This is a genomic window from Corynebacterium sp. HMSC076G08, assembly GCF_001811515.1.
GTDB lineage: Bacteria > Actinomycetota > Actinomycetes > Mycobacteriales > Mycobacteriaceae > Corynebacterium > Corynebacterium hiratae.
Map to the genome: position 1 here is coordinate 1 of NZ_KV805059.1, position 55,738 is coordinate 55,738.

Annotated in this window: 55 protein-coding genes (1 of these 55 cut by a window edge); 29 read left to right on the forward strand and 26 right to left on the reverse strand. The window is 62.1% G+C overall.

What is annotated here, in order from left to right; all coding sequences use genetic code 11:
• Positions 1-288 precede the first annotated feature (288 nt).
• From HMPREF2806_RS08125 to HMPREF2806_RS08135, 3 genes are read right to left on the reverse strand one after another with little or no spacing between them, the layout of a single operon-like run.
• Positions 289-1,275, reverse strand: coding sequence for a hypothetical protein (locus HMPREF2806_RS08125; protein ID WP_046648802.1), 987 nt, complete (start codon positions 1,273-1,275; stop codon positions 289-291).
• Positions 1,272-2,075: an ATP-binding cassette domain-containing protein gene (locus HMPREF2806_RS08130; protein WP_070517257.1), complete on the reverse strand. Its 804-nt coding sequence runs from the start codon at positions 2,073-2,075 to the stop codon at positions 1,272-1,274. Before HMPREF2806_RS08130 ends, HMPREF2806_RS08125 begins: the two co-directional genes overlap by 4 nt.
• Entirely contained in the window at positions 2,072-2,446 is a 375-nt protein-coding gene (locus HMPREF2806_RS08135) for a GntR family transcriptional regulator (protein WP_010187877.1), read from the reverse strand. The genes HMPREF2806_RS08130 and HMPREF2806_RS08135 overlap by 4 nt, the downstream gene beginning before the upstream one ends.
• Positions 2,447-2,671: 225 nt before the next feature.
• On the opposite strand from HMPREF2806_RS08135, the gene HMPREF2806_RS08140 reads away from it, so the two are divergent.
• Positions 2,672-3,910: an NYN domain-containing protein gene (locus HMPREF2806_RS08140; protein ID WP_046648799.1), complete on the forward strand. Its 1,239-nt coding sequence runs from the start codon at positions 2,672-2,674 to the stop codon at positions 3,908-3,910.
• A gap of 115 nt (positions 3,911-4,025) precedes the next feature.
• Here the strand turns inward: HMPREF2806_RS08140 and HMPREF2806_RS08145 are convergent, their stop codons facing one another.
• Both HMPREF2806_RS08145 and trxA read right to left on the reverse strand, forming a co-directional pair.
• A complete protein-coding gene (locus HMPREF2806_RS08145; RefSeq protein WP_070517259.1) occupies positions 4,026-4,850 on the reverse strand; it encodes a PspA/IM30 family protein in 825 nt (274 codons plus the stop codon).
• Positions 4,851-5,007: 157 nt separating this feature from the next.
• Positions 5,008-5,373, reverse strand: coding sequence for a thioredoxin (trxA, locus tag HMPREF2806_RS08150; protein WP_046648797.1), 366 nt, complete (start codon positions 5,371-5,373; stop codon positions 5,008-5,010).
• A 146-nt stretch (positions 5,374-5,519) separates the two neighbouring features.
• Between trxA and HMPREF2806_RS08155 the strand changes: the two genes are divergently transcribed.
• The 4 genes from HMPREF2806_RS08155 to HMPREF2806_RS08170 are packed head-to-tail and all read left to right on the forward strand — an operon-like array spanning position 5,520 to position 9,736.
• Positions 5,520-5,720 (forward strand): heavy-metal-associated domain-containing protein, encoded by a 201-nt coding sequence (locus HMPREF2806_RS08155; RefSeq protein ID WP_070517262.1) that lies wholly within the window; start codon positions 5,520-5,522, stop codon positions 5,718-5,720.
• Between the two features lie 5 nt (positions 5,721-5,725).
• A complete protein-coding gene (locus tag HMPREF2806_RS08160) occupies positions 5,726-7,897 on the forward strand; it encodes a heavy metal translocating P-type ATPase (RefSeq protein WP_070517264.1) in 2,172 nt (723 codons plus the stop codon).
• Positions 7,898-7,908: 11 nt separating this feature from the next.
• On the forward strand, positions 7,909-9,243 hold the full coding sequence (locus HMPREF2806_RS08165; protein ID WP_070517267.1) for an MFS transporter: 1,335 nt from the start codon (positions 7,909-7,911) through the stop codon (positions 9,241-9,243).
• Positions 9,233-9,736, forward strand: a complete 504-nt coding sequence (locus HMPREF2806_RS08170) for a VanZ family protein (RefSeq protein WP_369799717.1) — start codon at positions 9,233-9,235, stop codon at positions 9,734-9,736. The genes HMPREF2806_RS08165 and HMPREF2806_RS08170 overlap by 11 nt, the downstream gene beginning before the upstream one ends.
• A 1-nt stretch (position 9,737) precedes the next feature.
• Here the strand turns inward: HMPREF2806_RS08170 and dnaB are convergent, their stop codons facing one another.
• The 8 genes from dnaB to HMPREF2806_RS08210 all read right to left on the reverse strand — a co-directional run bounded on the left by dnaB (position 9,738) and on the right by HMPREF2806_RS08210 (position 17,674).
• Entirely contained in the window at positions 9,738-11,162 is a 1,425-nt protein-coding gene (dnaB, locus tag HMPREF2806_RS08175) for a replicative DNA helicase (RefSeq protein ID WP_046648794.1), read from the reverse strand.
• A 667-nt stretch (positions 11,163-11,829) separates the two neighbouring features.
• Positions 11,830-12,282 (reverse strand): 50S ribosomal protein L9, encoded by a 453-nt coding sequence (gene rplI / locus HMPREF2806_RS08180; protein ID WP_010187895.1) that lies wholly within the window; start codon positions 12,280-12,282, stop codon positions 11,830-11,832.
• Between the two features lie 46 nt (positions 12,283-12,328).
• Positions 12,329-12,922: a single-stranded DNA-binding protein gene (locus HMPREF2806_RS08185; RefSeq protein ID WP_070517269.1), complete on the reverse strand. Its 594-nt coding sequence runs from the start codon at positions 12,920-12,922 to the stop codon at positions 12,329-12,331.
• Between the two features lie 51 nt (positions 12,923-12,973).
• Positions 12,974-13,264 (reverse strand): 30S ribosomal protein S6, encoded by a 291-nt coding sequence (gene rpsF, locus HMPREF2806_RS08190; RefSeq protein WP_175973876.1) that lies wholly within the window; start codon positions 13,262-13,264, stop codon positions 12,974-12,976.
• A gap of 147 nt (positions 13,265-13,411) precedes the next feature.
• Positions 13,412-13,594, reverse strand: coding sequence for a hypothetical protein (locus tag HMPREF2806_RS08195; RefSeq protein ID WP_046648791.1), 183 nt, complete (start codon positions 13,592-13,594; stop codon positions 13,412-13,414).
• Positions 13,591-14,946 (reverse strand): glycosyltransferase family 87 protein, encoded by a 1,356-nt coding sequence (locus tag HMPREF2806_RS08200; RefSeq protein ID WP_070517329.1) that lies wholly within the window; start codon positions 14,944-14,946, stop codon positions 13,591-13,593. Before HMPREF2806_RS08200 ends, HMPREF2806_RS08195 begins: the two co-directional genes overlap by 4 nt.
• Positions 14,947-15,009: 63 nt before the next feature.
• Positions 15,010-17,238, reverse strand: coding sequence for a transglycosylase domain-containing protein (locus HMPREF2806_RS08205; protein ID WP_070517272.1), 2,229 nt, complete (start codon positions 17,236-17,238; stop codon positions 15,010-15,012).
• Between the two features lie 76 nt (positions 17,239-17,314).
• Entirely contained in the window at positions 17,315-17,674 is a 360-nt protein-coding gene (locus tag HMPREF2806_RS08210) for a DUF5318 family protein (RefSeq protein WP_070517275.1), read from the reverse strand.
• A gap of 170 nt (positions 17,675-17,844) precedes the next feature.
• Here HMPREF2806_RS08210 and HMPREF2806_RS08215 point away from each other — a divergent pair, with 170 nt between their 5' ends.
• From HMPREF2806_RS08215 to HMPREF2806_RS08225, 3 genes are all read left to right on the forward strand, one after another.
• Positions 17,845-18,324: a MarR family winged helix-turn-helix transcriptional regulator gene (locus HMPREF2806_RS08215; protein ID WP_046648788.1), complete on the forward strand. Its 480-nt coding sequence runs from the start codon at positions 17,845-17,847 to the stop codon at positions 18,322-18,324.
• A gap of 83 nt (positions 18,325-18,407) precedes the next feature.
• Positions 18,408-19,391, forward strand: coding sequence for a universal stress protein (locus tag HMPREF2806_RS08220; protein ID WP_070517277.1), 984 nt, complete (start codon positions 18,408-18,410; stop codon positions 19,389-19,391).
• An 11-nt stretch (positions 19,392-19,402) separates the two neighbouring features.
• Positions 19,403-19,885, forward strand: a complete 483-nt coding sequence (locus HMPREF2806_RS08225; protein ID WP_049154484.1) for a hypothetical protein — start codon at positions 19,403-19,405, stop codon at positions 19,883-19,885.
• Between the two features lie 6 nt (positions 19,886-19,891).
• Here HMPREF2806_RS08225 and HMPREF2806_RS08230 read toward each other — a convergent pair whose 3' ends face one another.
• Entirely contained in the window at positions 19,892-20,821 is a 930-nt protein-coding gene (locus tag HMPREF2806_RS08230) for an oxygen-dependent tRNA uridine(34) hydroxylase TrhO (RefSeq protein WP_049154485.1), read from the reverse strand.
• Between the two features lie 53 nt (positions 20,822-20,874).
• Positions 20,875-22,371, reverse strand: coding sequence for a DUF1846 domain-containing protein (locus HMPREF2806_RS08235; protein ID WP_070517279.1), 1,497 nt, complete (start codon positions 22,369-22,371; stop codon positions 20,875-20,877).
• A gap of 77 nt (positions 22,372-22,448) precedes the next feature.
• Here HMPREF2806_RS08235 and HMPREF2806_RS08240 point away from each other — a divergent pair, with 77 nt between their 5' ends.
• Both HMPREF2806_RS08240 and HMPREF2806_RS08245 read left to right on the forward strand, forming a co-directional pair.
• Positions 22,449-23,264 (forward strand): Fpg/Nei family DNA glycosylase, encoded by an 816-nt coding sequence (locus tag HMPREF2806_RS08240; protein WP_070517282.1) that lies wholly within the window; start codon positions 22,449-22,451, stop codon positions 23,262-23,264.
• Positions 23,265-23,274: 10 nt separating this feature from the next.
• Complete coding sequence (locus HMPREF2806_RS08245; RefSeq protein ID WP_070517285.1) at positions 23,275-24,861, forward strand: NAD(P)H-hydrate epimerase; 1,587 nt, start codon at positions 23,275-23,277, stop codon at positions 24,859-24,861.
• A 160-nt stretch (positions 24,862-25,021) separates the two neighbouring features.
• Here the strand turns inward: HMPREF2806_RS08245 and HMPREF2806_RS08250 are convergent, their stop codons facing one another.
• The 3 genes from HMPREF2806_RS08250 to HMPREF2806_RS08260 form a co-directional block, all read right to left on the reverse strand.
• Positions 25,022-25,798 (reverse strand): YwaF family protein, encoded by a 777-nt coding sequence (locus HMPREF2806_RS08250; RefSeq protein ID WP_232745370.1) that lies wholly within the window; start codon positions 25,796-25,798, stop codon positions 25,022-25,024.
• Between the two features lie 101 nt (positions 25,799-25,899).
• The gene (locus HMPREF2806_RS08255; RefSeq protein WP_070510149.1) at positions 25,900-26,550 is read right to left on the reverse strand and encodes an ABC transporter ATP-binding protein; all 651 of its coding nucleotides are present in this window, start codon (positions 26,548-26,550) and stop codon (positions 25,900-25,902) included.
• Positions 26,550-27,545, reverse strand: coding sequence for an ABC transporter permease (locus HMPREF2806_RS08260; RefSeq protein WP_046648780.1), 996 nt, complete (start codon positions 27,543-27,545; stop codon positions 26,550-26,552). Before HMPREF2806_RS08260 ends, HMPREF2806_RS08255 begins: the two co-directional genes overlap by 1 nt.
• A 115-nt stretch (positions 27,546-27,660) precedes the next feature.
• Between HMPREF2806_RS08260 and HMPREF2806_RS08265 the strand changes: the two genes are divergently transcribed.
• Genes HMPREF2806_RS08265 through HMPREF2806_RS08275 form a run of 3 tightly spaced genes read left to right on the forward strand, consistent with a single transcriptional unit; the run spans position 27,661 to position 30,442 of the window.
• Positions 27,661-28,866, forward strand: a complete 1,206-nt coding sequence (locus tag HMPREF2806_RS08265; protein WP_046648779.1) for a histidine kinase — start codon at positions 27,661-27,663, stop codon at positions 28,864-28,866.
• Positions 28,802-29,422, forward strand: a complete 621-nt coding sequence (locus HMPREF2806_RS08270; RefSeq protein WP_046648778.1) for a response regulator — start codon at positions 28,802-28,804, stop codon at positions 29,420-29,422. Before HMPREF2806_RS08265 ends, HMPREF2806_RS08270 begins: the two co-directional genes overlap by 65 nt.
• Complete coding sequence (locus tag HMPREF2806_RS08275; protein WP_070510146.1) at positions 29,423-30,442, forward strand: NAD(P)-binding domain-containing protein; 1,020 nt, start codon at positions 29,423-29,425, stop codon at positions 30,440-30,442.
• A gap of 3 nt (positions 30,443-30,445) precedes the next feature.
• Here the strand turns inward: HMPREF2806_RS08275 and HMPREF2806_RS08280 are convergent, their stop codons facing one another.
• The gene (locus HMPREF2806_RS08280) at positions 30,446-31,018 is read right to left on the reverse strand and encodes a VanZ family protein (protein WP_070510144.1); all 573 of its coding nucleotides are present in this window, start codon (positions 31,016-31,018) and stop codon (positions 30,446-30,448) included.
• 86 nt (positions 31,019-31,104) lie between these two features.
• Here HMPREF2806_RS08280 and HMPREF2806_RS08285 point away from each other — a divergent pair, with 86 nt between their 5' ends.
• Entirely contained in the window at positions 31,105-32,070 is a 966-nt protein-coding gene (locus HMPREF2806_RS08285) for an MDR family oxidoreductase (protein ID WP_070510141.1), read from the forward strand.
• 43 nt (positions 32,071-32,113) lie between these two features.
• On the opposite strand, the gene metS is transcribed toward HMPREF2806_RS08285, so the two are convergent.
• From metS to HMPREF2806_RS08310, 5 genes are all read right to left on the reverse strand, one after another.
• Positions 32,114-32,281 carry a methionine/alanine import NSS transporter subunit MetS gene (gene metS, locus HMPREF2806_RS08290; RefSeq protein WP_046648774.1) on the reverse strand — a complete coding sequence of 56 codons (168 nt, stop codon included), beginning with the start codon at positions 32,279-32,281 and terminating at the stop codon, positions 32,114-32,116.
• Between the two features lie 25 nt (positions 32,282-32,306).
• A complete protein-coding gene (locus HMPREF2806_RS08295) occupies positions 32,307-33,926 on the reverse strand; it encodes a sodium-dependent transporter (protein ID WP_070517287.1) in 1,620 nt (539 codons plus the stop codon).
• 282 nt (positions 33,927-34,208) lie between these two features.
• Positions 34,209-35,534: an MFS transporter gene (locus HMPREF2806_RS08300; protein ID WP_070517291.1), complete on the reverse strand. Its 1,326-nt coding sequence runs from the start codon at positions 35,532-35,534 to the stop codon at positions 34,209-34,211.
• 116 nt (positions 35,535-35,650) lie between these two features.
• Positions 35,651-36,916, reverse strand: coding sequence for an AMP-binding protein (locus HMPREF2806_RS08305; RefSeq protein WP_369799718.1), 1,266 nt, complete (start codon positions 36,914-36,916; stop codon positions 35,651-35,653).
• A gap of 367 nt (positions 36,917-37,283) precedes the next feature.
• Positions 37,284-37,904 carry a TetR/AcrR family transcriptional regulator gene (locus HMPREF2806_RS08310; protein WP_232745371.1) on the reverse strand — a complete coding sequence of 207 codons (621 nt, stop codon included), beginning with the start codon at positions 37,902-37,904 and terminating at the stop codon, positions 37,284-37,286.
• Positions 37,905-38,016: 112 nt separating this feature from the next.
• Here HMPREF2806_RS08310 and HMPREF2806_RS08315 point away from each other — a divergent pair, with 112 nt between their 5' ends.
• The 10 genes from HMPREF2806_RS08315 (at position 38,017) to HMPREF2806_RS08360 (ending at position 46,176) form a co-directional block, all read left to right on the forward strand.
• The gene (locus HMPREF2806_RS08315; protein ID WP_070517297.1) at positions 38,017-38,475 is read left to right on the forward strand and encodes a hotdog fold thioesterase; all 459 of its coding nucleotides are present in this window, start codon (positions 38,017-38,019) and stop codon (positions 38,473-38,475) included.
• Between the two features lie 111 nt (positions 38,476-38,586).
• Positions 38,587-39,573 (forward strand): 1,2-phenylacetyl-CoA epoxidase subunit PaaA, encoded by a 987-nt coding sequence (paaA, locus tag HMPREF2806_RS08320; RefSeq protein ID WP_070510126.1) that lies wholly within the window; start codon positions 38,587-38,589, stop codon positions 39,571-39,573.
• A 48-nt stretch (positions 39,574-39,621) separates the two neighbouring features.
• A complete protein-coding gene (paaB, locus tag HMPREF2806_RS08325) occupies positions 39,622-39,909 on the forward strand; it encodes a 1,2-phenylacetyl-CoA epoxidase subunit PaaB (RefSeq protein WP_046648767.1) in 288 nt (95 codons plus the stop codon).
• Positions 39,906-40,742, forward strand: coding sequence for a 1,2-phenylacetyl-CoA epoxidase subunit PaaC (paaC, locus tag HMPREF2806_RS08330; protein WP_070517300.1), 837 nt, complete (start codon positions 39,906-39,908; stop codon positions 40,740-40,742). The genes paaB and paaC overlap by 4 nt, the downstream gene beginning before the upstream one ends.
• A gap of 27 nt (positions 40,743-40,769) precedes the next feature.
• Positions 40,770-41,309 carry a 1,2-phenylacetyl-CoA epoxidase subunit PaaD gene (gene paaD / locus HMPREF2806_RS08335; protein WP_070510120.1) on the forward strand — a complete coding sequence of 180 codons (540 nt, stop codon included), beginning with the start codon at positions 40,770-40,772 and terminating at the stop codon, positions 41,307-41,309.
• Positions 41,309-42,469 carry a 1,2-phenylacetyl-CoA epoxidase subunit PaaE gene (gene paaE / locus HMPREF2806_RS08340; RefSeq protein ID WP_070517302.1) on the forward strand — a complete coding sequence of 387 codons (1,161 nt, stop codon included), beginning with the start codon at positions 41,309-41,311 and terminating at the stop codon, positions 42,467-42,469. Before paaD ends, paaE begins: the two co-directional genes overlap by 1 nt.
• An 11-nt stretch (positions 42,470-42,480) precedes the next feature.
• A complete protein-coding gene (locus HMPREF2806_RS08345; protein ID WP_070517305.1) occupies positions 42,481-43,257 on the forward strand; it encodes an enoyl-CoA hydratase/isomerase family protein in 777 nt (258 codons plus the stop codon).
• A gap of 74 nt (positions 43,258-43,331) precedes the next feature.
• Positions 43,332-44,528, forward strand: a complete 1,197-nt coding sequence (locus HMPREF2806_RS08350; protein ID WP_070517307.1) for a thiolase family protein — start codon at positions 43,332-43,334, stop codon at positions 44,526-44,528.
• Positions 44,529-45,296 carry an enoyl-CoA hydratase/isomerase family protein gene (locus HMPREF2806_RS08355; RefSeq protein WP_070517310.1) on the forward strand — a complete coding sequence of 256 codons (768 nt, stop codon included), beginning with the start codon at positions 44,529-44,531 and terminating at the stop codon, positions 45,294-45,296.
• A 28-nt stretch (positions 45,297-45,324) separates the two neighbouring features.
• Positions 45,325-46,176 (forward strand): 3-hydroxyacyl-CoA dehydrogenase family protein, encoded by an 852-nt coding sequence (locus HMPREF2806_RS08360; protein ID WP_046648761.1) that lies wholly within the window; start codon positions 45,325-45,327, stop codon positions 46,174-46,176.
• A gap of 11 nt (positions 46,177-46,187) precedes the next feature.
• Here the strand turns inward: HMPREF2806_RS08360 and HMPREF2806_RS08365 are convergent, their stop codons facing one another.
• Complete coding sequence (locus tag HMPREF2806_RS08365) at positions 46,188-46,595, reverse strand: PaaI family thioesterase (protein ID WP_070517313.1); 408 nt, start codon at positions 46,593-46,595, stop codon at positions 46,188-46,190.
• 102 nt (positions 46,596-46,697) lie between these two features.
• On the opposite strand from HMPREF2806_RS08365, the gene paaZ reads away from it, so the two are divergent.
• From paaZ to HMPREF2806_RS08380, 3 genes are all read left to right on the forward strand, one after another.
• A complete protein-coding gene (gene paaZ / locus HMPREF2806_RS08370) occupies positions 46,698-48,758 on the forward strand; it encodes a phenylacetic acid degradation bifunctional protein PaaZ (protein ID WP_070517314.1) in 2,061 nt (686 codons plus the stop codon).
• Between the two features lie 77 nt (positions 48,759-48,835).
• A complete protein-coding gene (locus tag HMPREF2806_RS08375; RefSeq protein ID WP_070517320.1) occupies positions 48,836-50,536 on the forward strand; it encodes an FAD-binding dehydrogenase in 1,701 nt (566 codons plus the stop codon).
• A 27-nt stretch (positions 50,537-50,563) separates the two neighbouring features.
• Complete coding sequence (locus HMPREF2806_RS08380) at positions 50,564-51,847, forward strand: hypothetical protein (protein ID WP_070517321.1); 1,284 nt, start codon at positions 50,564-50,566, stop codon at positions 51,845-51,847.
• Positions 51,848-52,246: 399 nt separating this feature from the next.
• On the opposite strand, the gene leuS is transcribed toward HMPREF2806_RS08380, so the two are convergent.
• Positions 52,247-55,096 (reverse strand): leucine--tRNA ligase, encoded by a 2,850-nt coding sequence (gene leuS / locus HMPREF2806_RS08385; protein ID WP_070517324.1) that lies wholly within the window; start codon positions 55,094-55,096, stop codon positions 52,247-52,249.
• A 199-nt stretch (positions 55,097-55,295) separates the two neighbouring features.
• On the opposite strand from leuS, the gene HMPREF2806_RS08390 reads away from it, so the two are divergent.
• Entirely contained in the window at positions 55,296-55,568 is a 273-nt protein-coding gene (locus HMPREF2806_RS08390; RefSeq protein WP_049154824.1) for a type II toxin-antitoxin system Phd/YefM family antitoxin, read from the forward strand.
• Positions 55,568-55,738: the 5' portion of a type II toxin-antitoxin system VapC family toxin gene (locus tag HMPREF2806_RS08395; RefSeq protein WP_070510079.1), read on the forward strand. The gene runs 213 nt beyond the window's last position; only the first 171 of its 384 coding nucleotides appear in the window; the start codon lies at positions 55,568-55,570; its stop codon lies off the right edge, out of view. The genes HMPREF2806_RS08390 and HMPREF2806_RS08395 overlap by 1 nt, the downstream gene beginning before the upstream one ends.

Below are 55,738 nucleotides of genomic sequence, written 5' to 3' on the forward strand. Positions count from 1 at the left end.
AGTACATTGGCACACTATTGAGTTCTCAAACATCGTCACCACACAGCCATACGGACCGCTTTAAGCGAAACGCAGTACTGCGAGTAAAGAAAATATTTGTTGCCAGGGCCTGTTTTCCTACCGCCTCGCTTCAAGAACCTGAGTTCCTGTGGGGCGCTGTCGGTCGCGCTGACTCATATAAAGTTACACACGGCCTTGATAAAACACAAATATGCACTTCAATGAAGGTTTTTACCCCTTCTTGAAGTGCACTAAAACAACCTTTTTAACGCAGACATTGGATGGCGCTCAGTGTGCCCCAAACCAGCCCATGAGGCCCGGGCTAAACACGTTGGTCTTTTTAGCCATCCGGGGATATGCGGCAACCCACACGACGTAGATGATTGCCATCCCTGTGAGCGTCCACCACACAGAGATCTCAGAGTTAAGTAGCCACGCAAGCAACACGGCAGCAATGGCTCCGACCGTGACAGCCGTATAGGGCCATGTCTCTTTGTCGGTGATCGCAAAGCTCACGAGAACGGCAGCCATTGCAAGGGGAACGATGGTGAATCCGGCGAGGCTTCCGGTCCACATCAACGTCACCACATCAGTGACAGCTCCCAAGCCCACTGGAATCGCGGTACACAATAACGTCGCTGTGGACCAGGCCGCGCGTGGAACGCCAAAGGTCACCGCATCCTTCATCGAGCTGCGAACCGCGTCAGCCACTAGCGGCAGGACAATCAACGTGACTATGGCGCCTACGATGCCCACACCCTTATCCCACAGCTTGCTCACCACGATGTTTATCGCAGTTGCGATGGCTATACCGAATGCAGCCCACATCCACGCGCGAGCTTGAGGGCGCAACACAATCTGGGAGACCGGGGACGCTGAGAACCAGCCCGTCGAAGAATCACCATCGCTACCTACGATGAGGGAGCCAGTGGTCAGTCGTGATGGCTCAAAGCGTTTCGTCATGCACACCACCCACATGAGCGCCGGCGCAATGAGGACCCACCACGGGAAAGCCCAGGGTGCGCTGACGAGAAGGAGCAAAAGCGCCAGGGAGGCATTGATTCGCCGGTGCCCGTTCCAGACGCGCGTACTGAGACCAAAGGTGAGGTAGCGCGAGAAGTCAGGCTGGACCAGGTAGAGCTGGAGCGCCATAAGGAGTGAATACCCGATGGCCCAGCCTTGCCCACGGTCCATTCCCAGCACCGGAAGGATGACAATCCACAAGGCGTAGAAGAAGCTGATCCAGCTCAGCGCCATATGCCTATAAAGCTTCATCGCGCCTCCCCCAGCGCCAGAACGGCCTGTTCGAGGGATACCTCGGTGGCCCGAAGCCCCATTTCCTGGGCCATGGCAAAGACGTTGGCGGTGTGGTTGGGGCGGGCGTCGACAAGCACACGGTCAGCGACGGCTGAGGTTTCGCGCTCGAGTACCGGGAGCTGCAGGCGCCCCAGCGCACGATCGAGAGTTTCGGCAGAGCCAGTGAGCTGGACGACGCCCTCAATGAACTCATCGATGGGACCAGACAGAGGGTTCTCCCCCATCAGCGCCACGGTATCGAGCAAACCAGACAGTTCGTTGAGGTGATGGGTGGAGACAATAATGGTGCGGCCGTGCTCTTCACGCAGGACGTCATAGAATACCTCCCGCTTAGCGGCGTCGAGGCCGAGATAGGGTTCGTCGAGAAGCATGTATGGCACCCCCGAGGCCACCGCAACGATGAAGCTTGCCGCCGACTTCTGCCCGCGGGAGAGGCCCGAGTAGTTTTTCGTCGGAAGCTCGAAGCGCTCGACCAGTTCCTCAGCGCGCGCTGTGCTCCACGTGGGCCAGCGCAGGCTTGCCACGGTGAAGATCTTCTTCACGTTCCAGCCTGCCGGCAGAGGGTTGTCGATTCCCATGAGGACAACCTTGTTGAGGACTTTTTCATTGTCGTAGGGCTTGTCGCCGTCGACTTTGATGCCAGAGCCACCCAATTGCCCGGCAATCTTGCGCAGCAGGGTGGTCTTGCCAATGCCGTTGGGGCCGACGAGGCCGTGAGTGAGGCCGTCGTCGAAGGTGAAGTGCGGGGTAGAAATCATGAGTAGAGTCCTCGACTTTCTGCGACAAGGTCGATGAGGTCATGGAGTTGCTGGCGGGTATAGCCCAGGTGCACGGCTTCGTCGATAAGCGGGGCTGCGTATTCAGCCGCAAAGTCTTGGCGACGCCGCGCCCGGATAAGGTCTGCGGCACCAGAGGTGACGAACATGCCGATACCTCGGCGTTTTTCGAGGATTCCGAGATCCACGAGGAGGGTCAGGCCCTTGCGGGCGGTGGCGGGGTTGATGCTGTGGAAGGCGGCGAGCTCATTCGTGGACGGTGCCTGGGCACCCTCGGCGAGAGTGCCCTCGATGATGGCGTCCTCGATGAGCACCGCTATCTGACGAAAGAGCGGCTGCGCGGAGTTGTCCATGCAGACCCCTTAGTTGGTTGGTTACTCATGTAACTAACCATATAACCAACCTTCGGCCAGGGCAAGGCCTCCCCATTCCATATCTTTGACCTGGGAATTTCCTCAAGGTTATCGACGTTTTGTGACTAATGGGGCACACTGGACTACACCGGCCGTAGGCTGGAAGACCTCACAGAAGTGACCTAAGAAAATTAGTTAGAAGAAATAGAACGGAATTTAGGAGCCATGCTTGAACGAACACTTGTCTTCGTTGACACGTCATATCTACTCGCCAGTTTCTATAACTCCTGGGAGACGGGCGCCCGTGCCCAGCTAGAGATTGATTTACCCGAAGTGGTCAGCTCCCTCGGTTCGATGATTGAAACCCAGGTGGGCAACCGCGTTCACCGCCAATATTGGTATGACGGAATCCCGGATACCGGCCCCCACCGCTACCAACGCGCACTGCGCGTCTGCGACGGCGTCCAGCTTCGCACCGGCCAGCTCATCGAGTGGGGCGAGCGCCGCACACAGAAAGCCGTGGACACCCGCCTTGTCGCCGACATGATCGTCTCCGCCATGAAGGGCCAAGTCACGGACTTTGTTTTGGTCTCCGGCGATGCCGACATGATTCCCGGCGTCCAAGAAGCCGTGAACAACGGCGTGCGCGTGCACCTCTATGGCTTTGGCTGGGATTCGATGTCCTCGGCGTTGCGCCATGCGTGCGACTCCACCACCATCCTGGATCCGCGGGAAGACTTCGCCGACGCAATGGAGCTCGAGGTCCTCGAAGGGCCCCTGCCGCCGACCATCCGCGAGCCCCAGCACTCCGAGGACGGCAGCGAGGGCGAAGCCGTTGCCACCGATGAGCACGCAGAGGAGTGCGACGAGCCCACCGAGGCGCAAGCCGCCTTCCCCTCCGCCCCCAAGCCTGGCCCCGCCACACCTTCTGCCGCCGCGACGGACGTTGCCGCGACTGCCTCTCATCCCGAATCGGCTGCGCCCGATACCTCCCGCAAGGAAGAGGAGCCTCTCCCCTCCGGCGAGCAGCCTTCCGCGCCCGGCATCGACTCGCAGGAGCCTGCGGGCGAGGAAGCGGACGCAGCCCCCGAAAGCTCGAAGCCAACGCCCAAGCCAGCTGCGCCCAAACCTTCGATGATGGCGCCGCGCCGCAAGCTGCGGTCGAAGTATGTTCCGCTCCCCGAAGAAGTGTGGAGCTCCGCCGGGTTCCAGTCCCCCTTTGACGTGGGGCAGCAATATGCCTCGTGGTGGTTCGACAACGCCGCGAGCGCCGATCAGCGCGACCAGGCCCACCTGCTCTCGGGCGGCGGCCTGCCCCCGGAGATCGATCGCCCGCTGCTGCAGTTCGCCTGCGAAACGCTGCACGAGTACACGCTGACAGAAACCCAGCGCGTCAACCTGCGCGATGGCTTTCACTCGGGCATCCGCGGCGTGCTCATCAATATCCGCCGCCAAGATAGCTAAACCGAAAATCGTCAAAAGGGACCTTGGAGAGCGTGGGGTTCTGAAACACCCCGGCCGCGCTGCGCGGCCCGCTCTAGAAGGTCCCTTTTCTGTGTAGTGGCTTGCTTCGCAGTGGCTACTGCTTGCCCTCGGCGGAGTCCGATTCGGCGTTGGCATCACTAGCATCAGCTTCGGCGCCGGCCTCAAGCGCTTGGTCGCTGGCGAAGGGCGAGTTTTCCAGCTCCTTGCCCTTGGCCATCTCGGCGCGAATCTCGTCCAAGCGGGACGTAGCGGCCATGTCGTGGCCTGCAGCCGTGATCTCCTGAATGCGGCTACCCCCCGCCGCCTGATGGAGCTCCTGGGCGCCGAGCGCATCCGCGTAGCGCTTCTCAATCTTGGCGCGCACCGAGTCCAAGGTCGGCGTGGAATCATCCGGCTTGAGCTCGTTCATTGAGTTCAAAGCCTCGGCGTTCTTTTCCTGCATCGCTGCCTGATCTGCCTGGGACAGCAACTGGTCCACCTGCGCCAGTTGCTCCTTCAGGCGGGCCTCCGACTGCTGCTGCTGGGCCTTCGCCTGCTCGGCAGCCTGGCTAGCCGCCTCGTGCTGCGTTTTCAGGTTAGCCAGCTCGTTTTCCACGGCGACCAGCTGGCTCGCTACGACCTCTGCCGCCTGGTTGTACTCGGCGGCCTTCTGCGGATCCTCAGAGGCATCCGCCAACTCCAGCGCCCGGCGGGTCTGATCCTGGTAATCCTGCTGGGTCTTCACCAGGCGGTTGAGCTGCATTTCCAACTGGGTCTTGCGTCCAATAATCTCCGCCGCGTGTTCGGAAATCTCGCGATGCTGCTTCTTCGCACCTTCCACGGCCTGCTGGATCTGGACCTTGGGGTCAGCATTCTCATCGATCTTCTGATCGAAAGAAGCCATCACATACTTCCAGCCTTTGCTAAATGGATTTGCCATCGCACTCACTCCTTTGTGGTTCCTGCAGCAGTAGTTAATGCAGCTCTTATTGGTGCCCTATATAAAAAGACGCTTTCCTGCGAGTGTAGCGATACTCACAGGAAAGCGCGCGCGGCGGGGCCACCGGGGCTCCACCGCAGACAAGGACTAACCAGTTCTATTCCGCCTGCTGGCTCTCCACCTGGGCGCGGACCTCGTCCATGTCGAGGGCCTTAACCTGGCCAATGAGATCCTCCAGTGCCGCCGGCGGCAGAGCGCCAGCCTCGCGGAAGACCAGGATACCGTCGCGGAACACCATCAAGGTGGGGATGGACTGAATCTGCAGCTTCGCGGATAGCTCCTGGTTGGCCTCGGTATCCAGCTTGGCGAACGTGGCATCGGGGTGCTCTTCAGATGCCTTCTCAAAGACTGGGCCGAAGCGCTTGCACGGGCCACACCATTCCGCCCAAGCATCGACGAGCGTAATGCCGTCGCCAGAAACAGTCTCCTGGAACGTGTCTTCAGTGATGTCAATCGTTGCCATGTCTTTTCCTATCAGTCTCGGGGATATTTCTCGGTTCTATCAACCCCCAACGGTACACAAACCTCGATTATTCCTTGCCCACATACCCCAGGGGGGTATATCCTCGACAGTGACATTAACCCCCAAGGTAAGGAGAAGGATTCACCATGAGCACCACAACCTACACCGTTAACGGCATGACCTGTGGCCACTGCGAGCTTTCCGTCAAGGAAGAGATCTCAGAGATCAGTGGCGTCACCGACGTTACGGCCGACCACACCACCGGCGCCGTCACCGTGTCCGGGGAGGGCTTTAGCGACGACCAAGTCGCCGCCGCCGTCGCCGAAGCTGGCTACGAGTTGGCCTAAGTACCATGACTACCAGTCTCACCCTCGGCATCACCGGGATGACCTGCACGTCGTGTTCCTCCCGCGTCGAGCGCAAGCTCAACAAGCTCGACAACGTTGAAGCCACGGTCAACTTCGCCACGGAGTCCGCCTCCGTGAGTTATGACCCTGCAACGACGACGCCCGCCGATCTCATCAACGTCGTCGAAGGCGCAGGCTACGGAGCGTTCACCCTGGATGGTGAGGGGGAGACGTCGACTAGCACGGCGGAGGACGCCCGCGAGAGCGAAGCCTCCGATATCCTGCAGCGCACTCTGATCTCCGCGGCGCTCTCTCTGCCCGTGATGCTGCTCTCCATGGTCCCAGCGCTGCAATTCCAGCACTGGCAGTGGGCCTGCTTGATGCTCACGACGCTCGTCTATGTCATCGGCGGAGCGCCCTTCCACCGGGCCACCTGGGCCAATCTCAAGCACGGCGCCGCCACGATGGACACGCTCATCACGCTGGGCACCACCGCCGCCTTTGGCTGGTCGCTCTACGCGCTTTTCTTTGGCGATGCCGGGATGCCCGGCATGACCATGCACATGACGCTGCGCTCCAATGACGCGCAGATGGACCATATTTATCTCGAGTCCGTCGGCATGGTTATCACGTTCCTGCTGCTTGGACGATGGTTTGAGCTCAAAGCTAAGGGGCGCTCCTCCGAAGCGCTCACCACGCTGCTGACCATGGGAGCTAAGGAAGCCACCGTGCTTCGCGACGGTACCGAAACCCGCATTCCCGCCAGCGAGCTCCGAGTAGGCGATGTTTTTGTTGTCCGCCCCGGCGAGAAGATCGCCACCGATGGCGTGGTCCTCAACGGCCATTCCGCCGTGGACGAATCCCTTCTCACCGGCGAGTCGATGCCGGTTGAGGTTTCTCCCGGCAGCACGGTGACGGGCGCGACCATCAACGCCTCGGGTCGGCTCGAGGTACGCGCCACCCGCGTCGGGTCCGACACCGTCTTGGCCCAGATGGGCGCGCTCGTCACTGCGGCCCAGACCTCGAAGGCACCGGTCCAGCGCCTCGCGGACCGTATCGCCGCCGTCTTTGTCCCCATCGTCATCGGCATCGCGCTCCTCGCGCTCCTGGCACACCTGTGGGTCGGCGGCGTCGCTCCGGCCTTCGTGGCCGCCGTCTCCGTCCTCATCATCGCCTGCCCGTGCGCCATGGGATTGGCGACGCCCACCGCAATCCTCGTCGGCACCGGGCGCGGCGCCGAACTGGGAATACTCATCAAGGGCCCGGAGATTTTGGAATCGACCCGCCAGATCGACACCATCGTTCTGGACAAAACCGGCACCATCACCGAAGGCCAGATGTCGGTGGGAGCAGTCCAAGCTAAGGCAGGGCACACGCAGCAGGAGGTTCTCCGCCTCGCGGCCGCCGCGGAACAGGGTTCCGAGCACCCCATCGCACGAGCCATCCGCACAGCCTACGAGGGCGAGTTACCCGCAACCGAGGGCTTCCACGAGCTTCCCGGCCAGGGAATCGAGGCAACGATTGAGGGCTCCCGGGTGCGGGTAGGCCGGCCGCCCGCGGGCTATGACGGCACCGGAACGCAGGTGGGCGTCTACGTCGATGACACCCTGGCAGGCACCATCGAGCTACAGGATCGCATCAAGGAATCCTCCGCCGCCGCCATCGCGGCAATGCACAAGCTAGGACTTACACCCCACCTACTCACCGGGGATAACGCCGGCGCGGCACGTGCAGTGGCGCGGGCCGTTGGCATTGATGATGCCAACGTGACAGCGGAGGTCATGCCCGCAGACAAAGTGGATACTATTGCTCGTCTGCAGGAGCAGGGGCGCACTGTGGCCATGGTGGGCGATGGCGTCAACGACGCCGCAGCGCTCGCGCAGGCGGACCTCGGAATCGCGATGGGCGCGGGAGCCGACGTGGCGATCGAAGCTTCCGATATCACGGTGATGAACAACGACCTGCGCTCCGTCGCCGAGGCAGTGCGGCTCGCGCGCAGCACCCTACGTATCATCAAGGGCAACCTATTTTGGGCCTTCGCCTATAATATTATTCTTCTTCCCGTGGCAGCGTTCGGCCTGCTCAACCCCCTATTGGCGGGGTTAGCAATGGCCCTGAGCTCAGTCTTTGTGGTGACCAATTCTCTGCGGCTAAAAAGCTTTACCCCCGCAGAGTAAGCTTAGCCTGCATGAATCGTCTTGATCATCGCTCTATCTCACGCACGGAGAGGCTCGACCGCCTTCCCGTCACTGGAAAACACAAACGTCTCCTCTTCGGCTCCGGCATCGGCTGGGCGCTCGATGCCATGGACGTGGGCCTCATCTCCTTCATCATGGCCGCTCTGGCCGTGCACTGGGGGATCACGCCGACCCAGTCCTCGTGGCTGGCGTCCGTGGGCTTCATCGGAATGGCCTTGGGTGCCACCTTCGGCGGCCTCTTGGCCGATAAGTTCGGCCGCCGCCACATCTTTGCGCTAACCCTGCTGGTCTACGGCCTCGCGACGGGCGCCTCCGCCCTCGCAACGGGCCTCACACTCCTCATCATCCTGCGCTTCTTCATCGGACTTGGCCTCGGCGCCGAGCTGCCGGTGGCCTCCACGCTGATCTCCGAGTTCGCACCCCTCAAGGTCCGCGGGCGCATGGTGGTCTTGCTGGAGGCCTTCTGGGCCGTGGGGTGGATCCTCGCTGCGGTAATTGGAACGTTCGTCGTGGGGGCGTCGGAAAGCGGCTGGCGCTGGGCCCTGGCGCTCGGCATGGTGCCCGCGCTCTATGCCCTCTATGTGCGCCTTCACTTGCCTGAATCAGTACGCTTCCTGGAGTCGAAGGGCCGCCACGAGGAAGCAGAAGAAATCGTCGCCTCCTTTGAGGCCGAGGTGGATGAGGCGGACATCGACCGCACGACCCCGGCACCGACCTACTCCGAGGAGGACGTCACCGCCACCAGCATCTGGTCGAAATCCCTGCGCGGGCGCACGCTGGCGCTGTGGACCATCTGGTTCTGCGTCAACCTGTCTTACTACGGCGCCTTCATTTGGATTCCGTCGCTGCTTGTCGCGGACGGTTTCTCCCTGGTGAAGTCCTTCAGCTTCACGCTGATTATCACTCTGGCCCAACTGCCGGGTTACGCCGCAGCGGCCTGGCTCATCGAGGTCTGGGGACGCCGCTCGACGCTGGCGACCTTCCTCGTGGGCTCCGCCCTGTCCGCCGGATTCTTTGGCTTCGCCAACACTGAGGCCATGATCATCCTGGCCGGTTGCCTGCTCTCCTTCTTCAACCTCGGCGCGTGGGGCGCGCTGTACGCCATCGGCCCGGAGCTCTACCCCACCGCCCTGCGCGGGCGCGGTACTGGTGCGGCCGCGGGCTTCGGCCGACTCGCCTCCATCCTGGCGCCGCTTATCGTTCCGCCGCTCATCGCGGTGGCGGGCACGGGCTGGCTCTTCGTGCTCTTTGCAGCAGCCTTCGGCATCGCGGCCTTCGCGGCTCTGACCCTGCCAGAGTTCAAGGGGCGGGCCCTTGCTCAATAGGGTCGCCCTCGGCGCGTGGGTCGCGGTCATGGTCGCGCTCACCACGCTCAAGCCCTTCTACCAGATCGGCTACCTGTGGAAGCCGGAGAACCAGCGGGTCCGTGACCTGCGCTTGGTGCCGCTTGATGAGTTCTCCGGCGGCACCTGGTTTGGCCCGCTTTTTGAGTATGCGGGCAATACCGCCTTCTTCATTCCTTTTGGCATGCTCGTCTTCAGCATGTGCCGGTCAATCAAGGCCACTGCCGCATGGGGCTTCGCGCTGAGCTTGGCACTGGAAACAGCGCAGTATGCATTCACGCTCGGGCGCACTGATATTGATGACCTCATCTTCAATACCCTCGGCGCACTCATCGGCGCGGGGTTTGCCAGGCTGTGCGGCGAGCGCTTCTTCCCGGTGTGGCGGTGGCTGGCGCTCGCTGCGGCAGCGGTCTTCCTAGTCTTGGTCATCCTCGGCCCACGGTTGGGTGACCCCAATGCCGTGGTGGACCTGTAATTTAGCCGTGCGCCATGTTCACGAACTTGGAGTAGTGCAGCTGGTGCGCGACCTTCACCGTGTCGATCGGGCCGCCGCGGTGCTTAGCCAGGATGATATCCGCCTCACCGGCACGGGGATCATCGCGGTCTTGTGAGTCCGGGCGGTAGAGCAGCATAACCATATCGGCATCCTGCTCCAACGAGCCGGACTCACGCAGATCCGCCAGCTGCGGCTTCTTGTCAGTACGGGATTCCGGGCCACGGTTCAGCTGCGAAATCGCGATGAGGGGCACCTCGAGCTCCTTGGCCAAGAGCTTGAGCTGGCGCGAAAACTCCGAGACCTCTTGCTGGCGGGACTCCACCTTCTTGCCCGAAGACATCAGCTGCATATAGTCCAGCACAATGAGGTCGAGCCCGTGCTGCTGCTTCAGACGGCGGGCCTTCGAGCGGATCTCCATCATGGTGAGGTTCGGGGAATCATCGATGAACAGGGGCGCATCCTGGATGCGGTTGAGGGTGTCATCGATCTTGGCCCAATCCTCCGTGGACACGCGGCCACCGCGCATATCCGATAGCTTCACTTCCGCCTCCGCTGACAACAGGCGCATGACGATCTCGGAGGCAGACATCTCCAGGGAGAAAACCACAGAAGTCTTGTTGTGCTGCAGGGACGCCGAGCGCATGAAGTCCATGGCCAGCGTGGACTTGCCCACACCAGGGCGGGCGGCGACGATAATCATCTGGCCGGCACGCAGGCCATTGGTCAGGTTGTCGAGGTCGATAAACCCTGTGGGCACGCCCGACTCCACTCCGTTTTGTTGCAGGGCGGCGAGCTCATCGATCGTGGGGTCGATGAGATCACTCAGCGCACGGTAATCCTCGGTGGTCTTCTTCTGCGCCACGGCGAATACTTCCTGCTGGGCGCGATCCAGCACGGACTCTATCTCCATGTCCTCAGAGCCCTGGAAGCCGAGCTGGACGACTCTGGTTCCGGCATCCACCAGCTTGCGCAGCACCGCCTTCTCCGCGACAATCTCCGCGTAATAGCGGGCGTTAGCCGCAGTGGGCACCGTGGCCAGCAGGGTATGCAGGTAGGGCGCACCGCCAACGCGCTCGAGGTTGTTATAGCGATCGAGACGGGCCGCGACAATCACCGCGTCAATATCCGTGCCCGCCGCGTAAAGATCGATCATGGCCTGGTAGATGAGCGTGTGCGCAGGATAGTAGAAGTCCTCCGGCTCCAGCTCCTCAATGACCTCCATGACTGTATTCGGGCTCAGGAGCATGGCGCCGAGAACGCCCTGTTCGGCCTCGCGGTCCGCGGGCGGCTGGCGAAATTCGCCGTAGCGCTTCGGTTCTTCCTGCCGGTAAGAGCGGCGAGGTTCCTCCTCTACCGGCTCCGGCGGCGGTGGAACGTGGTCGTCGTCAAAACTGGCATTAGTCATTGCTCATCAATCCCACCGTTCATTAGTCCCACCCTGGCCGTGCCTGAAGTTCTCACTCTTCTCCGCGCCGGACGGCCAAGCTTCGATGCAGTGCCAAGCGGCAACCGCGCGTAGTACACAACAGTGTAGCCGAGGGTCAAGACACTACCCCTTGGGCATAACTCTCACAGTTATCCACAGAGAGCTGTGGAATTCCCAGGTCAGCAAAGACTTGGTATGCAAAGCCAGAGGTCAGGGCTGTGGATAACTTTGCACCGCTGTGACCAGCGAAGTTTATTTCTGCAGGTCAAGGCGCGTTTTTTGAGATGTGAAAATACGCACAAATCCCGTGGAAAAGTAGGGGCATTACCCCGATATCGCCGCTACCAGCGGGTTAACACATGGCGGCATGAGTGAATTCACCGTTAACTGAACGCAGGTTTATCCACAGGCTGGGCGAGTTATCCACAGGCCGCGCTTGGCGACGTTTCCCTGCCTCCTGCGGTGCTAGATCCCCAAAAGGCGACCCCGCGTAAAACGGCGCAAGGCCGTGCTTCCTCTCACCACCTCACATAGTGAAAGGAGCACGGCCTTAAAGCCTTGCTGTTGTCTTAAGGTCACGTCCTGCGTACCGGCACCGCGCCTCACACGCGGGCGAACGGAGGGTGACCGTCGTGCGCCTTAATTCTTAGGCAGCGACGACCGAGAAGTTCACCTTGCCGATAACGTCAGCGTGCAGCTTCAGCTCGACTTGGTAGTTGCCGGTCTTCTTGACCAGGCCCTTGGGCAGCACAACGATGCGCTTGTCCAGCTTCGGGCCGCCAGCGGCGGCAACGGCGTTCACGATGTCCTCAGCGGACACGGAGCCGAAGAGCTTGCCGGACTCGGAGGTCTTCACGGGGACGTTAACGTCCTTGAGCTCCTCCAGCTGGGTACGGATCTCGCGTGCGTGGTCCAGGTCGCGGATTGCGCGAGCTTCCTGGGCGCGCTTGATGCCCTCGATCTGCTTCTCAGCACCGCGGGTAGCAACGATTGCCAGGCCGCGCGGAAGCAGGTAGTTACGTCCGTAGCCGTCCTTAACCTCTACAATTTCGCCGGGGGCGCCGAGGTTCTCAACGGCAGCGGTGAGGATCAGCTTCATGATCCCTGCCTTTCAATTGAGTTAAATGAATACTTGCGTGACAGTCTTAGAACGGGGGTTCTGCATCCGCACCACCAAAGCTTCCCGCTTGGGGTGCAGAATTCCACGGATCGTTACTCGGAGCCGACTGCTGCTGAGACCGCTGCGGGGCAGAGGACTGGGACTGGTTTCCAGAGAAACCGCCCTGGTTTCCGGAGAAACCACCTTGGTTGCCGCCGCCGTAGTTAGCACCACCCTGCTGCTGGCCGCCACCATAGTTGCCGCCGCCGTTGCCGGACTTGCGGTTAACCTGTGCGGATGCATAACGCAGGGACGGGCCGACCTCATCGACCTCGATTTCAAAAACAGTGCGGTTCTCGCCCTCACGGGTCTGGTAAGACCGCTGGCGCAAACGGCCAGTAACGATAACGCGCATGCCCTTGGTCAAGGTCTCCGCAACGTTTTCTGCGGCTTGGCGCCACACGTTGCAGGTGAGGAACATGGCCTCGCCGTCCTCCCACTGGGAAGTCTGCTGATTATAGCGACGCGGGGTGGAGGCAACACGGAAATTTGCCACTGCGGCACCCGCTGGGGTGAAGCGCAGTTCCGGGTCGGCCACAATGTTGCCGACAACCGTAATGTTGGTATCTCCCTGAGCCATGTCTTTACTCCTTAATATCGGTTACGTGGATTGCTCGAAACCCAGTATCCGCTATTTGCTGTCGGTGCGCAGAACCTTGGTACGCATAATGGAGTCGTTCAGGTTCAGACGGCGATCAAGCTCGAGAACCGAGTGGGATTCACACTCCAGCTCCACGACTGCGTAGATGCCCTCTTCCTTCTTGTTGATCGGGTATGCAAGACGGCGCTTGCCCCACACATCAACCTTTTCGACTTTGCCGCCATCCTTGCGGATCGTTTCGAGGAACTTGTCTAGGGACGGGGTTACGGTGCGCTCATCCTGGTTAGGATCCAGAATGATCATGACTTCGTAGTGACGCACGGACCTCATCACCTCCTATGGTCTAGTAATTGGTATCGGCCATATCACCTTTGCGGATATGGCAGGAGGGTCTGTTGCGTCAAGCAACCCTCACACAGTACCGCACTGACCGGCGGAAAAGGAAATCCCCCATCTCCTCGGCTGCCGCTAGTGGGTCGCCGCGACGAAGATGGCCGATCCCGCCGGGATCACCGTGAGAAACAGCAAAGCCAGCAAACCCAGCACAACCGGCCAGGTGCGGTCTTGAGAGCGCTGAAACAGGTAGTAGGCGCTCAACACACAAAGGAAGCCCAGCGTGATGGAGACGATGCCCACGATGGTGATAGTCATCGTGAAAAATCCCCCGCCAACGGGTCCCTGCCGCCATGAGCGGCGCGGACCTTGTCCTCAGACTTGCCCCACATCTGGCGGATGATGAGCACACCGATGGCAATGATGAAGCCATCGCGCGTCAGCACCGCGATATCGAGCATCTCGTGCGGCAGACCATTGTTTTCCGAGCCGAGCATGTGCCAGGTAAGGATGGGCCAGAGGAGGGCGTCGGCAAGCGCCCAGCTAAAGATGAGCCGCCACCGCGGAAGCGCCAGGAGTGCCGGGACGACCAGCCACAGGGAGTACTGCGGGGACCACACCTTGTTGAAAATGAGGAAGGCCATGATGATGAGGTAGATCATTTCGGCTACTCGCGGCGCGCGCGGCGCCTTAAGACCCATGATGGCAATCGCCCCGCAGCTCACCAGAAACGCCACGAGTGAGAAAGTGTTGAGGAATTCGGGCTCAAAACTCACGCCCGCGACGCGGCTCAAGAGCGCATAGATCGTGGTCCACTCGGCACCGCGTTCTTGATTGAGCCGGAAGAATTCGCGCCAGGCCTCGGGGTAGGCCAGCGCCACGGGAAGGTTCACCACGAGCCACGTCGCGGCGGTTGCCACGAACATCTTGAAGAAAGGCGCCCAGCGCTTGAGGCGGATGGCCAACACCAGAAACGCGCCTAAGATAAACAGAGGCCACAGCTTGAATGCCGTGCCGAGCCCAATGAGAATGCCGGCGAGCCAGTTCTTGCGCTTCTTCACTGCGAGAAGGGCGCCCACCATGAACGCTACCGACGGGATATCCCAGTTGGTGAAAGCGTGGATAACCACGAGCGGGCTGGCCGCCATGAGAACGGTATCCCATGCCCGGTTGCCCGTGAGCTGGAATACCATGACCACGGTGCCGACCCACACGAGGGACAAGATGAGCGTGGTCAGCCCAAAGTACCAACTGACCTCGGCCATACCAATCCACTCGACAGCCGGATACGTGGTGCGCGCCAGCCAGCCGACGACCCCCTGGAACAGGCCCGCCAGAACGGGGTATTCCATGTAGCGCGTGAGGTCTCCCTCCACCCAGGAGTAGGCATAGGGAAAGCCAGGTTGGTCCAAGCCGCGCCCACCATAGAGCGGCACGATGTCGTTATAACAAAAGGACGTGTACTGGCGGTTGCCATCCCAGTTCAGGCTGATGAGGCCGTCCTCGCCCCGGCGGCTGCCCGCACAGGTTGCCTTACTCAAGAATCCAAACGCCAGGAACGTCCACGCCAGCGTGATGATGACGCGCAGCGGCGTCCACCAACCAGAGTGGGACGAGCGGGCGAAACGCCCCGTCGGCCCGCCGAGGGCATTGACGGCGCCACGGGTCATCGATTCGGATGAGAGTGGGACAAGCTGCGAAGAAGTGTGATGGCTCACCGGGGGATCAATCTCCTATTGGCCAAGCAATTGGTCGAGGCCATCTCCATTAAGGATGTCATCGAGCGAAGGTACTTCAGGGTTAGCGGGTTGCTCAGGTTGCTCAGGCTGGGCCGGCTGCTCTGGGCTACCGCCCTGACCCTCGTCGTGGTGCTCGCCGCCCTCGGCAGGTGCTTCCTCTTCACCCTCGGGACTGTCACTCTCCGGGCTTGCCGGCGTCTGGTTCCACGTGGTGGTCTGGCTCGGATCATAGACATATCCCGAGCCCCAGCTGCCGACGCCGTAGTTAATCGGGTAGGCCTGCGGGAAGGGCTGCTGCTCCACGTTGGCCAAAGAGGTGTCCAAGATGGACTTCCAAATCTTCGTCGGTGCATCCGAGCCGTACATAATTCCGCCCCACTGATTAAAGATCGCGGAGGTGTTATCGGCCGTGCCTACCCACACTGCTGTAGCCAGCTGTGGCGTGGAACCAACCATCCAGGCATCCTTGTTCTGGCCCGTATCGCCCAGCTGCGTCGTACCAGTCTTGGAGGCAGACGGGCGTCCGCCAGCTAGCGCACCATTGGACCATGCGGCAATTGGCTGCATCGCGGAGATCACGTTGTTGGCCACGTTGGCGGAGACACGGCGTTCACCGCCGTCGGTCGGGTTCTCGTAGAGGACTTCGCCGGCAGCGTTTTCTACCTTTTCCACGAAGTGCGGCTGATGCCATATGCCTTGGTTGGTCAAGGTGGCCATTGCCGTCGCTATATCGAGCGGACGCGACTGGTACTGGCCCAGCACGATGCCCTCGTACGGCGTTCCACCATTTTCAGTGAGGGTCTTTTCAATCCCCGGAAGACTGCGCGGCACGCCCAACGCATGCGCCATATCCGCGGTGTCCTGCGTCTTGTTTTCCAAGTCATCCTGGAGGCGCAGGAAGGACGTGTTATAAGAATTCTTCATTGCCTCAGCGATGGAGCAGCTACCGCAGCCGGCACCCACGTCGTTGGTCACGAGCTGCGATCCAGGCAGCTGGTAGGGCGCCGAGGAGTAATAAGTATTGAGATCGATGCCCTGCTGGAGCGCTGCGGCCAGGGTCATAATCTTGAAGGTTGAACCTGTCTGCAGCGGGGAATTGGCATAATCCCAGCCGTTGGAATCGTCACCGCCGTAGTAGCCACGCACGGCACCCGTGGCCGGGTCAATGGTGACTGCTGCCGCGCGTGCATCTTCCTGCAGCACTCCCAGCTCTGCGTGGGCAGCATCCGTCGATGCATTCTGGACGGTCATGTCAATGGTCGTCGTCACCTTCAGGCCACCAGTGGCCAGCTGGTCCTCGGTAATACCCACGCGGGACAGCTCGTCGATGACCTGGTTCTTGATGTGGCCATAGGCACCCGGCGCTTCGGTGTACGCGGAATACTCAGACGGATCGCGGGTCTCCGGGAAGACGAGCTGATCGCGTTCAGACTGATCCAAGTCACCCATCTCAACGAGGCCATCCATGACGTAGTTCCAGCGAGCTTGGGACCGTTCCTCATCTACCCACGGATCAAGGACGGACGGGGACTGGATAACACCCGCCAGCAGCGCGCCTTCTTCCTTAGTGAGATCCTTGGCGTCCTTATTAAAGTACGCATTGGATGCAGCCTCGATGCCATACGCATTGCGGCCGAAGTAGACCGTGTTGAGGTAGGCGTTGAGGATGTCCTCCTTGGACCATTCGTTGGTCATCTTCACCGAGTAGATGAGCTCACGAATCTTGCGGACGTAGGAGTACTCGTCACCAACGAGAGTATTCTTCACATACTGCTGAGTAATCGTCGAGCCACCACCGGCGGAAGCATCACCGGTGAGCTTGCCCAAGACGGCACGGCCCAGACCTGTAAAGGAAAAGCCCGAGTTGGTCCAGAACTCGCGGTCCTCGGCCGCGAGGACAGAATCCTCGACGTAATCCGGGATCTCATCCAGGGTCACCTGGCGGCGGTTGCCCTCCGGTGGAACTAGTTTGGCCAGCTGGGTTTCGCCGTCGCCGGCGACAATCGTGGAAATCTGGCTCGGCTGCAGCTCCTTGGGCTCGGGGACGTCGTATTGCGTATACGCGTACCCAAAGAGCAAGGCGGGGATGCCGACAATTACGAATAAGACAGCGAGCACGATCCACGGCCAGCGGCGTGTGCGGCCGGACGAACGCCTACTCCTGTGCGAGGCGCTCTTCTTGCGATTACCTGACTTTCGCCCGGAGGTTTCCTTCTCGGTCACTAATCCGTGTCCTCATCAATCCTGTACAGAAACTGTAAATACATGCAGCTTACCGGCGTGAACTGGGAAGCCAAAACTACCTTCGAGCATAGACCGTGGCCGCTCGAAGCAGATGATTCCAGCGGCATGCCGGGCACACTTCCACGAAATGCACTGTAAACTCCAGCCTCTCGGCCGCCATTTCTGCAATTTCCGCCGCGCTGCGCGCGCTTCCCGCACGGCGCTTTAAAGAGTCGCCATAAACCCAGCGGGTCAGTCGCAGCTCTTCGCCGCACACCGGGCACGGCTTCTGCATGTCAACGCCGTGGTGCTCCGCCGCCGCGCGAAGGAGAAAATCAGCATCACACAGTTCTTCGCGCGTCACTTTTCCCGCGCGAAGCTCGCGCAGATGCTGCGCGCGCTCCCATTCATAGGAGACTTCGTTGCGGTAGGCCACTTCTGGCCTTGTCTTTGCAGACTCTGCCTTGGACGGAGAATTCACGCCGGACAGTGTAGTGCGGGCAGCGTCAACAATCTAGGCTCCCTTTGGGCGCTTCGTGACGCAAAACCTAATTTTTTACTCAGCTAACTACCGACGAGGGTGGTTTGTAGCTACACTTATTTTCCATGAGTGAAGAAACTATCGAATCCCCGATCCCCTACGAGGACGCCCTGGATGTTGCCCGCCAGATCCAGCCCGCGCTCAATAAGCTCATGCTCATCTTCCAGCGCACAACGGAGGGCACGTCCCTAACCACCTCGCAGGTCTCGATCATGAATCAGCTGCGCCTGCGTGGGCCCTCTCGTGTCAGCACCATCGCCCAAGCAGAGCTAATCCGGATGCCCACCGCGTCCAATGCACTGTACCAATTGGAGCGCCAGGGCTTCGTGGAACGACACCGCGATGAAAAGGACCGCCGCGGTGTTCTCGTCGCCCTCACCCAGCTCGGGGAATCCGAGCTGACCATCGTCTCTCGCCAGCGAGCGGCAGCTTTGGCCGAGATACTGCGCTGGCTTGAACCGGAGGACATCAAGGACGCCAATTCTTTGGTCAACCTGATTTCCAAACTCGCGGATGTGTACCGCCCCACCATGGACGGAAAATAGACCAAAAAGCGCCGGTAGAACAGATTTTATTTTAAAGCGTGAAGGGTCGATAATGAAGGAAACGACCCCGATCCTTTTGATGAATGGCTAAGAAATCTTCACATCCCGCGGAAGGACAGTCCTCCTCGGAAGACCGTATCTTGCCGCTTCGCGTACTCGTCTCGTGGAGCCCGAGCTCCACGGGCACCGAGGCCATCGAGTTTGCCGCATGGCTCGCGCGTTCCACGCCCGTTCAGATCCGGGTAGTATCCACGATTTCGCAACCCTTCACCGTGACGTCGCTCAGCAAGCTCAGCGGCTCCTATAAAAAGTGGTTCAAAGCGGAGCGCGCGACCTGCGAACGCGCCGTTAAGCAGGCCTTGGACGCAGCCGGAGTGGGCAAGACCCAGCTCGATAAGAACGTCTCCGTTCTCATCGCAGGACCGTCCCGCCCGCAGCTGCTGGAGCAAGCGGCTACGGATTTCAACGCGCACGTCATCCTCCTCGGGGCCAACCAGTCCGCGCCCAAGGGCCGTTTCTTCTCCGGTTCTACCGCCGATGCGCTGCTGCACTACTCGCCGCTTCCCGTGGGTCTCACCCCGCGCGGTATCAAGCTGTCCAAGCACGGGGTGACGCGCATCAATTTCGCCTTCACCGAACTTGGCCGCGCCGACGATCCCGCCCTCCGGCACGCGGCATGCATTGCGCAGCGCGGCGGGATTCCCTTGCGTATCCTGGCGTTTTCCGCCAAGGGGCTGGTCGACGTCCCCCTCGAATACTCCCCCACTTTTCCTTCCGACGCCCCCAATTGGCGCGAGCACTCGCTCTCGTTGTTGGACCGCGCCCACGATTTCATCGCAGAGGTCTTCCCGGAGATTTCCGTCACGACGGACATCGGCAGCGGTCACGGCTGGTCCGGCGCGGTGGATTCGCTCAAGTGGAAAAAGGGCGACCTGCTCTGCTTGGGTTCCTCCCCCATGGGGCCGATCGAGCGCGTCTTCATCGGTAGCACCGCCACCGAACTTCTCCCCCACGTGGGAGTGCCAGTCCTGGTCTGCCCGAGCACCTATGACACCGAAGCACGTTAGACTTGCACAACATGGCAGCAGAGCACCCCGAAAATGATCTCACGTCCGACGCGGACTATACCAACCTGCCTCGCCCCGAGCCCCGCAGCTTTGATGAGCTTGCCGACGAACCCGATCCCCTCGCCGTCGCCGAGGCCAACCGCCGCTCCTCGCGCCAGGCGCTGTGGTTTATGGTGGCTATCCTCGTGAGCTCGGCGCTGTACGCGCTCCTCCTCGCTGGATTCTTCAGGTTCTTCGGAACCACGACCGACTGCCTCCGCGTGGAGTTCGCCGCTTGGCTGTGCACAAGGACCCAGCGCACGGTGTTCGCCACGACGACGCTGATCATCCCCTTCATCGGCATGATCGGCTGCGCCGTCATCATGGTGCGCAAACTCAAGGCCTACGTGCGCTGGCGCGGTTGGATGGCGATTTTCTGGGTCATGGCCGGCAACTTCATGATCTGGTGCATCAACGACATCCAGATCCTGCTCACCCCGGTGCTTGAAAACTAGCGAAAGCTAGGCCTGCGCCTGGGCCGCAGCCACCTCGGCGCAATCTGGACGCCCACAGTGCTGGGTTTCCACGTGCTGGATACAGTCATCGCAAATGAGCACCTGCTTGCGGCACGTGTCCTCATTAATGCAATTGTGGAAGGTATTCGTCCCCTTCCCACAGTGCACGCAGTGGCCGAGCTGAATAAAGCCTGGATCCTCTAGGCCCTGACCAAACTCGTGGTGCATGCGCTTGTCAAAGACGTACATCGAGCCTTCCCACAGGCCATCGTTGCCGTACTTTTCTCCGTAGCGGACGATGCCGCCGTCAATCTGATAAACCTCGTTAAAACCGCGGTTCTTCATCAGCGCGGAGAGGATTTCGCAGCGAATACCACCCGTGCAATAGGAGACCACGGGCTTGTCCTTCATCCAGTCATACTTGCCGGATTCGAGTTCAGCGATGAAGTCGTGGGTCGTACGCACATCCGGCACCACGGCATTCTTGAACTTGCCGATTTCCGCCTCCATGGCGTTGCGGCCATCGAAGAAGACGACCTCCTCACCGCGCTCCTCCACCAGCTTGTTGACCTCTTCGGGCTTGAGGTGAACACCACCGCCGATGACGCCGTTCTCATCCACCTTGAGCTCGCCCGGCGCGCCGAAGGCCACGATCTCATCGCGCACCTTGACCGACAGGCGCGGAAAGTCTTCCGCTCCGCCCTCGGACCACTTGAACTCCATCTTCTTGAAACCCGGGTACTCGCGGGTCTCGCGCACGTAGCGCTTACACGCATCCATGTCCCCGCCCACGGTGCCGTTGATGCCGTGCTCCGAAATGAGGATACGGCCCTTGAGCCCGAGCTTTTCGCACAGGGAGCGCTGCCACAGCATGATCGCGGTGGGGTCCTCGATGGGAGTAAAGCAGTAGTAGAGGAGAATCTTGCCAATAGTCACGCCCGCAAGTCTAGGCCTGCTAGTGGCAAGATCCCCAATCTTTCGGCGAAGTCTTAGCGCTTCTGGTACAGCGCGCTCTTACGGGCAAAGACCGGATCGGAGGTCACCAGGACGCCCAGGTTGCGGAAGATGCCCTCATCCACCGAACCCAAGATGGTGGTGGTGTGAACATCGCAGGCCTGAAGCTCCTTGAGCGCATCGAGCGCGCGGCGGGCGTTCTCGTCCTTCGCCGCGGATACCGACAGCGCGATGAGCACCTCATCGGTGTGCAGGCGCGGGTTCTGCGAGCCCAAGTGCTTGGTCTTCAACGTCTGGATGGGCTCGATGGATTCCGGGGACAACAAGTGCAGGTCATCATCGATGCCGGCCAAGTGCTTGAGCGCATTGAGCAGCGCGGCTGCGGAGCAGCCCAGCAACGGGGAGGTGCGGCCGGTGATGATGGTGCCGTCGTGAAGCTGCAGCGCGGCTGCCGGGCCTTGCGTCTCTTCCGACTTCTGACGTGCCGGGAGCACAACCGGACGGTCGGTGGACTTAATGCCGGCCTTCGCCATGACCACGGCAGCGCGCTCGGACTGCGTGGAATCAAGACCGTTGCGGGCTTCTTCCACCAAAGTTTTGAAGTAGCGGCGAATGATCTCCTGCTGGGAGGCCTCGCGGCAGACCTCATCGTCGGTGATGCAAAAGCCCACCATGTTCACGCCCATGTCCGTTGGGGACTGGTAGGGAACGGTGCCGGTCAGGCGCTCCAGCAGAGACTTCAGCAGCGGGAAGGCCTCGACGTCGCGGTTGTAGTTCACCGTCGATTCGCCATGCGCGGAAAGGTGGAAGTGGTCGATGACGTTGGCGTCGTTGAGGTCCACGGTGGCGGCCTCGTAGGCCAGGTTCACCGGGTGATCGAGCGGCAGGTTCCAGATGGGGAAGGTCTCAAACTTGGCGTAGCCCGCAGGCACGCCGCGCAGATTCTCGTGGTAGACCTGCGAGAGCGCGGTAGCCAGCTTGCCGGATCCCGGCCCCGGCGCGGTGACCACCACGAGGTCACGGGTGGTCTGAACATAGTCGTTCTTGCCCAGGCCATCCTCGGAGACAATGAGGTCGATATTGGCGGGGTAGCCCGGAATGATGCGGTGGCGTGCCACCGTGAGCCCCAGGCGTTCTAGGCGCTCGATGAAAGCCTCGGCCTGGCTATTGCCGTCCTCGAGCTGGGTCATGACAATGTTATTGACCAAGAAACCGCGGTCCCGGAAGACGTCGACAAGCCGCAGCACATCATCTTCATAGAGGATCCCGAGGTCACCGCGCATCTTCTGGCGCTCGATATCCTTGGCGTTGATGCAGACAAGGATTTCTACGTCATCCTTGATGCGCTCGAGCATCGCAATCTTGTTATCCGGGGTGAAACCGGGCAGCACGCGGGAGGCGTGCATATCGTCGAAGAGCTTGCCGCCCATTTCGAGATAAAGCTTCCCGCCGATTTCTTTGCGTCGAGCGTTGATGTGCTCCGACTGCAGTTCAATATATTTTTCACGATCAAAACCGAGCGCGCGCCCCATAGTATTTAGGCCCTTCCGTTCAACGGGTAGTACCCGGAAAGTCTACAGCAGCACGGCCCCCGCGTAGACTTCCTGACATGCCTGAGGGACACGTTATTCACCGCCTTGCCCGCACACTCAATGCGGATTTCCGTAACGAGCCACTGGCCGTGAGCAGCCCCCAAGGCAGGTTCGCTGCGGAGGCCGCGCTTGTCGACGACTCCCGCCTCTTACTCGCCGAAGCCTTTGGCAAGCACCTCTTTCTCCACTTCGATGCAGATAACCCGCGCCACGTTATCTACATCCATCTGGGCCTCATCGGTTCCCTACGCTTTGAGCCTTCTGCCGATGTCTGGGGCCAAATCCGTCTGCACATTGATAACGGCACCACGGCCGCGAACCTGCGCGGCCCGCAGTTCTGCACGCTCATTACGGAAGAGGAGTACCAGGCCAAGGTGGCGAAAGTGGGCCAGGATCCGCTGCGCAAGGATGCCGACCCGGATGCCCTATGGGCCCGCGTGCATGCCTCGCGGCGTAGCATCGGCGCGATGCTCATGGACCAAGGCCTCTTTGCTGGTGTGGGCAATATCTACCGCGCAGAAGCCCTATTCCGCCAAGGACTCTCCCCCTTCATCCCCGGCAACCAGCTCGACCGCGCCGAGTTCGACGCCATCTGGTCGGATCTGGTCGATCTCATGGACTACGGCGTCGAACGCGGCCGCATCGACACAGTCCGCCCCGCCCATACGCCGGAGGCCATGGGCCGCGAGCCTCGCAAGGATGATCACGGCGGCGAGGTCTACGTCTACCGTCGCGCCGGGCAACCCTGCTACGTGTGCGGCACCGAGATCCGGGAGCAGCTCATGCAGGGCCGCAACCTCTTCTGGTGCCCTACCTGCCAGCCCGCGCGCTAGGGTGTGGGTTATGCGCCCTGCTTATACCGTCGCCACTGTCCGTGCCGCTGAGAAGCGCCTGCTGGAACAACAGTCTCATGAGGATCAGCTCATGAAGCTGGCCGCCGCGGCGGTGGCAGAGGCCGCCTCGGTGATGCTGGAGGCACGCCCCGGCGCGGTGCTCATTCTTGCCGGTTCCGGCGGCAACGGCGGGGATGGGCTCTACGCCGGGGCGGTGCTGGCCTCGCGGGGCATCACGGTCCATGCCCTGGTCCCGGAACGCTGCCACGAGGAGGCTCTCACTGCGTTCCGTGCCGCCGGTGGCACGGTCCTTTCTGCCGACGCGCTGCCGTCAGGCTGCGCACTGCTTATCGACGCCATCGCCGGCCTCGGCTCCGCCCGGGGATTGACCGGCACCGCGCTCTCGCTCTGCCGCAAGGCCACCGCTGCCGGGGCCGTAGTCTTGGCCGTCGACATGCCCACCGGCATCGACGCCGACACGGGAGTCTGCGCTGCAGATGCCGTCCACGCCGATGTCACCGTCACCTTTGGCTCGCCGCGCCTTGGCCACGCGCTGGCCGCCGAATGCGGGCAGGTTGTGGTCTCCGATCTCTTCTTGCCCGGCGCGCCCTCCTTTGCCGAGACCCTCGCCGAACTGGATGACCCAGCGGCATTCATCGCCCACGAGCCCTCCGTCCCGACGGCCTATGCGTGGCAACCGGGTGAGCTTGATCTGCCGGGCGGGCGCGCTTCCCGCCCTTGGCCGGTGGGCTGCACGGGCCCCATCACCGATCCCACACCAGGCGCGCGCTCCGATAAGTACTCCGGCGGGGTCGTCGCCCTGGCCGCCGGAAGCGGCACCTACCCGGGTGCGGGGATCCTCTGTGCCACCGCGGCGGTGCGCGCCACGCCCTCGATGGTACGTTTCATCGGGGATAACTCGATTACTTCTCTGCTGCCCGAGCTGGTCTGCCATCCTGACGTGGCCTCCGCCGGACAGGCCCAGGCCTGGGTCGTGGGCCCTGGCCGCGGTACCGATGCCGCGGCGGCCACCGAACTGCGCAAGGTGCTAGCGCAGGACCTGCCCACCGTTCTCGACGCCGACGCCCTGACGCTTCTAGCGCGCAATACCTCCCTGCGCCAGCAAGTTACCAAGCACCCGATGACCATCCTCACCCCGCATGAAGGCGAGTTCATCCGCCTCTACGAGGCCACTTTCGGATCTGCTCCCGATGCGTCTGCTGGGTGGGGCACTGCCCTCCACGAGCTAGCCGAGGAGCTGGACAGCATCATCTTGCTCAAAGGCCGCTTGACCCGCGTCACCGCTCCAGGCCAGCCGCTCTATTCCTTCAACGCCGGTCACTCTTTTGCCGCGACCCCCGGCTCCGGAGACGTGCTCTCCGGTATCCTCGGCGCGGTCATGGCCCAGCTCTTCGCCAGCGCTCCCGCCGCGTCACCTGCCGGGGTCATCGCCGAGGTCCTCCACGCCGGTGCCATCCACGCGCACGCGGCGGCCATCGCGGCCGAAACCCCCGAGGGCTTCGCGCCCTGTTCGGCCTCCCAGATCGCTGCGGCTATCCCGCGGGCCATCGCGCGGCTCCTCAACGCCGAGCGCTAGCTCCTTGGCCCGGCGCTAGCTCCGCCGCTAAGTACGTTTCGATCAAATAGCGCCCAGAAATTTGAAAATCTGGGACCTTGTTTGATCGATCCGTACCTGGCCGCCACCACCTTGGTACGTTTTCGCAACGAAGCCCTAGAATTTCGCGATTTTCGGGCCACTATTTACGAAAACGTACCTTGGCCCGGCGCAGTGTCCCGGACGCGGTACCCACAGACTTGCGCATGAGCCCGCGCGGGCCCACCGCCACCGTGCCGCGGCGCAGCGAGGTGTTCTCCCACGGCCACGTCATCCCGGCCCATGCTGCTGCGACGGCGAGGGTCTCGGCCGCGATGTAGCCCGGCCAGGGTCCCAGCAGGTTGATGATGGAGGGGCTTCCCGGCGCGTGGTTGAGGAAGCCATAGTTGCCGTCGGTCTTCGCGTTGACTGCCATCGCGATAGCCATCCACAGCGGCGTGACCTTCACGGCGAAGCGATAGCCCTTCCACGTCGGCCGGTAACCCAAGCCAAAGGTCAGCGCCAGCGGCACAGCGAGGGCCACGATGTGGAAGAACCAATAGGTGCCAAACCGCAGCCAGCGCGGGGAGAAGTAGTAGATGACGTCCGGGGTGATGATGGCCTGCGGGTTAAGGATGATGCCCCAAAAGTAAGACAGGGTCAGGGCATGCTCATTGCCGGTGATAAGGCCCAGCGCCAGGATCGGACGCAGCACATCGCACAGGTGCAAAGGCAAAGACTCGCGGATATCGAATTGCTTAGGGTCCAGGGAGATGACCGTCCACGCAGTACCCGCCACCAGCAAGGCCCAGCCCACCATCCGCCGGATGAAGGTTTCGCGGGAGGTTCCCTTGATCCTGCGGGCAGCGACGATAAAGACCCCGCAGGCCACCACGGTGATGCTCAACATGAGCGCATGCAGCGCAGTCCACTGCTGCATGCGCGGGTAGTCAGTTGGGCTTACTCGGGGCTTGCGGGGTCGTATCATAACGGGGTATTAATTTACCCCTTTGTATGAACACGTGAGAGATGAGAGGGTTTTTACGCGGCTAGCTCGGAGTATTCGGAGAGCTTTCCGTCCTTGACTTCGACCACAGTGTCGGCATAGTCGAGCAAGCTGCGGTCGTGGGTAATGAACAGGGTTGCGGTATCGAAGTCCTCGGTGACACCGCGCAGGAGCTTGGCAATGTCGCGCGAAAGCTTGGAATCGAGGGCGGAGGTGGGCTCATCCGCAAGCAACACGGAAGGCTGGCCCATGAGTGCGCGGGCAATATTGACGCGCTGGCGCTGGCCGCCAGAAAGCTGGTTCATGCGGCGGTTCCCAAAGCCCTCCAAGCCCACGAAACTGAGCAGCTCATCGGCACGATCCTGGCGCGGCTTGCGGCCCTCCATGTGGTCAATGATGAGCAGCTGTTCGCGCGCGGTCAGGGCGGCCAGCAGGTTGGCCTGCTGGAAGATGAGCCCGCGGGAGCCGGTTCGCTCCACGCTGCCGGAGTCCGGCTCGATGAGGCCGGCGGCTACGGACAGCAGGGTGGACTTGCCGGACCCGGATTCGCCGATGACGGCGGTGAGCTCGCCGGGTTTGACGTCCAAGCTGACGCCGTCGAGTGCAGTGGTGCGGGACTGGCCGTCTGGGTAGGTCACCACGATGTCGCGAAGGGACAGTGCAGGGGAAGAAGCGGTGGTAGTCATTAGGCGTTGCCTCCTAGGGCGTCGAGCGGGTTGATCTTGGAAACGCGGCGGGTGGCCAGGAAAGCACCAGCGATGCCGAGCAGCCAGATACCGAGCGCGGGGACGATGACGGTCATGGCGGAGACCTCGAAGGGCACGGCACCTTGGGCGGCAAGGCCCAGCAACCAGCCGACGAGCGCGCCGACCCCTACGCCAATCGCGAGGATGATGGCAGCCTGCGCGATGGCGTCCTTGAGCAGGTACTTCACGCTGGCGCCAAGGGCACGCAGGATGGACAGGTCACGGGTGCGCTGGATGGTCCAGATGCTCAGGAAAGCGATGGTGACCAGCGCGGAGATTCCGTAGAGGAAGGCCTGCATGGTCAGCAGGGAGCCGCGCTCCGAGCTATAAGCCGGCAGGCCGGACAGGGCCTTGCCCATGGACACGGAGGTGTCGGTCGGCTCGTGGGACAGCACGGCCACACCCACCATGTCTTCGGGGGAATGGGAGACCTTCTGCCAAGTTGCGGTGGAGACCCACACCACCGGGGAGTGGGAATAGTACTCATCCTCAACCACCGCGTTCACGTCCAGGTCCACGCCGCCGAGGGTGCCCCGGGATGGCGCGTTCAGGGCGTCGTCGATGGATTGGCTCAAGACCATGCCCTCCTCCGGAATCACGGTGCTGGAGCCAGGGATCTGGGTACCTTCGGGCAGGCCGAAGACCGCCACGCCGCCGTGGCCCTCAAGCTTGGTCTGCGAAGTACCGAGCGGAATGCCAGAAGCGGGGACATCCTCGGCGAAGATCTCCGACTCGGTGAAGGACGGGTCTTCCGTCGAGAAGGTCACATAAGGAGTCTGCTCCCCGAGTGCCTCGAGTGCGGAAGTATTTTGCTTGGACAGGCCTTGGGTCAGGCCGGACAACATAACGAGCAACAACGTAATTAGAGCCACGACGCCGCCGATCAGGAAGAACCGACCGCGGGCGGTGACTATCTCTCTCAATGCCAGGAACATACTATTAATCCTGCTGTGGCCAGCGCAGAAAGTAATCGAGTAGCCAGTTGAACCTCCACTCAACCAGTTGGTTGATTCCCCCTCGTCCAGCCAGAGGATAAGCTGGAGCGCCGTGATGATGAGCAATAAACTGTGGACCGTGGGACTGCACGCCATGTTTGGCTTTCTCCTCGTCTTCGGCGTGCTCCGCGCGTGGGCCGATGACCGCCTTGACGCCCGCGCTCTCGGCCTCTCCATCGCACTCGCAGTGGTCTACACGGGGTTTGCCATCTTCGGCTCCCGCACCATCACCCGCCCCGTCCCCACCACGCTGTGGCTCGCCGCCCTGTGCCTGCTGTGGATCGGGCTTATGGTGCACGCCCAAGACTTCATGTGGCTCGAGTTCCCGCTGGTCTTCGTCTTTATCCATGCGCTTCCCTTCTGGCCGGGAATCGTCGCCAGCGTGGTGCTGTGGGCCGTCGCCGCCTTCGTCCCCGCATGGATCCACCCGCAATTCTGGACCGCGGCCGCAGCCATCGGGCCGTTCATCGGCACCTGCTTTGCCGTGGGCGTCTACCACGCCGCCCGCCGGGTTCAGGCGGAGGCGGCGCACCACGCGGCCGTCGCCAAGCAACTGCGTGAGACCCAGGAGGAGCTAGCGGCCAGCGAGCACCAAGCCGGGCGCCTCGAGGAGAGGGAGCGGCTCTCCCGCGAGATTCATGACACCGTGGCGCAGGGGCTGTCCTCCATCGTCCTGCTCAGCCGCGCCGCCAAGAACACCTCCGCTCAACAGGATGTCACCGAGCAGCTCGCGCTCATTGAAAAAGTGGCCCAGGACAACCTGGCGGAGGCCCGGCGCTTCGTCAAAGAGCTGGCGGCGCCTGCCTCCTCCATCGACGCGGAACTGCGCACACTTGTGGATGAGCTCCAAGCCCAGGCTAAGGGCCTGGGGCTGCGCACCCGCTTCGGGCTCAAGCTCACCGGCAGTGCCGACGTCCCCACCGAGTTTTCCCACGTCATCCTGCGCGCCGCGCGCGAAGGTCTCACCAATGTCATGAAACACGCCGACGCCGACCGCGCCGTGGTCACTCTGGGCTCTTTCGAGGATGGAATCATCCTCGATGTCGTCGATGACGGCCGCGGCATCGAAGGACCACGGGGCTTCGGGCTGACCGGCCTGGAGCAGCGTGTTCGCAGCGTTGGCGGCAGCGTCCAGGTAGAATCTTCACCCGCCGGCACCGCACTCGCGGTGCGAATCCCAACAGGAAGCAGCAGCAATGGTCAACGTGATGCTCATCGACGATCACCCCGTAGTCCGCGCCGGGCTGCGCGCGATTCTTAACGCCTTCCCCGACATCGTGGTGGTGTTGGAAGGCTCCGATGGCTCGGCCGTCGAAAAGCTGGCGGATGCTGATGTTCCCCATATCGATGTGGTCGTCTGCGATATCCAGATGCCGGACGTCGACGGCATCGCCGCCACTCGGCGCGTGCGCGAGCTCGACGGTCCACCGGTGCTCATTCTCACCACCTATGACACGCAGGCGGATATCCTGGCCGCCGTGGAGGCGGGCGCGCTGGGTTACCTGCTCAAGGACGCCCCCGAGGAAACCCTGCACGCCGCGGTGCTCGACACGGCCGCGGGAAAGCGGACCTTGGCGCCTGAGGTCACCAACCTCTTAGCGGAGCGCTTGGCACAGCCGGAGACTGCACTTTCACCGCGCGAGCTGGAGATCCTGCAGGCGCTGTCAACGGGAGATTCCAACAAGCAGATTGCCCAGCGGCTCTTCATCTCCGAGGCCACGGTCAAGACCCACCTCATCCACGTCTATCAAAAGCTCGGCGTGGAAACCCGCACGGCGGCCGTCTCCGCGGCCCGCGAGCGAAAGCTCATCCAATAGATGCATACCTACGATTGCATCGTGGTGGGTGGCGGCCAATCCGGCCTGGCCACCAGCTATTACTTGCGCCGTCAGAAGCTCGATTTCCTCATCCTCGACGCCAACTCCTCCCCCGGCGGGGCCTGGCAGCACGTGTGGGATTCACTCACGCTCTTTAGCGATGCCCACTCCTCCACGCTGCCCGGCTGGCCCATGCCTTCTTACCCGGGTTTCCCGCCGGCTTCCCATGTGGTGGACTACCTCACCCGCTATGAGCAGCGCTATGACCTGCCGGTCCGGCACGGGGTGGCGGTGGAGCGCGTGCTTGACGACGATCCCCGCTTCCGCCTTCTCACCACTCACGGTGAGTTCCGATCCCGGACCGTCGTGGCGGCGACGGGCACCTGGTCCGCGCCGTTCATCCCCTTCTACCCCGGTGAGTTTCAGGGGCGCCAGTGGCACACGGCAAGCTACCCGGGGCCGAATCCTTTCTTAACCAGCACCAGCAGCGGCCATACCAGCCGTGTGGCCGTTGTCGGCGCGGGCAACTCCGGTGCCCAGATCGCCGCCGAGCTAGCCCTCGCCGGTGTGGACACCACGTGGTTCACCTCGCACCCGCCGCGCTGGATGCCGGATGATGTGGATGGGCGCGTGCTCTTTAGCCGCAACCGTCAGCGCATGCTGGCGAAGCTTCGCGGCGAACCGGACCCAGGCCCCGAAACAGAACTGGGGGATATCGTCATGGTCCCGCCGGTGCTCAAGGCCCGCGATAGTGGGCTGCTGCGCGCCACCGACATGTTTTCCTCGCTCGATGAATTGGACCGCGAAGGCTTCAGCGACCTCATCTGGGCCACCGGCTTCCGCCCAGCGTTGCGCCCGTTCCCCGGGCTGTTGGCAGAAGGAAAGCCCACGGTGGAAGGCTTCTTCCCCGTGGGCTATGGCTCGTGGACTGGTCCGGGCTCGGCCACGATTACCGGTGTGTCACCCTATGCACGGCAGGTGGCGGCGGACGTCGCCAAGCTCGTTCGCTCTTCCCGCTAGGCGCTAGAGCGCAACCATGGCGAGGAGCACCACCGCTGCCAGCGCAAGCAGGAATCCCAGGCGACGCAGAATCTTCATCTGCTCCTCGCGCCCCACGCGCGCCATGAGTGCGGCGCCGAGGACAGAGCCCACGGTGTTGTACAGAAGATCATCAATGTCGCTAAAGCCCAGGGCAAAGATGTACTGGGCGCTTTCTATGCACAGGCTAACCACGAGGCCGATGAGCATCGCCCCGCCCAAGCCCCAGCGGATCCTGGCACGGTTGCGCCCGGCCACGTAAATCGCCGCTCCCAGCGGCATGAAGAGAGCAATATTCCCCAGGAGATCGGTCCACCCGCCGTACCACACGGAGGCGTTCTCAAAACCGCCAAAGAGCTGCAGGTTGACCCTTCGCACCGCGTGCGCGGAACCATCCACCACGCCGGGGATGTCCATGAAGGGCTTGCCCACCGTCGCCAACACCACGACCACTAGGGACAGGGCCGCGACAAGGAGGGAATCACGAAGCAGGTGGCGATACGGATCCGGCGCGGGCCGCAGCCGATTGCGCGAGCGTTGAGCTTCTATCCCAGTCATGCGCCTCACCCTAGTGGTTTTCGCTGGCAATCGGCTGAAGCAGAAGCCAGAAAACACTGCTTCACATCCTCTGTACGATAGTGTCCATGAACACACTGATTGTCACTCGCACGGATTCCGGAGTAACGCACTCATTCCAAGAGCAGCCCCTGCTCGGGGAAGGTGACACGGTCGTGGATGTGCAGTTTTCCTCCCTCAATTACAAAGACGCCATGGCCTTGGAGGGCGATAAAGGTGTCATGCGCATCGATCCGCTCGTCCCCGGCATCGATGTGGTGGGCACCGTGGCGGAGACTTCTGATTCTCGCCTGGACCCCGGCCAGCTTGTCGTCTCCTGCGGCGATGGCCTGGGCGAGTTCCGCCATGGCGGCTATACCACCCGCCAGCGCGTCAACGGTGAAGCCACCATCCCTGTACCCCAGCGTTTCAGCGCGCACGATGCCGCCGCAATTGGTACGGCCGGATACACCGCCGCTATCTGCGTGAACCAGCTGCGCACGCACGGCACGACGAAGGGCCATATCCTCGTCACCGGGGCCACCGGCGGCGTGGGATCCATCGCGGTCCAGCTGCTCAAGTCTTCCGGCTACGAGGTTACCGCCGTCACCGGCCGCGTGGAATCCCAGTCGGAGTACCTCACCTCACTCGGCGCGGATCACGTGCTCGACCGCACAGCGTTGTCTGAGACCGGCCGCCCGCTGCAGAAGGCGCTGTACGACGGCGCCATTGACACCGCCGGTTCCACCGTCTTGGCCAACGTGCTGGCGCAGGTGCGCTGGGGCGGCGTGGTGGCGGCCACCGGTATGGCGGCTGGTCCGGATCTTCCTGCCTCGGTGCTGCCGTTCATCCTGCGCGGCATCGTGCTGGCCGGCGGTAACTCCGTCGATGCACCCCGCGAGGTGCGTGAGGCCGCCTGGCAGCTTCTCGACGAACACCTCGACCTCAACATGCTGAACTCTATTACTGAAACGGTGCCGCTGGCCGATGTCGCCACTGCCGCTCAAGAGCTGCGCGCCGGCTCCCGCCATGGGCGCACGGTCGTCGAGATATAGGCAGGGCAGGTGTGAGCGGGCAGCCTTATACTGCCCGGCCCCTTTAGTGGTGCACGCGGTGCGATAGCGATTCGTCGTCGGTGCCGGGGGCATTACCCAGCTCGCCGGTGAATTCATCGTCGCTGCGCGCCAACCAGATGGAGGACACCACCAGTCCGCCCCAGATGACGACGACGAAGAGGATAAAGAGCAGGATTGCGCTTGTAGTCATTGTTATTCTCCTTTCCTTATAGCCGCTACTTGTCGTCCGTGTTCGGTGCGGCGGCGTTGCCTGCGGCAAGTGGGTTCGGAGTACCGGCCGGGCGGCCGCCCACTGGGACGCCGTAATCAGACGTCTCGATGCCGTCCAGGTACTTGTTTCCGCGGAAGTCCACCAGCGGCATGATGAAGCTGGCGAGCAGAATGACGCCCAGCACGGTCCAGCCATAAAGACCAATCTGGGTGGAGGAGTAGCCCTCATAACCTTCGCGGACAATCGTGGTGATCTCGTTGACCAGGAAGTAGACGAGCAGCAGCGGGGTCGCGACGAAAGTCAGGAACTGCCAGAAGCCACCCACCTTGAACTGCGACACGGCGTTGATGTGCTGCTGGATCTCGCGGCGGCGGCCGGTCACCCAGCCGACGACTACGAGGGCGCAGATGGCGCCGAAGACGATGCCCAAGTTGTTGGTGAACTTATCCATGATGTCCAGAGTGACCAGGCCCGAGGAGGTGGCGAACAGGAAGCAGGACAGTACTCCCATCGCGCTGCCAACGCTGATGGCAGAAACGCGGCGGGAAATGTTGAACTTATCTGCCACGGCGGAGACAACGACCTCCATGATGGAGATCAGCGAGGTCACACCGGCCAGGAACAGGGAGCCAAAGAAGAGGACACCGAACAGCCAGCCGAGCGGCATGAGGTTAATGATCGTCGGGAAAGCGATGAAGGCCAGACCGATACCAGACTCAGCCACCTCATCGACAGACACGCCCTGCTGGGCGGCCATGTAGCCCAGAGTGGCGAAGACGCCGATGCCGGCGAGAACCTCGAAGGAGGAGTTCGCAAAGGCAGTAACCAGGCCCGTGTTGGTGAGGTTGGTGCGCGGCTTGAGGTAGGACGCGTAGGTGATCATGATGCCGAAACCGATGGACAGGGAGAAGAAGATCTGTCCGTAGGCGGCGATCCACACCGACGGGTTGCTCAGCACGGACCAGTCCGGAGTGAAGAAGGCGTTGAGGCCCTCGGCGGCGCCGTCGAGGAAGAAGGCGCGGATCACCAGAATGATGAACATGACGGCCAGGACCGGCAGGAAGATGGAGGTCAGCTTGCCGATGCCCTTGTTGATGCTCGTGGCCAGCGTAGCGATGCAGACAACCCATACGAGGATCATGACGCCCAGAATGGCGGGGACGACGTGGCCCGAGTAGGTTGCCTCTGGGTCCGCCTGGAGGAAGTCAACCATGAAATAGTCCGCGGGAGCTTCTCCCCACGCCTGGTTCACGGACTTGATGGTGTAGAGCGCCGCCCACGCAATGATGGCAGCGTAGTAGATGGCAATGAAGAAGTTCACGCCGACTTTGAACCAGCCGATTCCTTCCCAGCGGCTGCTGATACGGCGAAATGCCAGCGGTGCAGAACCGCGGAAGCGGTGACCAATGGCGAGGTCGAACCACAGGATGGGAATACCGGCGGTCAGCAAGGCCACCATGTACGGGATGAGGAAGGCACCGCCACCGTTTTCATAGGCAACGTAGGGGAAGCGCCAGATATTACCCAGGCCGACGGCGGAGCCGATGGCGGCCATGAGGAAGACGAAGCGCGTATTAAAAGTATCGCGTGTAGAGCGAGTCTTATGCGGGGTTGTTGTGGTCATGAGAGAACTTTCTTCTTGAGCAAATATCGCGCACCGCAAGACCGTAGGAATTGTTTATACGGACCGCGTACGGCGAGTATTAGCGAGAAGCTTAGTCTAACTGCCAACCTATAGGTACCGTTTTGAATATTTATTTCTGAAGCTTTACCTCTGCCTTAACCCCATGGCCAGAGGCCTAAAACCGCCACTGCCCCTCAACACTCTGCTCCCCGTCCGAAACATTGGGTCCCGGAAAGTAGCTGAGCGATGAAGGGCAAAGAGTGAGCGAAGAAGATGGTGAAACTAGACGTGCAAATCGCGATCCTGAATCCCCTTGGGAACGGCGAGCACACCAATGAGGGACACGACCGAAATCGCGATGCCGTAGGCGGCGATGGCCATCGAGGTCTCGTACCGCGTGTACAGCATCTCTGCAATCATCGGGGCAAAGGCACCACCGATGATGGAGCCGAAGGCGTAGCCGATGGACACGCCCGACAGGCGCACCCGCACCGGGAACATCTCCGCGTACATCGCTGACTGCGGGCCATAGGTCGCACCCAGGATGACACCTAGGAGGAACACGGCCACGCCGAAGAACATGACGTTGCCCGAGTCAACCGCCCAGAACACCGGGGTGATATACAGCGCCAAGACGATGTAGCCGCCAATGAACGTCGTGCGCCGCCCCACCCGGTCAGACAGGTGGCCGAAGTACAGCGTGCCGATAAACCAACCAATCGACGCGATCAGGGCTACCCCAAGGGCCTGGGGGCGGGTATAGCCCACAACCTTCGTGCCATAGGCGGTGAAGTAGGCGATGACGAAGTAGCCAATCGCGTTGTTGGCGGCGAAGATAACTGCGCACTTGATGACGGTTCCGAGGTGGCCCTTGAACAGGACCGCGAGCGGTGCGGTGGACTTTTCCTTCAGCTCTTCCATCTCCGCGAAGGCCGGGGACTCTTCTACCGCCCGGCGGATCAGGTAGCCCAAGAGAATGAGCACGACTGAGGACAGGAACGGGATACGCCAGCCCCAGGCGAGGAACTGCTCCGGAGTCAGGACGGCGGAGAGCACCAGCATAAAGATGGTGGCCAGGAACATGCCGAGGGGTACTCCTACCTGCGGGAACGCACCAAAAAGTCCGCGCTTGCCGTGCGGGGCGTGCTCAACGGCCAGCATCGCCGCACCGCCCCATTCACCGCCGGCGGAGAGGCCCTGAAGGATACGTAAGAGCACCAGCAGGATAGGTGCTGCCATGCCGATGGAGGCGTAGGTAGGCAGCACACCCATCAGCATGGTGGCCAAGCCCATGCCAACCAGCGTGACGACAAGAACCGGCTTGCGTCCGAGCCGGTCACCCAAGTGGCCGGCCAGAATGGCCCCGAGGGGACGGAAAAGGAAGGAGATACCCAGCGACGCCCAGGCAATGATCTGAGCGAGCGAGGCGCTTTCGTTGGAGACCGGATCGAAATACTGGGTAGCGAAGATCAGGCCGGCGGCCTGAGCGTAGATGAAGAAGTCGAACCACTCAATAGTGGTGCCGACCATCGAACCGGCGAGCACGCGCTTGTGCTCTGTGGTGATTCCCGGCCCTTGGGCAGGCTGTTGGGTGACTGGTGCAGACATAGTGGGAGTCTTTTCTCTATGGGTGCAGAAGCACGGTGGATACAGTTAAAGCCAGTGAACGAAAGGGACAATGGTGAGGCGGGGCGTGCCAAAGAAGCCGAGAACGCGGCAGCGTTTTACTGATCGCGGTTGTCGACGATCCTCTTGGCCTTGCCCTCACCGCAATCGACGTGGTCAGTGATCTCGACGCCAACAGTGACGCCGATGCGCTCCTTGATCTGTTTCTTCAGCCACGCGGCGGAGGCATCGATCTGATCAGGAGTAGCCTCCGAGGAGTGCTCAACCACCAGGGTGAGGTGGTCCATGCGGCCACGCTTGCTCAGCACGCACTGGTAGCGCGGGCGAAGCACGCGGTCCTCAGTGATGATCTCCTCGAACTGCGACGGGAAGCAGTTCACGCCACGCAGGATGATCATGTCATCGTTACGAGCGGAGATACGGTCGATGCGACGCATCGAACGCGCAGTGCCCGGGAGCAGGCGGGTGATGTCGTGGGTGCGGTAACGAATGATCGGGAAGGCCTCCTTGGTGAGGGAGGAGATGACCAACTCGCCGTACTCGCCGTCTGGAACCGGCTGCATGGTCTCCGGATCGATGATCTCTGGGTAGAAGTGGTCCTCCCAGACGGTCAGGCCATCCTTGGTCTCGACACATTCTTGGGCCACGCCAGGGCCCATTACCTCGGAGAGGCCGTAGATATCGGTGGCCGTAATGCCGAAGCCTTCTTCGAGTTCGCGGCGCATTCCCTCGCTCCACGGCTCGGCGCCAAAGACGCCGGCGCGCAGGGAGGATTCGCGCGGATCCAGGCCTTCCTTGCGCATGCGGTCAAGGAGGTTGAGCACGTAAGACGGCGTACCCAGAATTGCGTCCGGCTGGAAGTCCTGCATGATCTGGATCTGGCGCTCCGTCTGACCACCGGAGGTCGGAATCGCCGTGGCTCCTAGGGCCTCAACGCCATAGTGAGCGCCCAGGCCGCCGGTAAAGAGGCCATAGCCGAACGTAATCTGAACCTTATCGCTCTTGCGCAGGCCGCCTGCCCGCAGCGAACGGGCTACGAGCTCGGCCCAAATACGCACGTCATTCTCGGTGTATCCCACGACGGTCGGGCGACCCGTGGTGCCGGAAGAAGCGTGGATGCGGGAGATTTGGTTCTGGCCAACAGCAAACATCCCGAAGGGGTACTCCGCGCGAAGGGTTTCCTTGTCGGTGAACGGGAACAGCGCAAAGTCCGCGAGTTCCTTGAAGTCATCCGGGTGAACGCCCTTCTCATCGAACGCACGGCGGTAGTGCGGGACGTTGTAGTACGCGTGGCGAAGCTCGTTCTTCGCGCGCGCGGTCTGCAGCGCAATGATTTCATCGCGGGAGGCGTACTCAATGCCCATCTGGGGGCCGTGGTGGTCAGAGAAGATATCAAACGTTGCGGTCACGTCATTTGCCTTTCATTTCGAGGAGAGGGGAAATACCACACCCTTTAAGCTCCCTCGAAAGTGCTGCAAGAAGTTGGTTAGCTGGGACAACGCACAAAAGTACGTTAATTACTTACCGTTCGGTTGGGTAAGTCTTGTGACGTACACTACAGGCCGTTGTCGTGATAGACAACACAATTAGTCCAAGTTTTTGAAGCGCAACACATCATCGCAGGCCACGACGGTTTCACCGACAAAAGAAGCCCCCACCCCCATATGGAGCCCCAACGGCGGAGCGAAACGCTCGCCCCCGACTAGCTGATCAACTACTTGCCCATCGCGACTAGCCCGTCGCTTGCGGAGCTAGGCCGCCAAACACAACACTCTCAAAAGCACTGGCCAGCTCCTCGGCACCAAGTCGACCCTCCGGCTCGTACCAATCAGACGTCGAGTTAATCATTCCGAAAATCATGCGGGTCAACAGCGGAGCCTCAATATCGGAGCGAATAGCACCCTCCTCCTGAGCAGCCTCCACCAGCGGAACCACGGAACGCGTCAGCGTACGGCGGCGCTCCAACGCGCTCCGCTCCACCTCGGAGTTTCCACGCAAACGGAGCAAGAGCGCGACAGACTTCGGGTCGGAGCACAGCACCTCAATCGAGCCACGCAACAGCCCGCGCACCCTCTCCCCCGCCGACACATCGGCCGCGGCCATCTCTTCCGCAACCGCTTCCAAACGGCTCAGTGCCTGCACTACCGTGAGCTCCAAAATCTCTTCTTTGGAAGAGATGTGGTGATAGAGCGCGGACTTAGAAATCCCCAATTCGCTCGCCACATTATCCATCGACGTGGCGTCGTAGCCGCGGGCTGTAAAAGCACGGACAGCTGCACGAATGACATCTTCACGGGAGTAGCCGGGGCGGCCACGTGCCGCGCCCTGGACAGTGGATTTCTCATTCTTCACGCAGTCCATTCAAGCAGAGAGCCCCGAGCACCGTTAGACTAGTGAGCCACCACACCCCTTTTCGCTCCCTCGGCAGCACTGCGGAAACCCCTTACCTCAAGGAGGAATTCCCATGAGCACCGAGCACCCCATCCTCGCCCCCGGCGTCGCCGAAAGCCCCGAGTTCACCCACGTGCGCACCATGTTCGACGATGACCGTGCCACCGCGGAGATTGGCGCGAAGATTACCGCGCTAGACGTCGGCAAGTGCGAAGGCCACTTCACCGTCCGCCCGGAGATGTGCAATGGACATGGCACGGCACAGGGTGGCTATTTATACATGTTTGCCGATTCCATCTTCGCCGGCGTTTGCAACTCCGGTGGCGACTTGGCCGTGGCCGCGCACAACTCGATTCACTACATCGCCCCCGCCTTCGAAGGGGATGTCGTTGACGGGGTTGGGGTGACCCGCCAAGCCTGGGGCCGCAACGGCGTTGTCGACGTCACCCTCAGCATCAAGGGTAAGCCCATCGCCGAATTCCGCGGCACATACCGCGTGCTGCCCGCCAAGCCCCAGAACCGCAACAAGTAGGGCGCAGCTCACAAACTTGGTTGACATAGCTCACACATGCCCCATATACTGACCAACCAGTCAGTAAGTATCACCGAGCCGACACTGAGCAGAGAGGGAACGATTCCTCCCATGACCCCATCAGAGAAAACACTCGCCGCCGTCCCGGCCGCGGATGAAGCACAAGCACAGCAGCGCTTCGACGAGCTCATCGCCGAAGACTCCCGCATCGAGCCCACCGACTGGATGCCGGCTGCCTACCGCAAGACCTTGACGCGTCAGATTTCCCAGCACGCGCACTCCGAAATCATCGGCATGCAGCCGGAGGCCAACTGGATCAGCCGCGCGCCTTCGCTCAAGCGCAAGGCCATCCTCATGGCCAAGGTGCAGGATGAGGCCGGCCACGGCCTCTACCTCTACTCCGCTGCGGAGACCTTGGGCACCTCGCGCGACGAACTGGTGCATCAGCTTCTCGACGGCACCGCCAAATACTCCTCCATCTTCAACTACCCGGCGCGCACGTGGGCCGACATCGGAGCCATCGGCTGGTTGGTGGATGGCGCCGCCATCTGCAACCAGGTCCCGCTCTGCCGTGCTTCCTACGCACCCTATGGCCGCGCCATGGTGCGCATCTGTAAGGAAGAGTCCTTCCACCAGCGCCAAGGTTGGGAGATCCTCTACGAGCTGTCCCACGGAACGCCCGAGCAGAAGCAGATGGCGCAGGAAGCCATCAACCGTTTCTACGGACCCGCACTCCAGATGTTCGGCCCGCCGGATGATGACTCCCCCAACTCCAAGCAGTCCATGGCGTGGAACATCAAGCGCTTCTCCAACGACGAACTGCGCCAGCGCTTCGTGGACATGATTGTCCCGCAGGCCGAAGCCCTTGGCCTGCACTTCGAGGACCCGGACCTGAAATGGAACGAAGAGCGCGGCCACTACGACTTCGGCGAGCTCGACTGGTCCGAGTTCAAGGCCGTCATCAAGGGCGAAGGCCCCTGCAACGTGCAGAGGATGCAGCGACGTCGCCAAGCGCATGCCGACGGCGCGTGGGTCCGTGAGGCTGCCGCAGCCTACGCCGAGAAGCACCACTCGGCTGATACCTCGCTCATCGCTTAACCCCTAAGCACACTGCTCAACCAGCTTCGAGACTTTAAGGAAGATTCCATGTCTAGCTCCACCTGGCCCATGTGGGAGGTCTTCGTACGCTCCTCCCGCGGCCTTTCCCACGTTCACGCCGGCTCGCTCCATGCACCGGATGCCACCATGGCCCTGCGCAATGCCCGCGATCTCTACACCCGCCGCAACGAGGGAACCTCCGTCTGGGTCGTGCCCAGCGAGGCCATTGCCTCCTCCGACCCGGACTCCAAGGGCGGATTCTTCGAATCCCCCCAGGGCAAGAGCTACCGCCACGCCACGTACTACGACAAGTCGGAAGGAGTGCCGCACCTGTGACCGGATTTGCAGCCGCCGATTCTGCGACCAAGCAATCGCAGGGCAACGGCATCACCGCAGAAGACATCGCCGCCTCCGGCGCAGTGGCCCCCGAGGACACGGCTCGCTATGCGCTCATGCTGGGCGATGACGCCCTCATCCTGGCCCAGCGCCTGGGCTGGTGGATTTCCCGCGCGCCGGAGATGGAAGAGGACATCGCACTGGGCAACATCGCCCTCGATCTCATCGGGCACGCCCGCTTCCTACTGACCTACGCCGGTACCGCATGGGGCAAGACCGAGGATGACTTGGCTTACTTCCGTAACGAGGAGGAGTTCCGCTCCGCGCGCTTGGTCGAGCAGGAGAACGGCGACTTCGGCTACACCATCGCCCGCCAGCTGCTCTTCTCCTACTACCAGTACGGGCTCTACACGGCCTTGCTGGAGTCGCAGGATGAAACCATTGCGGCGATCGCGGCGAAGGCCATCAAGGAAGTCGAGTACCACGTCGACCACGCCAACCAGTGGATTCTTCGTCTGGGCCAAGGCACCGAGGAGTCCCACCGCCGAATCACGGAGGGCCTGATGTACATGTGGCCCTACCTTGACGAGCTCTTCGAGGATCTCCCGCTTCACGAGAAGCTGGCGGCAGAAGGCATCGCAGTTCTGCCCTCGAGCCTGCGCGCGCAGTTCGATGAGCGCATCGCCTACGTCCTAGACAAGGCAGGTCTGGCCATCCCGGACGTCAAGCAAGCCCGCTCCGGGCAGCGCACCGGGCGTTTCTCCGAGCACCGCGGTTTCATCCTCGCGGAGATGCAGTCCTTGGCGCGCCAACACCCCGGCGCGACCTGGTAAAGACAAGGAAAGGACCAAGGTTTCATCGTGTCCATCACAGATAAATCCCACCCGCTGCGCCCCACGCAGCCTGACGACGCCCACGTGTGGGACGTCGCCGCCGAGGTTCCCGATCCGGAGATCCCCGTGATTTCCATCGCCGACCTTGGAATTCTTCGGGACGCTCGCCTGGATGGCGATACCGCGGTGGCCACGATTACCCCCACCTACTCCGGCTGCCCCGCCATGGAACACATCACGGCGGACATCACCACAGCGCTGACCGATGCCGGTTACGCGAAGGTGCGCGTCGACCTCGTTCTCCACCCGGCGTGGACCACCGACTGGATGACGGAGACCGGCCGGCAAAACCTCAAGGACTACGGCATTGCCCCGCCCAGCGGAAAAACCCGGGCCACGCCGGAAGGTCCTATCCCGCTCACACTCGAACCGCCGCCGGCCATCGAATGCCCCCACTGTGGCTCCCGCCGCACACGTAAGCTTGCCCAATTCGGTTCCACCTCCTGCAAAGCTCTCTACAACTGCCAGGATTGCTTGGAGCCCTTCGACTACTTCAAGGTGCACTAATGACCACGACCCCGTCTGCCCCCGCAAAGAAGAAGGCCACGTTCAACACCCTGACCGTGTCCGAGGTGCGCGCCCTGACCGAGGACTCCGTGGAGGTTTCCTTCGCTATCCCTCCGGAGCTCCAGGACGACTATGACTACATCCCCGGCCAGTACGTTGCACTGCGGGCAACCATCGACGGCCAGGAAGTCCGCCGCTCCTATTCCATCTGCGATGTGCCTCGCGACGGCGTGCTGCGCGTCGCCATCAAGCGCGACCGCGGTGGCGTCTTCTCCACGTGGGCCAATGACACCCTGCAGCCCGGCGACACCATGGACGTGATGAACCCGCAGGGCGCGTTCACCTCAAAGACTCACCTGACCGGCCTTAACAACCCCGAGGCCGTGCGCGAAGAACTGGAGAAGCTGGAGAACCCACACCTCGTGGCCATTGCAGCGGGCTCCGGCATCACGCCAATCATGGCCATCGCCCAGACCGTGCTCCACACCTCCCCCGACACCACCTTCGAGCTCATCTTTGCCAACAAGGGCGGCGGCGACGTCATGTTCGCCGAGGAGATTGGTGACCTCAAGGACAAGTTCCCTACCCGCTTTGCCGTGCACCACGTCCTGTCCCGCGAGCAGCGCGTTAACCCGCTGTTCTCCGGGCGCATCGATGCCGAAAAACTCCAGACCCTGCTGGATAACGTCGTGCGCACGGACGCTGTCGACGAGTGGTTCCTCTGCGGTCCCTTCGATTTGGTGCAGCTGGTGCGCGATGAGCTGGCCAGCCGCGATGTCGGTGAGAAGGACGTGCGCTACGAGCTGTTCACCACCGGTAAGCCCTCTGGGGATCAGAACCAGGCCGGGCGCCACGTCGAGGTGGATCCGGAAGGCGATAACGTCACCATCAACTTCCAGCTCGATGGCCTCTCCGGTTCTGTTGAGTCCCCGGTTTCTGCCAACGAATCCCTGCTCAACGCCGCCCTGCGCGTGCGCTCCGACGTCCCCTTCGCCTGCGCCGGCGGCGTGTGCGGCACCTGCCGCGCCAAGCTGGTCGAGGGCGAGGTCGACATGGCGGAGAACTACGCGCTGGAGGCCGATGAGGTCAAGGCTGGCTACATCCTGACCTGCCAGTCGCGCCCCACCACGCCCACCATCGTCCTCGACTTCGACGCCTAGGAGAAACATCCATGATCGACCTGCACCACGACGCCGAAGCCGGGGTTATCGAGCTCGTACTCAACAACCCGAAAGCCCTCAACTCCCTCGCGGAGGAAGACCTCGCCGAACTCTCCCGCTGCCTCGATGAGGCCGCGCAGCTTAGCCCCCGCGCACTCATCTTGCGCGGTGAAGGCAAAGGCTTTTGCGCCGGCCGCAACATCAAGGGGCTCAACCCGCGCGAAGACGACGCCACCGCATACCTCGCAGGCGTGGTTACCCCGGTGCTCAAGAAGATCGATAACTTCCCTGCCCCCACCTTCGCCGCCGTGCACGGCCCCTGCCTGGGTGTCGGCCTCGGTCTCGCTTTGGCCTGTGACGTCGTCTACGTCGCCGAGGATGCCAAGTTCGGTTCCCCATTCGCCAACCTAGGCGCCACCCTGGATTCGGGCGGGCACTCCCTCTTCGTCGAACGCCTCGGCACACACCGCGCGATGGACCTCATCATCACCGGCGAACTCATCTCCGGTGCGGAAGCGGTGCGCGCTGGCCTCTTCTCCCGCGCGCTACCAGCAGAGGAGCTGCTGGAGTTTACCCGGGGCGTCGCCCAACGCGCAGCCCGCGGCGCCACCCAAGCTTTTCTCACCAGCCGCACCCTGGTCCAGGACATCCGTGACAACGGCACCGGTTTGTGGGCCAGCGTCGATGCCGAGAACATCGCCCAAGGAAAACTCTGCGATACCGAGGACTACTACGAAGGCTTCGCCGCTTTCAATGAGAAGCGCCCGCCGGTCTTCCACGGACGCTAAAACCTCCAGACCTTCTAGAACGCATACCGCGCAGTTCACACAGCGCAGTACACACACAATAGTTAAGGAATCATATGACTGCATACCTGGTATCCGGCTTCCGCACCCCCGTGGGCCGCTACGGCGGCGCACTGTCCTCGGTTCGTCCAGATGACCTCATGGCCACCGCCATCAAGAAGACGGTGGAGGAGGCCGGACTCGATCCCTCCGCGGTGGATGAAGTCATCATCGGCAACGCCAACGGCGCCGGCGAGGAGAACCGCAACGTCGCCCGTATGTCCTGGCTGCTCGCCGGGTTCCCGGACACCGTTCCCGGGATGACGGTCAACCGTCTGTGTGCTTCGGGCATGTCCTCGATTGCCCTGGCCACCGCCCTCGTGGAGTCCGGCCAGGCGGATATTGTCATCGCCGGTGGCGTCGAATCCATGTCCCGCGCGCCCTGGGTCATGGAGAAGCCAAGCAAGCCTTTTGCCAAGCCAGGCCAGGTTTTTGATACCTCCATTGGCTGGCGTTTTGCCAACCCAAAGTTCGCGGAGCAGGAGAAGATGACCTACTCCATGCCGGAGACCGCCGAAGAGGTGGCCAACGTCTTCGGCATTAGCCGCGAGGAAGCCGACGCCTTCGCCGTGCGTTCCCAGGAGCGCGCGCTCGCCGCGATTGAGGCCGGCAAGTTCGCCAGGGAGATCGTGCCCATCGAGGTCACCGACCGCAAGGGCAACGTCACCGTCGTCGACACCGACGAAGGCCCCCGCCCGGGCACCACGATGGAGGTTCTGGCCAAGCTGCGCCCGGTGACCTCCCTGGGAGATGTCACCACGGCGGGCAACGCCTCCTCGCTCAACGACGGCGCCTCCTGCGTCATTGTCGCCTCCGAGGAAGCCCTCAAGAAGCACAACTTGACCGCCCGCGCCCGCGTGGTGGCCAACTCCGCGCGTGGTGTGCGCCCGGAGATCATGGGCACGGGCCCCATCCCGGCGACCCGCGACGTGCTCGAGCGCGCCGGCTGGGAGCTCGACAGCGTGGACGCCGTCGAGCTCAACGAGGCCTTCGCATCACAGTCCATCGCCTGCATCCGCGAGCTGGGCTTGGATGAGGACAAGGTCAACGCGTGGGGAGGCGCCATCGCGCTGGGCCACCCGCTGGGATCCTCCGGTTCCCGCATCACGTTGACCCTGCTGAACCGCCTGGAAACGGACGGGCTGCGCCGCGGCATCGCCACCATGTGCGTGGGCGTGGGCCAGGGCACCGCAATTGCGATTGAGAGGGTGTAGATGACTACTGCCATCGAAATTTCAACGCGTGGCGAGAACGACGAGATTGTCGTCGCCAAGCTCAACCGCCCCGCCGTCCGCAATGCCATCGATGAGCAGATGGTGACAGAGTTCCACGAACTCTGCGCGCAGCTCGAGTCCGATCCCCGCATCCTCATCATCACCGGCTGCACCGTAGATACGTCCAAGGGCCCTCGCGGGATCTTCGCCTCTGGGGCGGATATCGCGCAGCTTCGTGAGCGCCGTCGCGAGGACGCCCTCCGCGGCATCAACTCCGGCATCTTCCACCGCATCGCCTCCCTTCCCGCCCCCGTCATCGCGGCGGTGGATGGCTACGCTCTCGGCGGCGGATTGGAGCTGGCCTTGGCCGCAGACTTCCGCGTGTCCACTCCTTTTGCCAAGTTTGGTCAGCCGGAGGCCGGCCTGGGTATCGCTGCCGCCGCGGGTGCAACCTGGCGCCTCAAGGAGTGCGTGGGCACCCCGCTGGCGAAGGAGATTCTGCTGGCCGGGCGCATCCTCAACGGCGAAGAAGCCCTGGCCAACCACCTGGTCAGCGAGCTGCACGAGCCGGACGCGCTTGTCGACGGTGCCCTGGAACTAGCCGGGCGCATTGCCCAGCAGGACCCGCTCGCCGTGCGCCTGACCAAGCAGCTCATCGCCATGCCAGATGCAGCGCACCCGGCGGTGGATAACATCGCCCAGGCCGTGCTCTTTGAGTCCCCCGCCAAGTTTGAGCGGATGCAGGCCTTCCTGGACCGCAAAAAGTAAACCTTCCACTCACAAGGAGATTCAACTCATGTCCTCAGTACTGCAGGTTCCTGCCAAGGTCGGCGTGCTCGGCGGCGGCCGTATGGGCGCAGGCATCGCTCACGCCTTCCTGGCCGCCGGCGCGTCCGTGACCGTGGTGGATATCAACGATGACGCCGTGGCCGCCGCCCGCGAGCGCGTGCACAAGGCCATCCGCGGCTCCCTCGACCGCGGCGCGGAAGGCACCTTCGAATCCTGGGATGAGCGTCTCAGCTTGTCCACCGCCGCCTCCGCCTTTGCCGGCTTTGACCTCGTGGTTGAGGCAGTTCCGGAGTCGATGGATCTCAAGGTGGCCGCCTTTAAGGATATCGCCGAAGCCGCCCCGCAAGCCGTCGTCGCCACCAATACCTCCTCACTATCGGTGTCCCAGCTGGCAGAGAGCATCCCCAACGACGTCATCGGCCTGCACTTCTTCAACCCGGTTCCGGCCTCCAAGCTGGTGGAGGTGGTCGTCGCCGAGTCCACCCCTGATGCACTCGTGGACACCGCCAAGGGCTGGGTCGAGGGCCTGGGCAAGACCGCGGTGGTGGTTAAGGATGCCCCGGGCTTCGCCTCCTCCCGCCTCGGCGTGGCCATTGCCCTTGAAGCTATCCGCATGGTCGAGGAAGGCGTGGCCTCCCCGCGCGATATCGACAACGCCATGGTGCTGGGCTACAAGTTCCCCATCGGCCCGCTGGAGCTGACCGATATCGTGGGCCTGGATGTGCGCCTCGGCATCGCCGAATACCTCGAATCCCAGTTGGGTGAGCGCTTTAGCCCGCCGCAGCTCATGCGCGACATGGTCGCCCGCGGCGAGCTGGGCCGCAAGTCCGGCAAGGGCTTCTACGACTACTCGGATTAAGGCACGCGCCCTTAGTTCTTATTTTTAGGAGCCACGAGCGCGTTGGTAATACGCGCCGTGCACAGCCTCCTCCCCTCGTCATCTGTAATGACGATCTCGTGGGAGCACAGCGTCTTACCCAGCTTGATGGCGGTGGCCGTCGCCGTCACCAGACCCGAGCGCCCGGAAGCGTGGTGCGTCGCGTTGATATCCACGCCCACGGCGACCTTGCCCAGCGTCGAGGCGTGGATCACCGCCGCCCAGCTGCCGACGGCCTCGGCGATACAGGCCATGGCACCACCGTGGAGCAGCCCGAAAGATTGGGTATTTCCCTCAACCGGCATGGTGGCTACCACTCGCTCAGCCGACTCTTCCAAGATTTCTACGCCCATCTTCTTGTCCAGCTCACCCAACTGAATCTTCCATACCCCTGCGGCCATGCTGCACTCCTTACTTAATCCTAGAAATGTGACGCAGACTATACTAGCCTGTATTTACTGACCAACCGTTCGGAAACTAATGGAAAGGCCAAACTTTTCGCTATGACTGAAGCCCTCGTCCCCAGCTACCTCTCCGGCCAGTGGCTCACCCCGGACAACCCTTCGCGCGTTGCGGACGTGCACGACGCCTCCACCGGGGACGTTGTCGCCAGGGTTAGCGCCGAAGGCCTCGACATCGCCGGCGCCATCGATTACGCCCGCAATACCGGGCGCGAAGGACTGCAGAAGCTCACCTTCCACGAGCGCGCCCTCAAGCTCAAGGAGCTGGCGATCTACCTCCAAGACCACCGCGAAGAGCTCTACGAACTGGCCAACAAGGCCGGCGCTAATAAGCGCGATAATTTCGTCGATATCGACGGCGGTATCTCCACCATGTTCACCTTCTCCTCAAAGGGCCGCCGCGAGATGCCCAACTCCACCGTCATGCCGGATGGCGAAGCGGAGGTCTTCTCCAAGGACGGCTCCTTCATTGGCCGCCACATCTACACCTCCATCCCTGGCGTAGCCGTACAGATCAACGCCTTCAACTTTCCCGTCTGGGGCATGCTGGAGAAGTTCGCCCCGGCCTTCATCGCAGGCGTGCCCTCGATTGTTAAGCCCGCCACGCCGACCGGCTACATCACCGCGGCGTGTGTGCGCCTCATGATCGATTCCGGAATCCTGCCGGAGGGCAGCCTGCAACTCATTTCCGGCTCCGCCCGTGACCTGTTGGATCACCTGGACTATCGCGATCACGTGGCCTTTACTGGCTCTGCTGATACTGCGAACACCCTGCGCGCACACCGCAACGTCATCGAGGGCGGCATCCAGTTCAGCGCGGAGGCTGACTCCCTCAACGCCGCCATCTTGGGTACCGATGTCACGGCGGACTCCCCGGAGTTCGACGCCTTCGTCAAGGCAGTCTTCGGCGAAATGACCTCAAAGGCGGGCCAGAAATGTACCGCCATCCGCCGCGCCATCGTCCCGCATGCGCTTGTCGACGCCACCATTGAAGCCCTCAGCGCACGCCTGCGCGACAAGGTGGTCGTGGGCGATCCGCGCGATGCCTCCGCCACCATGGGTCCGTTGGTCTCCGCAGATCAGAAGCAAGACGTCGCGGAGGCCGTCGAGAAGCTCAAGGCCGGCGGCGGCGAGGTAGTCTACGGCGGCGAGGAGGCCAAGGGCGCGTTCTTCAACCCCACTATCCTGCGCTTTGCCGATAACCGCGCCCCAGCTGTCCACGACACCGAGGCCTTCGGCCCCGTCGTCTCCTTCCTGGGTTACGACTCCCCCGCCGAGGCCATCGAGCTCGCCGCCTTGGGCTCTGGCTCGCTGGTTGCCTCCGTTATTACGCATGACCCGCAGCTGGCACGCGAGTATGCACTCGGCATCGCCGCCCATCACGGCCGCCTGCACTTCCTCGACCGCGATGATGCGAAGACGTCTACCGGCCACGGCTCTCCCCTCCCGCACCTCGTCCACGGTGGCCCGGGTCGCGCCGGCGGCGGCGAAGAACTGGGTGGTGTGCGCGGCATCCTGCACTACATGCAGCGCACCGCCGTTCAGGGAACCCCGGACCACCTCACCGCCATTACCGGCCAGTGGCACCGCGGCGCAGCCGTGCAGCGCGTGACCCGCGCCGACGTGGAAAACGGCCAGGGTACCCACCCCTTCCGCAAGGACCTGGCCACGCTGCAGATTGGTGACCAATTCGCTTCCGACCTGCGCCACGTCTCCCTCGAGGAAATCCTCGAGTTCGCGGAGAAGACCGGCGATACCTTCTACGCCCACACGGACGAGGAGGCTGCAACAGCTAACCCCTTCTTCCCGCGCCGCGTCGCACACGGCTACCTGCTGGTCTCCTGGGCTGCGGGCCTCTTCGTGGAGCCCGCACCGGGCCCGGTTCTGGCCAACTACGGCCTGGAGAACCTGCGCTTCATCACGCCGGTGACCTACGACGATTCCATCCGCGTGGAGCTCACCGCCAAGCGCATCACCCCGCGCGTGACCGATGACTACGGCGAGGTCTGCTGGGATGCCGTGCTCTACAACCAGGAGGACGAGATCGTGGCGACCTACGATGTCCTCACCCTCGTGGAGAAGGTCAACACGACCTACGCCTAGGCCATACCTCGGCGCGAAGACGATTGTGTGCGAGCCAAGTCACACAATCGAGTCCGGTTTCTTTTATCATTACTGTCATGAAAGAAACTACCTCAACCACTGGCTCCGTCATCATCGTCGGCAGCGGCCTCGCCGGCATGGTCGCCGGCTACGAGGCCCTCAAGGGCGGCAAGCACGTCATCTTCTTAGAACAGGAAAACCGCAATAACCTGGGCGGCCAGGCCTTCTGGTCTCTCGGCGGGCTGTTCTATGTCGACTCCCCCGAGCAGAAGATGATGAGGGTTAAGGACTCCGAAGACTTGGCCTGGCGGGACTGGGCCAACTCCGCAGATTATGACCCAGTGACCGAGGCGGACCGTCACGACTACTGGGGCAAGAAATGGGGACGCGAATACGTGCGCTTCGCCGCCAATGAAAAGCGCTGCTACCTCAAGTCCTTGGGCCTCAACGTCCTACCCACCATCGGCTGGGCCGAGCGCGGTTCCGGCGATGCCTCCGGCCACGGTAATTCCGTCCCGCGCTTCCACCTCACGTGGGGCACGGGCCCGGAGGTCGTGCGCGTGTTCCGTGAGCCGCTCCTCAAGGCAGAAGAAAAGGGCCAGGTAGAGTTCCACTTCCGCCACCGCGTGGATGAGCTCGTCGTCGACAACGACGACACTGGTAGTCCCCGCGTCGTCGGCGTGCGCGGCAGCGTCCTCTCCCCCACCAGCCAGCCGCGCGGTGAGGCGAGCCCGAGGGACGTCGTCAAGCACTTTGAGCTCCGCGGCGCCGCCGTGGTCATCGCCACCGGCGGCATCGGCGGCAACCTGGACAAGGTACGCAAGATGTGGCCCACTGAGCGTTGGGGCGAATGCCCGAAGGAACTGGTCACGGGCGTTCCAGCGCATGTCGACGGCCGCGGCATCGACATCGCCCAACAAGCCGGCGCCTCCGTGGTCAACACCGACCGCATGTGGGCCTACACCGAGGGCATGACCAACTGGAATTCCATCTGGCCTGGCCACGGCATCCGCATCATCCCCGGCCCCTCGGCACTGTGGCTCGACGCCGAAGGCAACCGCCTGCCCACCAACCTCTTCCCCGGCACCGATAACCTAGCGGCCTTGGCCCACATTGGCCAGACCGGGCACGGTTACTCCTGGTTCGTGCTCAACCAGGCCATCGTGGATAAGGAGTTCATTTTCTCCGGCTCAGAGCAGAACCCGGATCTGACGGATAAGGAATTCAAGAAGCTCGCCGGCAAGCTAGGCCCCGGCACGCACGTGGCAGTCAAAGCTTTCATGGAAAACGGTATCGACTGGGTCGTGGAAGACAACCTGGAGGATCTCGTCACCGGAATGAACGAAATCTCTCCGGAGGGCTCCCCCACCATTGATGTAACCCAACTTAGGAAAGTTCTGGAAGATCGCGATTCCCAGCTGGATAATCCCTTCAGCAAGGACGCCCAAGTCAACTATCTCCGCGTGGCCCGCGGCTTCTTAGGCGACAAGCTCATCCGCGTTGCTCCCCCACACCGCATCCTCGATAACTCCAAGGGCCCTCTCATCGCCGTGCGCCTGAAGTTCCTGACCCGCAAGACGCTCGGCGGCCTGGAGACCAACCTGGACGGCCAGTGCCTCAACGCCGACGGTACGGTTCTGCCTGGCCTCTATGCCTGCGGCGAGGCCTCCGGTTTCGGCGGTGGCGGCATGCACGGCAAAAATGCGCTGGAAGGCACCTTCCTGGGCGGGTGCATCCACTCGGGCAAGCGCGTGGGCGAAGCGTTGGCGCGCGGCTAGCACTGTTTTCTAATACTGTCGGGCACTATGAACCTCGCTAGGAACGTCCGCATCGACGTGGAGAATCCCTTCTTCACCACCTCCCGCTTCGTCGCCGCCCCCGCGGAACTCACCGTGGGCGAGATGATGATCATTGTCCACGCCGCGCTCGGCCTTGAGCCCTCTCATCCGGGAATCCTCGTGGGCGAGGAAGGCACGCCGATCGACGTCCTCACCATCATTGACCAGGACTTTTTCGAGACCTTCCGGGAAGTAGCGCACTACCACCCCTCGGACGGCGCATGGAATATCAGCATCAGCGTGGCGGACACCTCGCGCGTCGTCATGGGGCTGCCAGCCCTCATCGCCGGTGAGGGCCCCGATCTGATGAGTGAGCTGGGCAGTGCCGAGGCGATGTTCAAGGTGGTCCTCGATGTCCAGGCGACTATGGCCTACATGGCTGTTCCTACCGAGAGCATGGAGCGCATCTTCGCGCTCTTCCCCAACTACACACTGGACCAAATCCACCAGCGCCTCACCACCTTCTTCCCGCCGGCAGTGGCGCAGCGCCTCGCCACCATGGGCACGGAGGCCGCCAACCTGGAGGGCGGCACCAAGCCCGCACTGCCTGGGGATCTCCCCCTGGATCCTTTCCGCTCCACACCCTTCGAGGACATCCCGGTGCCCTCCTCGGAGATGCTGGAGGAATGGCGCGCGGAAATCCACGAGGCCTACCCGGAGCTGCGCCCCGACTATGAGCTGCCGGCGCTTGACGACGCCACCGCTCACCACGTAGGCCAGCGTATACGCGAATACCTCGAGGTCATCGAGGAATATCCACGCCTGACCGGGGCCGGCTACCTCAAGCAGGCGGCTGTCGCGCGCCTCAAGGAAGGGCTGAATAGCCCCAATGATTTTGATGACGTCAAGCGCGAGGACTACCACCAGCCGCTGTTGAACCTGCGCGGATTCCTCACGGACTTGGATTGGCTCAAGACCACAACGACGCAGATCAAGCTCACCAAATATGGCCGCAAGGCCATGAGCGATCCGCTCTGGGCAACGCAGGTCATCATGAACAACATCCCTTATGCCTACGCCGAACCGGAGGGCATTCCTCAGCTCTCCTTCGAACTAGTCCACCTATTGCGCGGTGAGTGGGAGTTCAATCCGGAATACGACTACACGCACGCCATCACCCGCGACCTGCTGTTCACGCTGGGCATTCTCGAGGATGACTCCACGTTCCCTGACATCACCGATGGGTGCCAAGGCTTCCTCGGCGAAATCATCACCAAGGTGCGCAAGGAGCTGAACCAAGAGCTGGACTAGTTCCAAGTCGCGACCTTGTAGACGCCACTAATGACACTGCTACCTAGTATTGTTCGGCGGTGGGGTGGGGTTGTTCCACGCTAAATCCGCCTAGGACAGGAAGGCGTCCTGCAAAAGGCATCTTTGGGTCTAAAAACGCCATCTGCACTGAGTAAATGGCGTTTTTGGCCGCGAAAACGCCTTATGACAGATGCCTTTTGTCAGACGCCTTTTGTCAGTTACCTCCCGCATGTCGATGGAGTCACGCAGACGTTGCGCGCTGCGAGGGGAGTGACGAAGGTACACGCCTAGGCGCAAAACTGCCCTAACTGACGATTTTCCCCACGATCATTCGCTGGAAGGCGCTGGTTTCGTCAACTAGGGCAGTTGGGGCCCCGACTTATCGGGGCCCCGGTGGTTTTATTTGACCACCAGGTTGACCATGCGGCCCGGAACGTAAATCTCCTTGACCACGTTCTTGCCAGCGGTGAGCTCCGCAATGCGCTCATCGTCCTTGGCAATGCCCACGACGGTGGCTTGGTCGGCGTCGGCAGGCACCATGACGCGGGCCTTGACCTTGCCGTTGATCTGTACCGGAACCTCGATCTCATCATCAACCAGGTACTTCTCGTCGAACTCCGGGAAGGCCTCGTAGGTCACGGTCTCATCGTGACCAAAGCGCTTCCACAGTTCCTCCGCGATGTGCGGGGCAACAGGGGAGACCAGCTGGGCCAAGGGCTCCACGGCGGCGCGCGGCGCGCCCTTCGGGTAGGCCTTCGTCAGGTAGTTCACATACTCAATGAGCTTGGCCACCACGGTGTTCAGGCGCAGGTTCTCGTAGTCATCGCGCACACCGGCGATGGTGCGGTTGAGGTGCTTCAGGTCATCGTCGGAAAGCTCCGCGTCCGTCGTGCACAGCTCGCCGGAATTCTCATCGATAGCCAGGCGCCACAGGCGCTGGAGGAAGCGCTGCGCACCGACGACGTCCTTTGTTGCCCACGGGCGGGAGGTATCCAGCGGGCCCATCGACATCTCGTAAACACGCAGGGTATCGGCACCGTACTCGTTGCAGATGTCATCCGGGGCCACGGCGTTCTTCAGGGACTTGCCCATCTTTCCGTACTCCTGGTTAACCTCTTCGCCGTTGTAGAAGAACTTGCCATCCTTCTCCTCAACCTCGGCGGCTGGGACGTAGACGCCACGGGAATCGGTGTAAGCGTAAGCCTGGATGTAGCCCTGGTTGTAGAGGCGGCGGTAGGGCTCCTTGGAGCTCACGTAGCCCAGATCGAAGAGGACCTTGTGCCAGAAGCGCGAGTAGAGCAGGTGCAGCACGGCGTGCTCAACGCCACCGACGTAGAGGTCAACGCCACCCGGGTCGTTGGCACCGTGCTCGTCTGGGCGCGGGCCCGTCCAGTAGCGCTCGTTCTCAATATTGCAGAAGATCTCGTCATTCGTCGGATCGATGTAGCGCAGCTGGTACCAGGAAGAACCTGCCCACTGCGGCATGACGTTGGTATCGCGGTAGTAGGTCTTGGGGCCATCGCCCAGGCCCAGGTCCAGTTCCACCTCAACCCACTCGCGGGCCTTGGCCAGCGGCGGCTGCGGGGAGGAATCGGCATCATCCGGGTCGAAGGACACCGGCTTGTAGTCTTCTACCTCTGGCAGCTCGATGGGCAGCATCGACTCCGGCAGCGGGTAGGCCTGGCCGGCCTCGTCGTAGACGATGGGGAAGGGCTCGCCCCAGTAGCGCTGGCGGGCAAACAGCCAGTCACGCAGCTTGTACTGGATCTTCTCGCGGCCCACGCCCTGTTCCTCCAGCCACGGGATGATGGCGGCGATGGCCTCGTCCTTGGACATGCCGTTGATGTCCAGGGAATCGTTGGCGGAGTTCACGGCCTTGCCGGACTCGGTATAGGCCTCCTTGGTGATGTCGCCGCCAGCGACGACCTCCGTAATGGGCAGGCCAAAGACGGTGGCGAACTCGTAGTCACGGGTATCGTGCGCCGGGACCGCCATGATGGCGCCGGTGCCGTAGCCGGTCAGGACGTAGTCCGCGATGAAGATCGGGACCTTCTTGCCGTTGACCGGGTTGGTGGCATAAGTGCCCAGGAAGACGCCGGTCTTTTCCTTGTTCTCCTGGCGCTCCAAATCGGACTTCGCGGCGATGGAAGCACGGTAGGCCTCCACGGCCTCCTTCGGATCATCGTGGCCGAAGGTCCAGCGCTCGTCGACATCATCCTCGTAGGGGATGGGGGAGAGGAGGGCGTCGACAAGCTCGTGCTCCGGGGCCAGCACCACGTACTCCGCGCCGAAGAGGGTATCCGGGCGGGTGGTGAAGACGTCGATGTTGTAGCCCTCAGCGTGGAAGGTGACCTCCGCGCCGCGGGAGCGGCCAATCCAGTTGCGCTGCATGGACTTGACCTTCTCCGGCCAATCCAGAAGCTCCAGGTCATCGAGCAGGCGGTCCGAGTAAGCGGTAATGCGCATCATCCACTGGCGCAGGTTCTTGCGGAAGACCGGGAAGTTACCGCGCTCGGACTTGCCCTCCGCGGTGACCTCCTCGTTGGCCAGCACCGTGCCCAGGCCCGGGCACCAGTTCACGGTGGAGTTGGACAGGTAGACCAGACGGAAGTCGTCGAGTGCTTTGCGCTGTTCTTCCTTGCTCAGGTCCGCGTAGTAGCGGCCGTCCTTAGTGGTGCGCTTGCCCACCTCGAGCTCCTTGATGAGCTCAGAAATCGGGCGCGCCTTCTGCTGCTCCTCATCGAACCAGGAGTTATAAATCTGCAGGAAGATCCACTGCGTCCACTTATAAAACTCCGGGTCAGTCGAGGCCACCGAGCGGCGCGGATCATGGCCCAGGCCCAGAAGGCCCAGCTGGCGGCGCATATTCTTGATATTCGCCTCCGTCGTGGTGCGCGGGTGCGTACCCGTCTGGATGGCGTACTGTTCTGCCGGCAGACCGAAAGCGTCATAGCCCAGCGTGTGCAGGACGTTCTTGCCCAGCATGCGTTGATAACGCGCGTAGGTATCCGTAGCGATATAGCCCAGCGGGTGGCCCACGTGAAGGCCCGCGCCGGAAGGGTAGGGGAACATGTCCTGGATGTTCATCTTCTCCGCGGGAAGTTCCTTACCCTCCTCCGCGAGCGGCCCAACTGGGTTCGGCGCATTAAAGGTGCCGTTATCCTTCCAGTACTGCTGCCAGGCACTTTCGATCTGCGCGGCGAGCTCCGGCGTGTAGCGGTGGGTGGTGTTATCGCTCGGGTTAGTCATGGTTAGACAGTGTAGTCACCGCACGGACATCTCCCCAGTTAGACCCAGCTAGGCCGCAATTCCGTTCCGCAGCGCGGCCACGCAACTGACGACGCCCCCCTTGTCCCCTCTAAGCTCTGCCACTAAAATCACCATTGTTCTACTGTTCTACATTTAACTTTTTACAGTCACCAGCCAATAAGGAAAGGCGGTTGGAGCAATGACCAACATTTCTTTGCGCGAACTCAACCAGCGTTCTGGCCACATCGTTCGCGAAGTTGCCGCTACAGGTCAAAGCGTGGTCATCACCGACCGCAATCGGCCCATTGCTCGCGTTGTTCCCATTTCATCTCTAGATAGCCCCGTGGAGCAGTTAGTAGCTGCCGGAATCCTGAGCCACAACCCGAAGCCTTACTCACAGCCAAGCACCACAGACTATCTGCCTTCCGGGACAGACGTTGTATCGCTACTGGATAGGGAAGACCGCTTGTGATGATCTACGTCGACACTTCGGCACTAGCGAAGTTGGCCTTGCCCGAGCGCGAAAGCTCCGAAGTCGCTGCACTCCTTGAAGGCCAGCAACTGTTTTCTTCTGCACTCATTGACATCGAGTTATCTAAAGTGTGGCAGCGCAGTGGCCTCACCGGCGCCGGTTACCGGAAG

Excerpts from the sequence above, each read along its gene's own strand:
- HMPREF2806_RS08125 (WP_046648802.1), bottom strand. The coding sequence starts at position 1,275 with ATGAAGCTTTATAGGCATATGGCGCTGAGCTGGATCAGCTTCTTCTAC.
- HMPREF2806_RS08130 (WP_070517257.1), bottom strand. The coding sequence starts at position 2,075 with ATGATTTCTACCCCGCACTTCACCTTCGACGACGGCCTCACTCACGGC.
- HMPREF2806_RS08135 (WP_010187877.1), bottom strand. The coding sequence starts at position 2,446 with ATGGACAACTCCGCGCAGCCGCTCTTTCGTCAGATAGCGGTGCTCATC.
- HMPREF2806_RS08140 (WP_046648799.1), top strand. The coding sequence starts at position 2,672 with ATGCTTGAACGAACACTTGTCTTCGTTGACACGTCATATCTACTCGCC.
- HMPREF2806_RS08145 (WP_070517259.1), bottom strand. The coding sequence starts at position 4,850 with ATGGCAAATCCATTTAGCAAAGGCTGGAAGTATGTGATGGCTTCTTTC.
- trxA (WP_046648797.1), bottom strand. The coding sequence starts at position 5,373 with ATGGCAACGATTGACATCACTGAAGACACGTTCCAGGAGACTGTTTCT.
- HMPREF2806_RS08155 (WP_070517262.1), top strand. The coding sequence starts at position 5,520 with ATGAGCACCACAACCTACACCGTTAACGGCATGACCTGTGGCCACTGC.
- HMPREF2806_RS08160 (WP_070517264.1), top strand. The coding sequence starts at position 5,726 with ATGACTACCAGTCTCACCCTCGGCATCACCGGGATGACCTGCACGTCG.
- HMPREF2806_RS08165 (WP_070517267.1), top strand. The coding sequence starts at position 7,909 with ATGAATCGTCTTGATCATCGCTCTATCTCACGCACGGAGAGGCTCGAC.
- dnaB (WP_046648794.1), bottom strand. The coding sequence starts at position 11,162 with ATGACTAATGCCAGTTTTGACGACGACCACGTTCCACCGCCGCCGGAG.
- rplI (WP_010187895.1), bottom strand. The coding sequence starts at position 12,282 with ATGAAGCTGATCCTCACCGCTGCCGTTGAGAACCTCGGCGCCCCCGGC.
- HMPREF2806_RS08185 (WP_070517269.1), bottom strand. The coding sequence starts at position 12,922 with ATGGCTCAGGGAGATACCAACATTACGGTTGTCGGCAACATTGTGGCC.
- HMPREF2806_RS08195 (WP_046648791.1), bottom strand. The coding sequence starts at position 13,594 with ATGACTATCACCATCGTGGGCATCGTCTCCATCACGCTGGGCTTCCTT.
- HMPREF2806_RS08200 (WP_070517329.1), bottom strand. The coding sequence starts at position 14,946 with ATGACCCGTGGCGCCGTCAATGCCCTCGGCGGGCCGACGGGGCGTTTC.
- HMPREF2806_RS08215 (WP_046648788.1), top strand. The coding sequence starts at position 17,845 with ATGAGTGAAGAAACTATCGAATCCCCGATCCCCTACGAGGACGCCCTG.
- HMPREF2806_RS08220 (WP_070517277.1), top strand. The coding sequence starts at position 18,408 with ATGGCTAAGAAATCTTCACATCCCGCGGAAGGACAGTCCTCCTCGGAA.
- HMPREF2806_RS08225 (WP_049154484.1), top strand. The coding sequence starts at position 19,403 with ATGGCAGCAGAGCACCCCGAAAATGATCTCACGTCCGACGCGGACTAT.
- HMPREF2806_RS08235 (WP_070517279.1), bottom strand. The coding sequence starts at position 22,371 with ATGGGGCGCGCGCTCGGTTTTGATCGTGAAAAATATATTGAACTGCAG.
- HMPREF2806_RS08240 (WP_070517282.1), top strand. The coding sequence starts at position 22,449 with ATGCCTGAGGGACACGTTATTCACCGCCTTGCCCGCACACTCAATGCG.
- HMPREF2806_RS08245 (WP_070517285.1), top strand. The coding sequence starts at position 23,275 with ATGCGCCCTGCTTATACCGTCGCCACTGTCCGTGCCGCTGAGAAGCGC.
- HMPREF2806_RS08250 (WP_232745370.1), bottom strand. The coding sequence starts at position 25,798 with ATGCAGCAGTGGACTGCGCTGCATGCGCTCATGTTGAGCATCACCGTG.
- HMPREF2806_RS08255 (WP_070510149.1), bottom strand. The coding sequence starts at position 26,550 with ATGACTACCACCGCTTCTTCCCCTGCACTGTCCCTTCGCGACATCGTG.
- HMPREF2806_RS08260 (WP_046648780.1), bottom strand. The coding sequence starts at position 27,545 with ATGTTCCTGGCATTGAGAGAGATAGTCACCGCCCGCGGTCGGTTCTTC.
- HMPREF2806_RS08265 (WP_046648779.1), top strand. The coding sequence starts at position 27,661 with ATGATGAGCAATAAACTGTGGACCGTGGGACTGCACGCCATGTTTGGC.
- HMPREF2806_RS08270 (WP_046648778.1), top strand. The coding sequence starts at position 28,802 with ATGGTCAACGTGATGCTCATCGACGATCACCCCGTAGTCCGCGCCGGG.
- HMPREF2806_RS08275 (WP_070510146.1), top strand. The coding sequence starts at position 29,423 with ATGCATACCTACGATTGCATCGTGGTGGGTGGCGGCCAATCCGGCCTG.
- HMPREF2806_RS08280 (WP_070510144.1), bottom strand. The coding sequence starts at position 31,018 with ATGACTGGGATAGAAGCTCAACGCTCGCGCAATCGGCTGCGGCCCGCG.
- HMPREF2806_RS08285 (WP_070510141.1), top strand. The coding sequence starts at position 31,105 with ATGAACACACTGATTGTCACTCGCACGGATTCCGGAGTAACGCACTCA.
- metS (WP_046648774.1), bottom strand. The coding sequence starts at position 32,281 with ATGACTACAAGCGCAATCCTGCTCTTTATCCTCTTCGTCGTCGTCATC.
- HMPREF2806_RS08295 (WP_070517287.1), bottom strand. The coding sequence starts at position 33,926 with ATGACCACAACAACCCCGCATAAGACTCGCTCTACACGCGATACTTTT.
- HMPREF2806_RS08300 (WP_070517291.1), bottom strand. The coding sequence starts at position 35,534 with ATGTCTGCACCAGTCACCCAACAGCCTGCCCAAGGGCCGGGAATCACC.
- HMPREF2806_RS08305 (WP_369799718.1), bottom strand. The coding sequence starts at position 36,916 with ATGGGCATTGAGTACGCCTCCCGCGATGAAATCATTGCGCTGCAGACC.
- HMPREF2806_RS08315 (WP_070517297.1), top strand. The coding sequence starts at position 38,017 with ATGAGCACCGAGCACCCCATCCTCGCCCCCGGCGTCGCCGAAAGCCCC.
- paaA (WP_070510126.1), top strand. The coding sequence starts at position 38,587 with ATGACCCCATCAGAGAAAACACTCGCCGCCGTCCCGGCCGCGGATGAA.
- paaB (WP_046648767.1), top strand. The coding sequence starts at position 39,622 with ATGTCTAGCTCCACCTGGCCCATGTGGGAGGTCTTCGTACGCTCCTCC.
- paaE (WP_070517302.1), top strand. The coding sequence starts at position 41,309 with ATGACCACGACCCCGTCTGCCCCCGCAAAGAAGAAGGCCACGTTCAAC.
- HMPREF2806_RS08345 (WP_070517305.1), top strand. The coding sequence starts at position 42,481 with ATGATCGACCTGCACCACGACGCCGAAGCCGGGGTTATCGAGCTCGTA.
- HMPREF2806_RS08350 (WP_070517307.1), top strand. The coding sequence starts at position 43,332 with ATGACTGCATACCTGGTATCCGGCTTCCGCACCCCCGTGGGCCGCTAC.
- HMPREF2806_RS08355 (WP_070517310.1), top strand. The coding sequence starts at position 44,529 with ATGACTACTGCCATCGAAATTTCAACGCGTGGCGAGAACGACGAGATT.
- HMPREF2806_RS08360 (WP_046648761.1), top strand. The coding sequence starts at position 45,325 with ATGTCCTCAGTACTGCAGGTTCCTGCCAAGGTCGGCGTGCTCGGCGGC.
- HMPREF2806_RS08365 (WP_070517313.1), bottom strand. The coding sequence starts at position 46,595 with ATGGCCGCAGGGGTATGGAAGATTCAGTTGGGTGAGCTGGACAAGAAG.
- paaZ (WP_070517314.1), top strand. The coding sequence starts at position 46,698 with ATGACTGAAGCCCTCGTCCCCAGCTACCTCTCCGGCCAGTGGCTCACC.
- HMPREF2806_RS08375 (WP_070517320.1), top strand. The coding sequence starts at position 48,836 with ATGAAAGAAACTACCTCAACCACTGGCTCCGTCATCATCGTCGGCAGC.
- HMPREF2806_RS08380 (WP_070517321.1), top strand. The coding sequence starts at position 50,564 with ATGAACCTCGCTAGGAACGTCCGCATCGACGTGGAGAATCCCTTCTTC.
- leuS (WP_070517324.1), bottom strand. The coding sequence starts at position 55,096 with ATGACTAACCCGAGCGATAACACCACCCACCGCTACACGCCGGAGCTC.
- HMPREF2806_RS08390 (WP_049154824.1), top strand. The coding sequence starts at position 55,296 with ATGACCAACATTTCTTTGCGCGAACTCAACCAGCGTTCTGGCCACATC.